The sequence below is a fragment of the Janibacter massiliensis genome, assembly GCF_900289115.1.
Classification (GTDB): Bacteria; Actinomycetota; Actinomycetes; order Actinomycetales; family Dermatophilaceae; genus Janibacter_A; species Janibacter_A massiliensis.
The window spans coordinates 1,881,219-1,937,612 of the sequence record NZ_LT985196.1; the positions used below are offsets into that span (position 1 = coordinate 1,881,219).

Sequence of the window (56,394 nt, forward strand, 5' to 3'; positions counted from 1 at the left end):
GGCGATGGTGCGGAGGTGACGAAGGGCGACCTGGTCACTCTCGACATCGCGATCGTCAACGGCAAGGACGGCAAGGTCGTCAACGAGTCCTACACCCAGGACCCGGCCACCCTCCCGCTCTTCTCCCCGTCCGTGCCGAAGGGCGTGCGTGACGTCCTCGTCGGCAAGAAGGTCGGCAGCCGGGTGATCACCGCGCTGCCGGGCAAGGACGTGTTCGGCCCGCAGGGGAACCCGCAGGTCGGCATGACCGCCGAGGACCCCGTCCTCATCGAGATGGACATCAAGAAGGCGACGACCCTCCTCACGAAGGCGGAGGGGAAGGCCGTGCCCGCCAAGAAGGGGCTCCCGACCGTCAAGGCCGACGGCAAGAAGCCCGCGACCATCACCATGCCCAAGGCGGCGCCGTCGAAGAAGCTCGTCGTCCAGGACCTCGTCACCGGCGATGGCCCTGCCGTGAAGAAGGGCGACACGGTCTACGTGCACTACACCGGTGCCCTGTACCGGAACGGCAAGGTGTTCGACTCCAGCCTCGAGCGAGGCGAGCCGTTCAACTTCACCGTCGGTCAGGGCGGTGTCATCAAGGCGTGGGACACCGGCCTCATCGGCAAGAAGGTCGGCAGCCGTGTGCTCATGGTCGTCCCGCCCAAGGACGGCTACGGATCGAAGGGCAACCCGCAGGGCGGGATCAAGGGCACCGACACCCTCGTGTTCGTCATCGACATCCTCGGCGTCGTCTGACCGCCGACCACCACGACCCCCTCACGACAGGAGCAGCGATGCCGTTCGACCCCAGCACCACCAAGCCCGAGATCGACTTCCCCGGTGAGGCGCCGGACGACCTCGTCATCGAGGACATCACCGTCGGTGACGGCGCGGAGGCGACCGCGGGGTCGCGCATCAAGGCCCACTACGTCGGCGTCGCCCACTCGACCGGCGAGGAGTTCGACGCCTCGTGGAACCGCGGCGAGCCGCTCGCGTTCGTCGTCGGCGTCGGCCAGGTCATCCCGGGCTGGGACAAGGGCATCCTCGGCATGCGCGAGGGAGGACGGCGCAAGCTCGTCATCCCCCCGCACCTGGGCTACGGCGACCGCGGGGCAGGCGCCGCCATCAAGCCGGGGGAGACGCTGATCTTCGTCGTCGACCTCGTCCGGGTCGGCTGAGCGACGCACCAGCGGCCATGCCCGCGACGAACACCCCTCGGGGCAAGACCGAGCGGTTGATGAACCTGACGATGTGCCTGCTCGAGGCGCGGCAGCCGCTGCCCCGCGAGCGGATCAGGCGCGTCGTCGAGCAGTACCGCTCGGTCGCATCCGATGACGCGTTCGAGCGGATGTTCGAGCGCGACAAGGACGACCTGCGTACGCTCGGGATCCCGGTCCGCACCGAGACCGTCACCGTCGCCTTCGAGGACGAGGTCGGGTACCGGATCGATCCCGCCGACTACGCGCTGCCGGACCTCGAGCTCACCCCCCAGGAGCTCGCTGTCCTGGGCCTCGCTGCGCGGGAGTGGCAGCACGCCTCGCTCGCCCGGCCCGCCACGCTCGCGCTCCAGAAGCTCGCCGTCGGTGCCGACGGGGACGAGCTGGCCCGCCCGGTCGCCCTGCTCGAGCGGCTCGCCGCCCCCCCGGACCCTGCCTTCGACCCGGTGCGTGCCGCCTGCCGGCAGCGGCGGGTCATCGAGTTCGGCTACCGCTCGCACGGCTCGGCGGAGACCGTGGAGCGGCGGGTCCAGCCGTGGGGCCTCGTCCGCTGGAGAGGCCGGTGGTACCTCACCGGGCACGACCTGGGCCGCGACGACCGTCGGGTCTTCCGGCTCTCGCGCGTCGTCGGGGAGGTGCGCGCGGTCGGACGAGGGGGCGCCTTCGAGGTACCGGCCGACCACGACGGGGTGGCGATGGTCGAGGAGTCCTTCCGGGGCCTGACGACGATCACGCCGAGCCCGGCGGTCCTTCGGGTGCGCGCCGGGGCCGGTCACGAGCTGCGACGTCGCGCCCGGACGGTCGGGGAGGTCGACGACGAGTGGGACCTGATCGACATCGACCACGGGATCCTCGACGCCTTCGCCGACGAGGTGGCCTCGTACGGCGGCGACGTCGTCGTCGAGCAACCGGCGCACCTACGGGAGGCGGTCGTCAGCCGCCTGCGTGCCAGCTTGGCCGCGCACGACGAGAGGAGCGGTGCATGAGCAGGACCCGCCCGCCGGTCGAGACCGCCACCGAACGCCTCACCCGCCTGCTCGCGCTCGTCCCGTGGTTGAACGACCGGCAGGGGATCGAGGTCGACGAGGCCGCGCGTCAGCTCGGGATCACCCCGGAGCAGCTCCAGGACGACCTCGACCTCGTCCTCATGTGCGGCTACGGGACGATGCCCGACGAGATGATCGACGTCGCGTACGAGTCGGGCCGCATCGTCATCCACAACGCGGACACGATCGCCCGTCCGCTGCGCATCGGCCACGACGAGGCCCTCGCGCTGCTGCTCGGGCTGGAGAGCCTGGCGACGGTGCCGGGGGCCACCGACCTCGACGCGCTCGAGAGCGTGCGGGCGAAGCTCGAGGCCGCGACCACGGCTGGTGACGGCGCGCGCGCCGAGATCGCCGTCGCCAGGGACGCCCGGACCGACGTGGACGCAACCCTGACCGCCCTTCGCGACGCGCTCGACCGGCACCGGCGCGTCCGGCTGGTCTACCTCGTCGCGAGCCGCGACGACGAGACGCAGCGTGAGGTCGACCCGATGCGGCTCGTCACCGCGCCCGACGGCACGGTGTACCTCGAGGCGTGGTGCCACCGCGCCGAGGGGGTCCGGACGTTCCGCGTGAGCCGTATCCGGTCGGCGACGGTCCTGGACGTGGACGGCACCCCGCCGGCGGACGCCCGGCCCAACGTCCTCGACGAGCACGCCTTCGCCCCCGGCGAGGACGACCCGACCGCGGTGCTCGAGCTCGAGCCGACCGGGCGCTGGGTCGCCGAGTACGTGCCGGTCGAGTCGGTCGAGGAGCTGGGGGAGGGGCGGCTGCGCGTCCGGCTCCGGGTGAGCAGCGAGGACTGGCTCGTGCGCCTGGCGCTCCGCCTCGGGAGCTCCGGACGCGTGCTCGAGCCTGCGCGCCTGGCGAGCCGGGTCGCTGAGGCCGCCCGCGCGGGACTGGTCGGGTACGACCCGGCCCCGGCGTAGCATGAACCACGCAGCCCGGCCCCTGCGGGCACCACGAAACGTCACTGAGAGGCCCTGACCATGTTTGGTCTGCAAGCTCCCGAGCTCATCATCATCGCTCTGCTCGTCCTGCTGCTCTTCGGGTTCAAGAAGCTGCCCGACGCCGCGCGCAGCATCGGCCGGTCGGCCCGCGTCTTCAAGTCGGAGATGAACGAGATGAAGAACGACGACAAGGAGCGGCAGGCCACCGGCCACACCTCCATCCCGGGCGAGACGACCGAGCAGGGTCCCGTGACCGAGCGACGCATCGAGCCCGGCCCGGTCCTCGAGGACAACAGCCCGAGCACGGACAACCAGTCCGGCACGGTCCGCTGACCCACGCCCGTTCGTGGGAGCACGCGCCAAGCGCAACCCCGAGGGGCGGATGTCCCTCAAGGAGCACCTTCTCGAGTTCCGCCGCCGCCTGCTGATCTCGGCAGCGGCGCTCCTCCTCGGTGCGATCGCCGGGTGGTACCTCTTCGACCCGGTGTACGCGCATCTCACCGCTCCGCTGACCGATCTCGCCCGTCAGCGCGGTGACGACTCCGCACTCATCGCGCTCAACTACGCGGGGATCACCGCCGCCTTCAGCCAGCGACTCTCGCTGGCCATCTGGATCGGCGTCATCATCTCCAGCCCGGTGTGGCTGTACGAGGCGTGGGCGTTCCTCGCCCCCGGCCTGACGACGAAGGAGAAGCGGATCTCGCTCCTGTTCGTCGCGGCGAGCGTCCCGCTCTTCCTCGCCGGCTGCTGGTTCGGCTACATGACGCTGCCGAAGGCGATCCAGTTCCTGCTGGGGATCACCCCCGACGGCGCGGCGAACCTGCCCGAGGCGGACATGTACTTCAAGTTCGTCACCCGGTTCATCCTCATCTTCGGCCTTGCGTGGCTGCTCCCGGTCTTCCTCGTCGGCGCGAACATGCTCCACGTCCTCCCGGCCCGCGTGATGCTCAACGGCTGGCGTCCGGCGGTCGTGCTCATCTTCCTCGCGGCGGCGATCGCCACCCCGACACCCGACCCGTACACGATGTTCCTGATGGGCGGCCCGCTCGTCGTCCTCTACTTCTTCGCCGTGGGCGTCGCCTTCCTCAACGACCGGCGCCGGAAGGCCGAGGAACCGGAGTGGATGGGCCTGGCGGACGACGAGGCCTCGGTCCTCTGAGTCGCTGCCGTAGCGTGACGGCATGCCTTCGCCCGCCGAGCGGTACGCCGCTGCCCGCCGTCCCGGCTTCGGCTCGCCGGAGCTGACCCGCTTCGCAGCGGCCCTCGACTTCGAGCTCGACGGCTTCCAGGTCGAGGCCTGCGAGGCCCTGGAGTCCGGCCGCGGGGTGCTGGTCGCCGCGCCGACCGGTTCGGGGAAGACCGTCGTCGGGGAGTTCGCCGTCCACCTCGCCCTCGCCCGCGGGCAGAAGGCGTTCTACACCACGCCCATCAAGGCGCTGTCGAACCAGAAGTACCGCGACCTGCTCGCCCGCCACGGCGCCGGGAAAGTCGGCCTCCTCACCGGTGACACCTCGATCGACGGCGAGGCACCGATCGTCGTCATGACGACCGAGGTCCTGCGGAACATGATCTACGCCGGCTCGAGCACCCTCGACGGGCTCGCGTTCGTCGTCATGGACGAGGTCCACTACCTCGCCGACCGCTTCCGCGGCCCGGTGTGGGAGGAGGTCCTCATCCAGCTCCCGGACCGGGTGCAGGTGGTCTCCCTGTCCGCGACCGTGAGCAACGCCGAGGAGTTCGGCGCCTGGCTCGACCAGGTCCGCGGGGACACGGCCATCGTCCTGTCCGAGCACCGACCGGTGCCGCTGTGGCAGCACATGCAGGTCGGCCGCCGGATGTACGACCTCTTCGCCGACGAGACGCCGGACACCAGACCCACCCCTGGACGGGTCGACCCGCGGCTGCTCGAGGCGATCCGGGACGTCGAACGCTCCGGCCCGCCCCGCGGGGAGCGGGGGAGCGGCCGCGAGTTCGGCCGGCGCGGTCCCCGCGGCGGCCGGCGGGACGTCGACCACCGGGCCCGCGGCGAGGAGCCACGGGGCCCGCGGCAGCCGGTCCGCGCCTCCCGCGTCGAGGTGATCCGACAGCTCGAGGAGGCCGAGCTCCTCCCCGCGATCACGTTCATCTTCAGCCGGGCCGGGTGCGACGCCGCGGTCGAGCAGATGCTCGCGAGCGGGCTGCGGCTCGTGCCGGAGGCGGACGGGTCGAGGATCCGGTGGTACGTCGAGGAGCGGGTCGCGTCGATCGACTCCGAGGACCTGGGGGTCCTCGGCTACCACGACTTCGTCGAGGGGCTGGCCCGCGGTTTCGCGGCCCACCACGCCGGGATGCTCCCGGTCTTCCGGGAGATCGTCGAGGAGCTCTTCGTCGAGGGGCGGGTGCGCGCGGTCTTCGCGACGGAGACCCTGGCGCTGGGCATCAACATGCCGGCGCGGTCGGTCGTCATCGAGAAGCTCGTCAAGTGGAACGGCGAGGCCCACGTCCCCCTGTCGCCAGCCGAGTACACCCAGCTCACGGGTCGGGCCGGGCGGCGGGGCATCGACGTCGAGGGCCACGCGATCGTCGTGTGGCAGCGCGGGGTCGACCCCGTCGAGGTCGCCGGCCTGGCGTCCACGCGGACCTACCCGCTGCGCAGCAGCTTCCGGCCGACGTACAACATGGCCGTCAACCTCGTCGCCCAGGTCGGCCGGGGCGTGGCCCGGGAGATCCTCGAGACCTCCTTCGCCCAGTTCCAGGCGGACCGCTCCGTCGTCTCGATCGCGACGCAGGTGCGCCGGAACGACGAGGCGCTCGAGGGCTACGCCGAGGCGATGCACTGCGACCGCGGGGACTTCCGCGAGTACGCGGCGCTGCGCCACCAGGTGTCCGAGGCCGAGAAGTCCGGGAAGCGCCGCCGCAACGCCCAGCGTCGGGCGGAGACCGCCGTCAGCCTCGAGGAGCTGCGCGTCGGGGACGTCGTCCACGTCGGCGGAGGCCGACGTCCCGGGTGGGTCGTCGTCGTCCACCCCGCTCGACCGAGACCGGGGCAGGACGCCGCACCCGGGGTCGTCACCGAGGACAAGCAGTACCGCCGCCTCTTCGCCGGCGACCTCGACGGCCCGGTGGCGCCGGCGACCCGGATCGACGTGCCGCGGGGATTCAACCCCAAGTCCCCCCGCGCCCGCCGGGACCTCGCGACCTCGCTCCGCACGAGCACCCCGCACGAACCACCGCCACGCGCGTCCGCCGCTGCCACCGGCCCCGACGACCGGGACCACGTCGAGCGACTCCGGCAGCGCCTGCGGGAGCACCCCTGCCACGACTGCCCCGGCCGCGAGGAGCACGCCCGCTGGTCGGAGCGGTGGTGGAAGCTCAAGCGCGAGAACGTCGGCCTGCAGCGGAAGGTCGACAGCCGGACGGGGTCGGTGGCCGCCCGGTTCGACCGGATCTGCGCCGTCCTCGTCGAGCTGGGCTATCTCGCCGACGACGGCGAGTCCGTGACCGACGCGGGGCAGCGGCTGCGCCGCCTCTACAGCGAGAAGGACCTCCTCGTCGCCGAGTGCATCCGCACCGACCTCTGGCGGCGTCTGGACCCGGCCGAGCTGGCCGCCGTCGTCTCCACCCTCGTCCACGAGCCCCGGGGCGAGCCGAGCGACCTCTCGCCGCGCCTGCCCACGGCAGCCGTCGACGAGGCGTGGGAGGAGATGTCGCGGCTGTGGGAGACGATCGTCGCTCGCGAGGCCGAGCGCGACCTCGAGTCGCCGGCAGCGCCGGATGCCGGGATCGCGTGGTCGATGCACCGGTGGACGAGCGGGCGCGGGCTCGAGGAGGTGCTGCGCGACCAGGAGCTCGCGGCCGGCGACTTCGTCCGCCGCGCGAAGCAGGTCGTCGACCTCCTGGGGCAGCTGGCGAACGCCAGCGAGGACCCGCTGCGGAGGAACGCCCGCTCGGCCGCGGCAGCGATCATGCGCGGCGTCGTCGCGACCGACCGGCTCGACTGACGCGCCCGAACGGTCGTCGCGGCTCGTCCGGTCAGGTGGTGACGGTGAGGGCCGCGAGGACCCGGTCGGCGGTCGTCCCGAGCCCGACCTCGTCGGCGAACGCGGCGAACGCCGCGGGGTCCGGGATCGGCAGGAGGGGCTCGGCGGCGGGGAGCTCGAGGCCGCGGCGGACGAGGACGACGTCCCCCGCGACGTCGAGGTAGTCCGCCGCCTCCACGATCCGGCGCCGCCGAGCGGGGGTGAGCCCGGGGGAGGAGGGGTCGGCTGCGGCCACGCGCACCGCCTCGACCGTGCCGAACCGCTCGATCAGGTCGGCGGCCGTCTTCTCGCCGATGCCCGCGACTCCGGGCAGCCCGTCGCTGGTGTCGCCCCGCAGGATCGACATCTGCCCGTAGGCCGTGCCGTCGGCCACGCGGTACTTCTGCGTCAGGAAGGCCTCGTCGACGACGTCGGCGTCGCGCACGCCGCCCCGCGCGGTGTAGAGCACCCGCACGCCACGGGCGTCGTCGACGAGCTGGAAGAGGTCGCGATCACCCGTGACCACGAGGACGTCGGCGCGGTCGGACCACTGCTGGGCGTAGCTGCCGATGACGTCGTCGGCCTCGTGCCCGAGCACGCCGACGCGGGCGATCCCGAGGACCTCGAGGGCCCGTGCGATGACGGGGACCTGGACCTCGAGCTCGTCCGGGGCCTCCTGCTCGTCCGGCACACCCTCGTGGGCGGTCTCCTGCGCGACCCGGTGCGCCTTGTAGGAGGGGATCAGGTCGACCCGGAACTGGGGACGCCAGTCGTCGTCCCAGCAGGCCACGAGGTGGGTGGGCCGGTACCGCGTGACGAGCGTCGCGACCATGTCGAGGAAGCCGCGCACCGCGTTCGTCGGCGGCTGGCCGGACGACGAGCGGCGGTCCGGGACGCCGTGGAAGGCCCGGAAGTACAGGCTGGCCGCGTCGAGCAGCATGAGTCGGGCGCGGGTGTCCTGTCCGGGGTCGGCCATGGCGACACGATGGCACACCCCCCGGCGCGCTACCTTGCGCTCGTGGAAGAGACCGACCGCCGCATCGTCGAGCTCCTGCGCGCCGACGGCCGCACGAGCTACACCGACCTGGGACGCGCCCTCAACCTGTCGACGTCCGCCGTGCACCAGCGGGTGCGCCGTCTCGAGGAGCGTGGCGTGATCACCGGGTACACGGCGGTCGTCGACTCCGCCGCGCTCGGTACCCCCCTGACAGCGTTCGTCGCGATCACGCCATTCGACGACTCCGCGCCGGACGACGTGCCCGAGCGGTTGCGCGACCTGCCCGAGATCGAGGCGTGCCACTCCACCGCCGGACAGGCGAACTACCTGATCAAGGTGCGGGTGGGCACCCCCGGCGACCTCGAGGACCTCCTGGCGCGGATCCGGGCCGCGGCCCGGGTCTCGACCCGCACGACGGTCGTGCTGTCCACGCCCTGGGAGTGACCCGCACCCAGGCTCAGGGGGAGTACCGCGCCCGCAGGCTCAGGCGTGCGCGGCGTGCGAGAGCCCGTGCGGATCGCTGCCGTGCTGCGTCCACCACTGCTGGCCCGCGGCAGCGAGGGTGTGGATCGGGTCGTAGTACACGTGGTGCTTCTCGAGCGCGTCCTCGACATCGGCCTCGATGGAGGTGCGGTAGTTCTTGCGCCACGAGGAGATGCCCCGCTCGGTGTCGTACTCGTCGACCTGGTGGACCCACCGCTTTCCGACGAACGGCACGTCGCACACGATCCGCGGCGTCGCGAAGCCTGGCAGGTAGCCCATGATCGAGTGCTGGAGCTCCTGCGCCCGGGCGAGCGAGAGCCGCCAGTGCTCGCTGCCGGGGATCATGCCGCACATGTAGAAGTAGTACGGCGTGATGCCGGCCTCGTCCTGGAGCGCGAAGCACAGGTCGAGCAGGGCCTCGGTCGAGTCGTTCACCCCGGCCATGAGGACGCCCTGGTTGCGGATGTTCGGCACGCCCGCGTCGGTGAGCGCCCGGGCAGCCCGCGCGACCAGCGGGGTGAGGGACTGCGCCGCGTTGACGTGGGTGTGGACCGCGAGGTGCACGCCGCGCTCGCGAGCGATGGACGCGACCCGACCCACGCCCTCGACCGTCTCGGGCGCCAGCCAGTGCTGCGGCAGACCCATGAGGGCCTTCGTCGCGAGCCGGATGTCGCGGATCGAGTCGATCTCGAGCAGGCGGGTGAGGAAGGCCTCGAGGTTCTTCCACGGCATGTTCGCCACGTCGCCACCGGAAGGGCTGAGCGCGGCCGGACTCAGCCGACCCCCGCCGCGTCGAGGCGGTCCAGGGCCGCGGCCGCCTCGAGGGCCATCCAGGCCTGAAGCTGCGTCGACAGCTCGACCGGGCCCTCCGGGTCCGGTCGACCGTCGGTGCGGGTGGGGAGGACGAGGCAGGGGCGACCGCGACCGGAGGTGACCGTCCGGCGCCCCTGCCAGAACGCCTCGGCGGTCGCCCGCACCATCGCCGCGGCGAGGTCCCGGGTGCGGTCGGGGAGCTCGGCGGTGACGGCGACGACGGCGAGGTACCGCAGGAGGATCCCGGTGAACAGGCCGCTGTCCGCACCGCCCTCGGTCCGGGCGACGGGCCCCGCGTCGGTGGGGCGGCACAGCTCGCGCGCCACGACGTCGACGAGCGCCGCCGCGCGGTTCGCGTCCTCCGGCCGTGACTGCGGGCCCGAGGCGAGCGCCGCGAGGGCGCCCAGCACCGTCCCTTGGTTGTAGGTCCAGATCGAGGTGACCGGCGGATGGTCGGCGCGCTCGAGCTCGATGCCGTCGAGGACCAGGCCCGTCGCGGGGTCGAGCAGCCGTTCGTGGATCCAGTCGATGTGCTGCCGCGCCCGTGCGAACTCACCGGCGCGGGCGAGCAGGATGGCCGCCGGAGCGGTCGCCGGGACGTTCTTGAAGGACCGGGCGGTGTGCCAGAACACCCCGCCGCCGAGGTCGTCGGACTCCGCCGACGCGACCTGGTCGCGCAGCACCCGGGCCATGGCCGCCAGTCGGCCGGCCGAGCGGTCGCGCGCCGCGACGAGGTCGCCGAACCGCTCCAGCGCAAGGGCGAGCCAGGCCATGTCGTCGTAGTAGGAGTTGATGATCCGCCACCCGTTGCGCAGGCGGATCGTGCGGACCAGACGGGCGGCGTCGCGGATGAGGGAAGCGGCCACGTCGGGGCGCTCGGGACGGTCCGCGAGCTCGCGCCAGCCTGCGTCGACGATGCAGTCGAGGTAGTGAGCCTGCCACCAGTAGTGCCACGGGCCGCGCACCCGGACACCGAGTTCCGGCGCGGGCCAGGCGGTCCGCGCGAGGTGGGTCAGCGGGAGCCCGAGAAACGACCCGGCGAACAGCTCGCGGACGGAGACCTGGGCCTGCCGAGCGCGGGCGGAGGTGGGGGTGGGGGTGGCCTCGTCCCGGGGGTTCGCCCGCTCTGGCAGCACGATCACGTCGCCACGCTAACGACCCTGCCCGCCGCGGCCGCGCAAACCGAAGGATTTTCACCTCTCAGCGGGTTGCCGCGCGAATCATTGCGCTCGCCCTACGATGCAGCTCGTGTCTTCGGCAGCTGCGCCGCTGATCGAGCTGGATCCCGCCATCGTCGCGCGGGCCCGCGCTCTCGCCAGGACCGTCGGTGAACCCGTCGTCGACCTTGCCCGCCGCCACACGACCGTCGCCGTCGAGCGGGCCACCCTCCGGCTCGCCGGGCTCGCCGGCGCCGACCACGAGGGCGTCCCGTGGGTCAACCACCTCGTCGACGCGGTCCGCGCGGACGTCGGCCTCGGTGCTGGCGTCTGCCGCCCGGCGTTCGCGCGGATTGCCGACGGGACGGCTCCCGACCTGCTCGCGCTGGCCCAGATGGCCGCCTCCGGCTCAGTCCGCTTCGATCCCACCGGCCCGGTCGAGCACGCCGACGAGCTCGCCCACGAGCACGTGAGCCGAGGGATGGACCGGCTCGACGCGCGTCGGCGCGAGCGGGAGGAGTTCATCGCGCAGGTCGGTGACGCACCCCGCCGGCCGTGGGTCTACCTCATCGTCGCGACGGGCGACATCCGCGAGGACATCCCCCAGGCGCGGGCCGCGGCTCGGGCCGGTGCGGACATCATCGCCGTCATCAGATCGACGGGGCAGTCGCTCCTCGACTTCGTCCCCGAGGGCGAGACCCACGAGGGGTACGCCGGGACGTAGGCGACGCAGGAGAACTTCCGGCTCATGCGGGCGGCCCTCGACGAGACGAGCCGTGAGCTCGGCCGGTACGTGCGGCTGACGAACTACGCCTCCGGGCTGTGCATGCCGGAGATCGCCGCGCTCGCCGGGATGGAGCGTCTCGACATGATGCTCAACGACTCGATGTACGGGATCCTCTTCAGGGACATCAACCCGATCCGCACCTTCGTCGACCAGCGGTTCAGCCGCCAGGTGCACGCACGCGCCGGGATCATCATCAACACCGGCGAGGACAACTACCTGACGACCGCGGACGCCGTCGAGGCCGCCCACACCGTGACGGTGAGCCAGCTGCTCAACGAGTACTTCGCCCGGGAGGCCGGGCTCGCGGACTGGCAGCTCGGGCTCGGCCACGCGTTCGAGATCGACCCGTCCGTCCCGCGCTCGTTCCGGCTGGAGCTCGCCCACGCGCTGCTCGCGCGGACCCTCTTCCCGGACGCACCGCTGAAGTGGATGCCGCCCACGAAGCACATGACCGGCGACGTCTTTCGCGGGAACCTCCTCGACGGCTTCTTCAACCTCGCCGGGCTCATGACCGGCCAGGGCATCCTGCTCGTCGGGATGATGACCGAGGCGGTCGTCACGCCGTTCCTGTCCGACCGGGACATCGCCCTGCAGAACGTCCGGTACGTCCTCGACGCCGCCGACGGGCTCACCGAGGACTTCCGTCCCCCGCGTGACGGATTCGTGCAGAACCGCGCCCAAGAGGTGCTCGCCGAGGCAGTCGCGCTCCTCGAGGACATCGCGGGCGATGTCGACCAGGCCGGAGACCCGCCCCTGCTCGCCGCCATCGCCGACGGGACCTTCGGGCTGATGAAGCGCCCGGCGGACAAGGGCAAGGGCCTCGACGGGGTCGCGGTCAAGGACGAGGCCTACAGCAACCCCGCGATCGACGCGCTCGAGGAATGGACTGCCCGATGAGCGACAGCCTGCCCCGCGACGACCAGGCGACGATCGTCCGTCCGTACGGCGACACGACCGGGGACGGCATGATCCAGCTGTCCTTCACCCTGCCCGTCCCGCACGGCAAGCTCGCCGACGGCGGGGCGCTGCAGCTCGCCCGGAAGATGGGCCTGGATCCGGCCCTGCTCGTGCACTCCGCCCCCGTCGGCGAGACGCACACCTTCTTCGTCGTCTACGGCTCGGTGACCCACCTCGTCGACCTCTCCCAGGTCGCCGTCGACGAGCGCGACCACCCGCTGCTCACCCCCAAGGAGGTCGACGCCGCCATCCGTGAGCGGCTGCGTCGCAAGCTCGTCGTCGTCGGTGCGTGCATCGGCACGGACGCCCACACGGTCGGCATCGACGCCATCCTCAACATCAAGGGCTTCGCGGGGGAGAAGGGGCTGGAGTACCAGCGCGAGATGAGGGTCGTGAACCTCGGTGCGCAGGTACTCGTCCCCGAGCTCGTGGCCGCGGCCCGCGCCGAGCGCGCCGACGCCGTCCTCGTCAGTCAGGTCGTCACCCAGCGGGACGCCCACATCCACAACACGACCGCGATGTCCGCGGCCTTCCGGGAGGCCTTCCCTGAGGGAGAGGTGCCCCTCCTCATCGTGGGCGGGCCCCGGTTCGAGGAGGACTCGGCGCAGCGGCTCGGCGTCGACAAGGTCTTCGGTCGGGGGACCACCCCCGGCGAGGTCGCCAGCTACCTCGTCCACGCGCTCGTCGACCGTCCCGGAGGAGATCCCGCATGACCGACCAGAGCCAGACCCGCCCCGAGATCGGGGCCACGGTGGTCCATCGGCGGTACGTCCCGTACTCGCACGCCCACTACGCCGGCAACCTCGTCGACGGCGCCTACTCGCTGGCCGCGTTCGGCGACGTCGCGACCGAGCTGTGCATCCGTACCGACGGCGACGAGGGACTGTTCGCCAGCTACTCCGACGTGCAGTTCACCGCACCGGTGCGCGTCGGCGACTGCATCGAGATCGAGGCCGAGCTCGTGCGGGCCGGGACCCGCAGCCGGGAGATGATCTTCACCGTGCGGGTCGTCGCGCGGTCGGCCGCCGACGAGCCCGGGGCCGCCCCGTCGGCAGCCCGAGTCCTGCGACCCCCGATCGTCGCGACCACGGCGCGCGGCGTCGTCGTCGTACCACCACGCGACTGACGCACGGCCTCGTTATGGTTCTCCGGTGAGCACCGCCATCGACGTCCCGGACGAGACCCGAGCAGACCCCCCGGGCGCCGGTGATGGCCGACCAGCCGGGTCGCTGCGCGGGCTCGACCTGCCCCTGCCGGGGAGACTCGCCCTCGCGGTCGTCGGCGGCCTCTGCGTCTGGCTGACCTTCCCTGACGCGAACGTCCCCGCGCTGGGGCCGGTCGGCGTCGCCCTGCTGTCCGCGGCGATCCTCGGGACCCGTCCTCGGACCGCGGCCATCCTCGGTCTCGTCGGCGGGCTGGCCTGCTTCGTCCCCACCCTGTCGTGGTCGGGCATCTTCGTCGGTCCGGTGCCGTGGTTGGTCCTGGCGACCGTCGAGGCGCTCTACGTCGCCGCGATGTGCGCCCTCGTGGCCGCGATCCATCGCCGGCTGCTGCGCCGCCCGCCGACCGCTGCGCGCGACGCCCTCGTCGCCCTCGCGGTCCCGCTGGGCTGGGTCGCGCAGGAGTGGCTGCGTGGGTCATGGCCGTTCGGGGGCTTCCCGTGGGCCCGGCTCGCCTTCGGCCAGACGGACGGACCCCTCCTCCGGCTCGCGGCGCTCGGCGGAGCGCCCCTCGTCACCTTCGCCGTCGCGGCGATCGGTGCGGCCCTGCACCTGCTCGTCGTCACCCGGTGGACCCGGCCGGAGCTCCTGCGGTACGGAGCCGCCCCGGCAGCTGCCCTGGCCCTCGTCCTGCTCGCCGTCACCGCCACCCCCGTCCCGACGGACGGCACCCCGACGCCGCTCACCCTCGTCCAGGGGAACACGCCGCGCGAAGGGCTCGACTTCAACGCCGAGCGCCGGGCGGTGCTCGACAACCACGTGCGCGGCACGCAGCGCGCGGCCGAGCGCGACGGCACCCCGCCCGCGGCCTACCTGTGGCCGGAGAACTCCTCGGACATCGACCCGCTGCGCAACGCCGACGCGAAGGCCCAGGTGCAGCGAGCCGTCGACGCAGCCGGCGCCCCCGTCCTCGTCGGTGCGATCCTCGACGAGCCCGCGCCCGAGGTGTCGAACGCCAGCCTGCTCTACCGCCCCGGCGAGGACGCTCCCTCGCAGCAGTACGTCAAGCAGCACCCCGTGCCGTTCGCCGAGTACGTCCCGTACCGCTCCTTCTTCCGGCTGTTCAGCGACAAGGTCGACCTCGTCCGGGTCGGTTTCGCGCGAGGCCGGGGGAGCGCGGCCATGCCGGTGCAGACCCCGGGTGGGGCCACCGTCGACCTCGTCCCGTCGATCTGCTTCGAGGTCGCCTACGACGGCCTCGTCCGCGAGGCGGTGACCCAGCACCCGGACCGGGAGTCGGTCCTCGTCGTCCAGACGAACAACGCCACCTTCGGCCGCACGGCCGAGTCGACCCAGCAGCTGGCGATCTCCCGGTTGCGCGCCGTCGAGCACGGGCGAGCCGTCGCGCACGTCTCGACCGTCGGGGTGAGTGCCTTCATCGCCCCGGACGGCTCCCTCAGCGGCCGGACGGAGCTCTTCACCGCGGCCCAGGTCCGCGGCGAGCCGGTGGCGCGGGCCGGACGGACGATCGCCGACCGGGTCGGCCCGCTGCCGGAGGTGCTCGCCGGCCTCGGACTCGTCGCGCTGTGGTTCGCCGGTCGCGGCGGACCGCGCCGTAGACTCGGGCGGAATGCCACCCGGCCGACCCCGCCGACCGACCGCGAGAAGGACCGCCTTCGTGCCTGAGAACGCCCGCCGTGCCCGCAAGCCCATCCAGCGGGCCGTGGTTCTCGTCCCGACGTACAACGAGCGGGAGAACCTGCCGCTGATCATCGAGCGGGTCCGTGCCGCCGTGCCGTGGCTCGACGTGCTCGTCCTCGACGACAACTCCCCGGACGGGACGGGCGAGGTCGCCGACGAGATCGCGGCGACCGACCGTCAGGTCCACGTCCTCCACCGGCCCGGCAAGCAGGGCCTGGGCGCGGCGTACCTCGCCGGGTTCGCGTGGGCCGCCGAGCGCGGCTACGACGCGATGATCGAGATGGACGCGGATGGCTCGCACCGCCCCGAGCACCTTCCGGCGATGCTCGACGCCGCGACGACCGCGGACCTGGTCATCGGATCCCGCTGGGTCAAGGGCGGGGAGACGGTGAACTGGCCGCTGAGCCGGCAGCTCATCAGCCGCGGGGGCAGCCTCTACACGCGCCTCCTCCTCGGCGTGCCGGTGCACGACTGCACCGCGGGCTTCCGGGTGTACCGCGCCACCGCGCTGGAGAAGATGGCGCTCTCGGACGTCGCCAGCGCGGGGTACTGCTTCCAGATCGACCTCACCCGCCGCGCCCTCGACCGGGGCCTCACGGTCGTCGAGGTGCCCATCTCGTTCGTCGAGCGGGAGATCGGCGACTCGAAGATGAACGGGGACATCGTCCGCGAGGCCATGGTCCGCGTCGGTCAGTGGGGCGTGAAGCACCGGGCGGCGCAGCTCGGACGGCTCCTCGGGTGGCGCCCGGGCGAGTCCTGGCACGACCTGACCTGATGGCGGGCCGACGGTCGCGGGTGCTGGGGATCCTCGCGATCCTCCTGCTCGTCGTGCCGATCGTCGAGGTCGCGGTCATCGTCGCCGTCGGCCGGACGATCGGCGGCTGGCCGACCCTCGGTCTGCTCCTGCTCGAGTCGGCGATCGGGGCGTGGGTCGTCCAGCGGGAGGGCGGCCGCGCCTGGCAGGCTCTCCGGTCGGCCCTGCGGACCGGTCGCATGCCGGCGCGTGAGCTGACCGAGGGCATCCTCGTCCTCGTGGGCGGGACGCTGCTGCTCACCCCCGGGTTCGTCAGCGACGTCGTCGGGTTCTTCTGCGTGCTGCCGTTCACCCGACCCGTCGCGCGTCGGATGCTCGAGGGCGCGATCCGGCGGAGGCTGCTCGGGAGATCCGTGACGACGATCCGCACGCCCCGACAACGACCCGGCGCGGGCACCCACCCCGACGCGGCCGACGACATCATCGAGGGCGAGGTTCTCTGAGAGTGGACGCGGAAGGGGACCGACCCGATCGGGTCGGTCCCCTTGGTACGGGCGGGATCAGGCGGAGCGCCGCCGGGTCTTCTCGCCGCGCTTCTCCCGAAGGAGCTCGAGCCGCTCCTCGAGCAGCTCCTCGAGCTCAGGGATCGAGCGGCGCTCGAGCAGCATGTCCCAGTGGGTGCGCTGCGGCTTGACCGGCTTCTCCTCCGGAGCGGGACCGTCGAGCAGCCGGGCTTCCTCGCCGCAGCGGCACTCCCACGTCGGCGGGACGTCGGCCTCGATGGAGAACGGCAGCTCGGTGCGGTGCTCGTGCTCGCACACGTAGACGACGATCTGCCGCTCGCTCGGGACGACGTTCGCGGTCGTCTCCATGCTGAAGGAGACCATCCGCGTGCCACGAAGGGTGCGCTCTGCCATGAACTCTCCTAGAGGTCTGGGGAAGGTGCCGCAGCCCGGCTGGCTGGGGGGACATCCCTTCAGCATTCAATGACGTGGATGCCATACCCAAATGCGGCGCCATGTGATCGAGATCACACATTGTGTCAGGCGACCGCGGGCACCTCGTTGCCCGCCTCACGGATGCCGCGGCGCACGTCGACCCGGGCGAGGAGCACCCCGCCGACGACGAAGAAGACGATGAGCGCGATGATCGCGAGCCGGTAGGAACCCGTGAGCTGATGGACCAGGCCGAAGGTCAGCATCCCGAACCAGCTCGTCCCGCGCTCCATCGCCTGGTACAGGCTGAAGTACTCGGCCTCCCGGTCGGCCGGGACGAGCTGGCTGTAGAGCGAGCGGGAGAGGGCTTGGGTCCCGCCGAGGACGACCCCGATGACGACACCGAGGGCGACGAACGGCAGGAAACGGCCGTTGGGGAGCAGGTAGGCGGCGACGACGACCCCGGTCCACAGCCCGATTCCGCCCAGGACCGTCCGCTTCGCCCCCGCCCGCGCGGCGATGAGCCCGAAGAGCAGCGCCCCGCCGAACGCGACGAACTGCACGACGAGGATGAGGGCCATGAGCTGGCTCTCCGCGAATCCGATCTCCTCCACCGCGTAGATCGCCGAGGCCGCGATCACCGTCTGGATGCCGTCGTTGAAGAAGAGGTAGGCGGCGAGGAAGCTCATCGTCTGGGGGTACCGGCGCAGGTCGATGAAGGTGTCCCGGAGCTGGCCGAGGGAACCCCGGACGATCCCGCGGCCGGTGCCGGGGGCAGCGCGCCCCAGCCCGCGGACCCGGCGCAGCCCGACGACGGGGATGAGAGTGAAGGCCGCCCACCACAGCCCCGCCGACAGCAGGCAGAGGCGGACGGCGTCGCCCGTCGACAGGCCGAAGGGGGTGAGGGAGACCAGCGCGAGGTTCGCCACGAGGAGCAGCCCACCGCCGAGGTAGCCGAGGGCCCAGCCGCGAGAGGACACCGCGTCCCGGTCGTCCGGATGGGCGATCCGGCAGAGCAGGGCGTCGTAGACGACGAGGGATGCTCCGAGCGCGACGGTCGCGACGATCATCAGGATGGCGCCGAGCTCCCAGGCGCTCCCGGTGACGAGCACCATGAGCGCCGCGGCGAGGGCTCCGGTCCAGGCGAAGCCGCCGAGGAGCCGCGCCGGGCGGGGGGAGCGGTCGGCCAGCGCGCCGACGAACACGAGGAGGATCGCCGAGACGATCGTCGCGACGGTCACCGTGTACGCGGCGACCGAGCCGGGGTCGACCGGGACCCCGAGGACCCGGAGGTCGGTGCCGCACGTCGCGTCCTCAGCGAGCCCCGGACAGGCATCCTCCGTCGCGACAGCCGTGAGGTAGGGGCCGAAGAGCACGGTGCCGGTCGTGGTGACGAACGCCGAGTTGGCCCAGTCGTACCAGTACCATGACCGTCGCCAGCGGCGCGCCGGCGCGCCCGGCGCCTCTGTCGCGATGGGGGAGACCGGCCCGACCCGGGCCTCGCTCGCGGCCGGACCGCTCACCCCGCGTACTCCCAGTGCCAAGGCTCCGGGAGCGCGCCGTTCGGCTCAGCCCAGGCGGGGTGGTACCAGCCGTACAGCGCGGCGTTCTGCTTCATCCACAGGTGGGCGGGGTGTCCGAAGTCCTCCACGCCGCCGCACAGGTCGACGGCGACGCCGAAACCGTGGTTGCTGCGACCGGGCGTGGCCGCCCACCCGCCGCGCTGCGCCTTGACCAGCACCTGCTCGGCGTACGAGCGGTAGCCGTCGGTGACGCAGAGCAGGTGCCCGGTCTCCTTGGCGTACGCCTTGCTCATCGCGTTGAAGGCCGCCGCGGCGCCGGGGCGGGCCGCCTCACCGTTGCCGCCGATGAGCGGGCAGAGCGCGGACGGCGGCACCTGGCCGTTCGGGTACTCGGTCTCGTCGTCGGAGCACGGCTTGCCGGCGTCGAACGCGGCGACGTCGACGTTGGCCTCGCGCATCGCCGCCATGAGTGCGTCCCGGGCGTCCTGGGCGTCCGGGTCGACGAGACCGATGAGGGAGGAGGCGACCGGGCCAGCCTTCTCGAGCTCGTCCCGGTGCCGGTCCTTGATGTCCCGCAGCTCGCGTCGGCGCTCCTTGAGGACGGCCGAGAGCGACGTTCGGGCCTTCTCTGCCTTCTTGCGCTCGGTCGTCGCACGCCGTGTCGCGGTGGTTGCCTCGTCGGTGAGTCGGCGCTGCTCGTCCCGCTCCTCGCGCAGGAGGGCGACGGCGTCGATCTTCTCGTCCGTGAGGTAGGCGATGTCGCCCATCGGGCTCGCGGGGGAGTCGCCCTCGGCCTTGAGGGCGTCGAGAAGAGCCAGGTTCTCGGAGTACTCACCCTCCGTGTACACGGCGACCGCCCAGCCGCGAAGGTCGTCCCGCCCCTTCGACAGGCGCCCGTCGAACGTACGAAGGGCCTTGCGTGCGTGGGCGGCCTTGCGCTGGGCCTTGCGCTCCGCCCGCTTCGCCTCGGCCAGTCGTTCGAGCAACGCGTTCGCCTTCATCGCGCTGCGTTCGAGCCGCGCGACCGCGGTCGCGAGCTCGAGGTTGCCGGCGAGGATCCGGTCCACGAGCGCTCGGGCCTCGTCGATCTGCGCCTGGGCGTCGGCCGAGGACAGCGCGTCCGGACTGAGCTGGCCGGCCGGCGGCCTCGTGTAGGCGAACGGGTCCGTCGTGCTCGTCGTCGAGGTGGCACTCGTGCCCGTCGACGAGGACGCCGGGTCCTGGCTCGGCGCCCGGGTCGAGGTCGACGACGGGGTGCGGGTCGACGTCGGGCTGGGCGTAGGCGTGCGGCCGGTCGTCGTCGGGCGGCTCGAGGTCGGCGTCCGGGTGCTCGAGGAGCTGCTCGAAGAGTTTCTCGAGGTAGTCGAGGTCGTGGAGCTCGTGCCCGTCGTCGAGGGGGAGGAGTCCGCGGCCACGGCGGCCGGTGCACCGACCACGAGCGCGGCGACGAGAGCCGAGACGATCGCTCCGGGGCGGCGAGGCACGGGGGGCTCCTGGGGTGCGTGTGACGGGGGCCTCCACGATGGTACGCGGTGCCGACCCGGCCCGCGGGTCGTTCTCGAGCGGGTGCTCAGCCACCCGCACGGGTGAGAGGGTGTCGCCGTGACGACCCTCGCCAGCACCCACCCCGCCGACGGCCACGACCTCATCCGGGTGCGCGGCGCCCGGGAGAACAACCTGCGCGGCGTCGACCTCGACCTGCCGAAACGGCGTCTTACCGTGTTTACGGGCGTGTCCGGGTCGGGAAAGAGCTCGCTCGTGTTCGCCACGATCGCCGCCGAGTCGCAGCGGATGATCAACGAGACGTACAGCGCGTTCGTCCAAGGCTTCATGCCGAGCCTGGCGCGCCCCGACGTCGACGTCCTCGAGGGACTGACGACGGCGATCCTCGTCGACCAGCAGCGGATGGGCGGCGACGTCCGCTCGACCGTGGGTACCGCGACGGACGCCAACGCCCTCCTGCGTGTCCTGTTCTCCCGCTGCGGCGTCCCGCACATCGGCTCGCCGCAGGCGTTCTCGTTCAACGTGGCCTCGATCAGCGGGGCGGGCGCAGTGACGGTCGAGAAGGGCGGGGAGAAGGTCAAGGAGCGGCGCGAGTTCAGCATCACCGGGGGGATGTGCCCGCGCTGCGAGGGCCGCGGCACCGTGTCCGACCTCGACCTCGCCGAGCTGTTCGACGAGGAGAAGTCGCTCGCCGAGGGCGCCGTGACGATCCCCGGCTACAACCTCGGCGGCTGGAACATGCGCATGTACATGGAGAGCGGCCTGCTCGACCCCGACCGGCCGATCAAGGCGTACACGAAGAAGCAGCGGCACGACTTCCTCCACCACGAGCCCGAGCGGATGAAGATCGCCGGGATCAACATGACGTACGAGGGCCTCATCCCGCGGATCCGCAAGTCGATGCTGAGCAAGGACCAGGAGGCGATGCAGCCGCACGTCCGCGCCTTCGTCGACCGTGCCGTGACGTTCATGGCGTGCCCGGAGTGCGAGGGGACGCGGCTGTCGGAGGGTGCTCGGTCATCGAGGATCGCTGGCAAGAACATCGCCGACTGCTGCGCGATGCAGATCAGCGATCTCGCGCAATGGGTGCGGACGCTGGACGAGCCGTCGGTCGCGCCGCTGCTGGAGTCGCTGTCGCACCTGCTCGACTCCTTCGTCGAGATCGGTCTCGGGTACCTCTCGCTCGACCGGCCGTCCGGCACGTTGTCCGGGGGAGAGGCGCAGCGGACGAAGATGATCCGGCACCTGGGCAGCTCGCTGACGGACATCACCTACGTCTTCGACGAGCCGACGACGGGGCTGCACCCGCACGACATCGCGCGGATGAACGAGCTGCTGCGACGGCTTCGGGACAAGGGAAACACCGTCCTGGTCGTCGAGCACAAGCCGGAGCTCATCGCGATCGCCGACCACGTCGTCGACCTCGGTCCGGGTGCCGGGGCCGACGGCGGCCGAATCTGCTTCGAGGGTGACATCGAGGGACTGCGGGGGAGCGGCACCGTCACCGGACGCCATCTCGACGACCGGGCGGCGCTCAAGGACAGCGTGCGAGAGCCCGAGGGGGCGATCGAGGTCCGCAGGGCAAGCACGCACAACCTCAAGGACGTCGACGTCGACATCCCGCTCGGCGTCCTCACGGTCGTCACCGGCGTCGCCGGGTCGGGGAAGAGCTCACTCATCCACGGGTCGGTCGCCGGGCGCGACGGGGTCGTCGTCATCGACCAGAGCCCGATCCGCGGGTCGCGCCGGTCCAACCCGGCGACGTACTCCGGACTCCTCGAGCCGATCCGCAAGGCGTTCGCGAAGGCCAACGGCGTCAAGCCCGCGCTGTTCAGCCCCAACTCGGACGGGGCGTGCCCGGTCTGCTCCGGCACGGGGGTCGTCGAGACGGATCTTGGGATGATGGCCAGTCCCTCGACGCCGTGCCCGGAGTGCGAGGGTCGCCGGTTCGGTGCCGAGGTGCTCGAGCACACCCTCGGCGGCCGGAGCATCGCGGACGTCCTCGAGATGTCCGTCCGTGAGGCCCGCGCGTTCTTCGCTGAGGGCGAGTCGGCGGTCAAGGCTGCGCACACGATCCTGGGCAGGCTCGAGGACGTCGGCCTGGGCTACCTGACGATCGGGCAGCCGTTGACGACGCTGTCCGGGGGCGAGCGGCAGCGACTCAAGCTCGCCGTCCAGATGGGCGAGAAGTGCGAGGTCTACGTCCTCGACGAGCCGACGACCGGCCTGCACCTCGCCGACGTCGAGCAGCTCCTCGGCCTGCTCGACCGGCTCGTCGACGGCGGCAAGAGCGCCATCGTCATCGAGCATCACCAGGCGGTCATGGCACATGCCGACCACATCATCGACATCGGTCCGGGCGCCGGCCACGACGGCGGTCGGGTCGTCTTCACCGGGACGCCCGCCGAGCTCGTCGCGGACGCCTCGACGCTCACCGGGAAGCACCTCGCGGAGTACCTCGGAGTGTGACCTCCCGCCTCACATGGTCCGGGGAACGTGGCGTCATGGTCGATTCCCCCGGACCGCTCCTCAAGTGCCGATAATGCACATTATGTCACGTTGATAAGCGCTGCAAGACGTCCTCAGGAGGTCGCCCCCCTCCCCATCCGTGGCCACACTGGGTCCATGACGAGCGACGGCCACCTGCGTGTCCCACCCGGGCCGGGCCTTCCGCGCGGGCTCGTCATCGCCGCCGGGGACCTCGTCGAGCGCTTCTCTCGTTCCTCCGGCCCGGGTGGCCAGGGTGTCAACACGACCGATTCCCGCGTCCAGCTGTCGCTCGACCTCGCGACGACGACCGCCCTGACCGACGACCAGCGACGACGCGCCCTCGACCGGCTGCGCGACCGACTCGCCGGGACGGTCCTCACCGTCGACGCATCCGAGCACCGCTCGCAGCGCCGGAACCGGGCGGCGGCCCGGGCAAGGATCGCGACCCTTCTCAGGGACGCCCTCGCCCCCGCTCCCCCGTCACGCCGTGCGACCCGGCCGACTCGCGGTTCCCAGTGCCGCCGCCTCGACGCCAAGCGCCGCCGCTCGGAGACGAAGGCGGGCCGGGCGAGGCCGTCGGCGGACTGAGCGCGGGATTCAGCGCCGCTTCAGCCGGGCGGCGACGTCGGCCCGGACGTCCTTGTGCAGCACCTTGCCGATCGCCGAGCGCGGCAGGTCCTCGACGACGACCGCGTCGCGCGGGACCTTGTAGCCCGCGAGGTGCTCGCGGGCGTGCGCGCGCAGTACGGCGACGTCGAGGTCGTGACCGTCGGCCAGGACGACCGCAGCGACGACGTCCTCGCTCCCCGCCGTGCCCGGGAGACCGACGACGGCGACGTCCTCGACGCTGGAATGGGTCCGCAGCACGTCCTCGACCTCGGACGGGTGGACATTGAACCCGCCGGTGATGATGAGGTCCTTGAGCCGGTCGACGATCGTGACGAACCCTGCCGCATCGATCGTTGCGACGTCCCCGGTTCGCAGCCACCCGTCGCCCAGCAGGACGCGCTCGGTCTCCTCCGGACGGTTCCAGTAGCCGACGAAGACCTGCGGACCCCGCACGAGCAGCTCCCCCGGCTCCCCCGTCGGTCGGTCCGTCGACGGGTCCTCGGGGTCGACGACTCGGACCTCCGTCGACGGGAAGGGAACGCCGACCGAACCCGGCCGGCGGGTCGGTCCGACGGGGTTGCCGACGGTGATCGGCGAGGTCTCCGTCATCCCGTACCCCTCGACGAGCGTCCCTCCCGAGAGCCGCTCGAACCGCTCGACCAGCTCGGGCGGGAGCGGCATGGCGCCGGAGAGCCCCCAGCGGATGGAGGTGAGATCGACGCGGCCCTCCTCGGCCGCCCGGGCGAGCTGGTCGTAGATCGGCGGTACACCGGGCAGGAAGGTGGCGGGCCGCCGACCCATCGCCTCGATGACCTGGTCCACGTCGAAGCGCGGGAAGAGGACGGTGCACGCCCCCACCCGCACCGCGGACAGGATGCACAGCATGACGCCGTAGGCGTGGAACATCGGGAGGATCCCGTAGAAGACCTCCTCGCCGTGCCGCAGCTCCGGCACCCAGGCCGCGCTCTGCTCCACGTTCGCGGCGAGGTTGCGGTGGGTGAGCATCGCTGCCTTCGGCACGCCCGTCGTGCCACCCGTGTAGAGCAGCACCGCGACGTCCTCACCGGTGGCCCGGGCCTCGAGCGGCGAGGTGTCGCGCACCGCAGCGACGACCCGGTGCCACGGCGTGCCGACGCTCGTCCGGGCCGTCAGTGCCGCACGCGTCCGACGCGCCGCAGGCACCGGGAGCCGCAGCGCCCACCGCTTCGTGCGCGGCAGGTCACGCGTCACGTCGACGGTGAGGACCTGCAGCCCCTCGACGGGCATCGACGCGATGACGTCGGCGAGCTTGTCCCAGACGATGGCCACCCGGGCACCGTGGTCGGTGAAGGTGTGCTCGAGCTCGTCGTGGGTGTAGAGCGGGTTGAGCTCGACGGCGATGGCGCCGACCTCGACGACGGCGTAGAACGCGACGACGGCCTGCGGGCACGACGGCAGGGCGATGGCGACCCGGTCACCCTTCCCGACCCCGAGGTCGAGCAGGGCGCGCGCCGCCCGGTGCACCTCGTCGGCCAGCTTCTCGTACGTCGTCACCGACCCGTAGAAGTCGATCGCCGGGTGCGACCCGTGCCGGTCGACCGCCTGCCGCAGCACGTCCCCGAGCGAGACCTCGGGGACGTCGACGCGGGCGGGAACCCCCGGCGGGTACTGCGCGACCCACACCGGGTCGGAGTCGTACCGGTCGGGCGGGGTCGTCACGGTCATGCTGCCGACGCTAGCCGGTGCCGGTGGCACCACCGACGAGCGCCCTGCGAGAGTGGCGGCATGGACCTCACCCAGCTGCCGGCGGGCGTCACCGCCGTCGCCGACCACGGCCTGCCCGCGTTCGCCGTCGACACCCCGGCGTGCACGGCGACCGTCCACCTCCACGGCGCCCACGTCACCGCGTGGACCCCGGAGGGGTCCGCCCCCGTCCTGTACCTCAGCCCGGAGGCCCGCTTCTCCCCCGGGACCGCGATCCGTGGTGGCGTGCCGATCTGCTTCCCGTGGTTCGGGCCCGGCCGGGACGGCGACCTCTCCCCCAGCCACGGCCCGGTCCGGCTCACCGAGTGGGAGCCGCTCGACGTGCAGCGCGACGGTGACGACGTTCGACTCACCTTCGGCCTCACCGCGCCGGTCGCTCGTTCGATCGCGCCCGACGCCCCCTACCCGGCCGTCGGCCTGTCCTACGTCGTCACGCTCGGGCGGGAGCTCGACCTCGCCCTGACGATCCACGCGCTCGCCGACGCCGACGTCGAGGCCGCGTTGCACACCTACCTCGCCGTGGAGGACGTGCGGACGACCTCGATCGCCGGGCTCGAGGGAGCCAGCTATCTCGACAAGGTGACCGGCGACGAGACGGGCCCGCAGGAGGGCGCCGTGCGGTTCGCGGGCGAGACCGACCGCGTGTACGACGCCTCCGGCACGGTCGCCCTCGACGACGGTGCGCGTCGGCTCGAGGTCTCCTCCGAGGGCGGGACGAAGACGGTCGTGTGGAACCCGTGGTCGGAGAAGGCTGCGAGCATGGGTGACCTGCCCGACGACGCGTGGACCCGGTTCGTGTGCATCGAGACAGCGGCCGTGCACGACGGCCCGATCGTCGTGCCGGCCGGCGCGCAGCACACCCTCCGCCAGCGGATCAACCCGACCGCGGTCTGAACCCGGCCTGACCCAGACCTCGTTCGCGGCCCGGCTCTGGGACGATTCTCCGGTGCCGACCGCCCCCGAGACCCGCTCCGTCGGGATCCCGTGCGGGTACTTCGACGCCGGGACCTGCCGCTCCTGCACCTGGCTCCCCTTGGACCTCCCCACCCAGCTCGAACGGAAGCAGTCGGCGGTCGCGACAGCCCTCGCCGCGCACGTCGGCCCCGGTGCCTGGGAGCCGCCGCACCCGTCGCGCCCGTCGGGCTTCCGGAACAAGGCGAAGCTCGTCGTCGGCGGACGCCGTGGCGCGGTGACGCTCGGGATCCTCGACGGCGACGGGCTCGGGGTCGACCTGCGTGACTGCCCGATCCACGACCCCGTCATCGCCGACGCCATCCCCCGCCTGGCCGCGGCGATCGACGAGCTCGGCCTGACGCCGTACGACGTGGCTCGACGCACGGGCGAGCTCAAGCACCTCCTGCTCACCGTCTCCCCCGACGGCGAGCTCATGGCCCGGTTCGTCCTCCGGTCCGAGGGGCAGCTCCGTCGCCTCGAGGCCGCCGTCCCCGATCTCCTCGCCGCCGTCCCCGGGCTGCGGGTGGTCACCGCGAACCTCCAGCCGGCCCACGCCGCGATCCTCGAGGGTGAGCAGGAACGCGTGCTCAGCGACGCCGACCACCTGCCGATGCGGCTGCCGTCGGCGGCGTTGCGCCTGGGCCCGCGCAGCTTCTTCCAGACGAACACCGCGGTCGCCGCCGAGCTGTACCGGACGGCCACCGAGTGGGCGACGGCTACGGCACCCAGCTCGCTGTGGGACCTCTACTGCGGCGTCGGAGGCTTCGCCCTGCACGCCGCCGTCGCCCCGGCCCGACCCGCGCGGGTCCTCGGGATCGAGCTCTCCCCCGAGGCCATCGAGGCCGCCCGCGCGACGGCCGCCGGTCTCGGGGCGGAGGCGGAGGTCCGGTTCGTCGCCGCCGACGCGGCCACCGCCACGGCCGAGCACGGTCGGCCCGACGTGCTCGTCGTCAACCCGCCCCGACGCGGGATCGGCGCGGCGCTCACGACCTGGATCGAGGACGTGGCCGTGCCGCACGTCGTCTACAGCAGCTGCAACCCGACGACCCTCGCCCGCGACGTGGCCGAGCTCCCTTCGTACCGAGTCGAGCGGGCCCGCCTCTTCGACATGTTCCCCCACACGGCGCACGCAGAGGTCCTCGTCCACCTCGCCCGGACCTAGGCTGAAGCAGTCCGTCCACCGACCACCCCGGGGAGATCCACGTGCCACTGCCCAGCCAGCTCGAGGGACGCCTGCGCGTCCCCGTCGTCGCCGCCCCGATGTTCCTCGTGTCCGGGCCGGAGCTCGTCATCGAGACGTGCAAGGCGGGCGCGCTCGGCACGCTCCCCGCGCTCAACCAGAGGACGACCGCAGGGCTCGACGAGTGGCTCACCCGGATCGACGAGGAGCTCGGCGCGACCCCGGGTTCCGCGCCCTACGGCGTCAACCTCATCGCGCACCGGACGAACCCGCGGCTGCAGGCCGACCTCGAGGTCATCGTCGAGCACGAGGTTCCCCTCGTCATCACCTCGCTCGGCGCGGCCACCGAGGTCGTCGAGGCGGTCCACTCCTACGGCGGCCTCGTCTTCCACGACGTCACCGGGGTCGCCCACGCCCGCAAGGCCGCCGCCGTCGGCGTCGACGGCCTGATCCTCGTCTCCGCCGGTGCGGGCGGGCACGCGGGCAGCCTCAACCCGTTCGCGCTCATGGCAGAAGTCCGGCCGTGGTTCGAGGGCACGATCCTCCTGGCCGGGTGCCTCTCGACCGGGCGGGACGTCCTGGCTGCCCGCGCGATGGGCGCCGACCTCGCCTATCTCGGCACCCGCTTCATCGCGACGGAGGAGTCGATGGCCAGCGACGGGTACCGCGAGATGATCGTCGACGCCGGCGCGGCCGACATCGTCTACACCCCGGCGATCTCGACGATCCCCGCGAACTTCCTTCGGGAGAGCATCGTCGCCGCGGGCCTGGACCCCGAGCACCTCGCCGAGCCGGAGAAGGTCGACCTCAGCCACGTGACCAACCCCCACGCAGAGGGCGAGGGTGGCGCCGTGCCGGCGAAGCCGACGAGCGAGGCGAAGGCGTGGCGCGACATCTGGTCAGCCGGCCAGGGCAGCGGCGCCATCGACGCGGTGCTGCCGGCGCGGGACCTCGTCGTCCGGCTCGCCGAGGAGTACGAGGCCGCCCGCGAGCAGCTGTGCGGCGGGGGCACCCGATGAGCGGCCGCTTCCCCGCCCCGGCCATCGCGCCCGAGGACTTCGAGACGATCCGGTACGAGGTCACCGACGGCATCGCGACCGTCACGCTCGCCCGCCCGGACGCGCTCAACGCGTTCACCGTCCGCATGGCAGACGAGCTCGAGTCCGTGTACCGGTACGTGGCCACCGACGACGAGGCCCGCGCGGTCGTCGTCACCGGCGAGGGCCGGGCGTTCTGCGCCGGGATGGACCTGTCGGTCGGGGGCAACGTCTTCGGGCTCGCGGAGGGCGTCGACCCCGGTATGGCCGAGGTGACGGAGGGGTTCCACGACCCGGCCGTCATCGAGGGGATCCGGGACACGGGGGGCCGCGTCTCGCTCGCCGCGTACGCATGCCCCAAGCCGATCATTGCCGCGATCAACGGCCCGGCCGTCGGGATCGGGGCGACCATGACCCTTCCGATGGATGCCCGGCTCATGTCGACGAAGGGCCGGATCGGGTTCGTCTTCGGCAAGATCGGGATCGTCCCGGAGGCGTGCAGCACGTGGTTCCTCCCCCGGATCGTCGGGCTGCCGACCGCGCTCGAGCTCGCCTACACCGGTGACATCGTGGACGCCACCCGGGCACTGGAGCTCGGTCTGGTCCGCTCCGTGCACGAGCCCGACGAGCTCCTCCCCGCGGCGTACGAGCTGGCCGCGCGGTTCACCCGGTACCGCTCCCCCGTCGGGATCGCTCTCACCCGCCAGATGATGTACCGCAACAGCGCCCAGCCCCACCCCGTCGAGGCGCACCGGGTGGAGTCCCTCGCGATGTGGTGGACGAGCTTCGGCGACGGCGAGGAGGGGGTCGCCTCCTTCCTCGAGAAGCGGGACCCGCTGTACACCTCCCGGGTGAGCCAGGACATGCCGCCGTTCCACCCTTGGCAGCGCGAGGACTGAGCAGGAGGTCACGGTGCGTGCGATCGTCAAGACCAGGCCCGGCCCGGGGCTGGAGATGACGGATGTCCAGGAGCCCGACTGCGGACCGCTCGACGTGCGCATCCGGGTCGCCCGCACCGGGCTCTGCGGCACGGACCTGCACCTCCAGGCGTGGGACGACTGGGCTGCCTCGACCGTCCGCGCCCCGTTGGTGCTCGGCCACGAGTTCTCGGGCACGGTGATCGAGGTCGGACGCGATGTCGAGGGGATCGAGGTCGGTGCGCTCGTCTCCGGTGAGGGGCACGTGGTCTGCGGCCGATGCCGGAACTGCCGCGCCGGGCGCCGTCACCTGTGCATCCCGACCGTCGGGATCGGGGTCAACCGAGACGGGGCGTTCGCCGAGCAGGTGGTCGTCCCCGCGAGCAACGTATGGGTTCAGCACGCCGATATCGACCCCGACCTCGCCGCCGTGTTCGACCCGCTGGGCAATGCGACGCACACGGCCCTGTCCTTCCCCCTCGTGGGGGAGGACGTGGCCATCACCGGGGCCGGGCCCATCGGGGTGATGGCGACGGCCATCGCGCGGCACGCGGGCGCCCGTTTCATCGCCGTCAGTGACGTCTCGCCCGAGCGGCTCGAGCTGGCCCGCCGTGCCGGTGCCGACCACGTGGTCGACGCCCGGTCGTCCTCGCTCGGGGACGCCGTCACCGCGCTCGGCATGGCCGAGGGGTTCGCGACACCTGGTACGCGATGAGCGCGATGCTCTCCACGTCGCCCGAGCTACGGACCGCCGTCACGTCCGTGATCACCCACCACGTCCCCGCCGACGACTGGCAGCAGGCCTTCGACATCGCCCGCTCCGGGCGGTGCGGCAAGGTCCTCATCGACTGGAGCTGAGCACCCGTGTACACGATCAAGAACGAGCTGACCGCCGCCCTGGCCGAGATCGAGAACGCAGGGTTGACGAAGCGGGAGCGCCTGCTGACGACACCGCAGGGCTCCCATGTCACGACGACGACGGGCGAGGCGCTGAACTTCTGCGCCAACAACTACCTGGGGCTCGCCGACCACCCCGCCGTCGTCGCCGCCGCGAAGGACGCGCTCGACGAGCTCGGCTTCGGCATGGCGAGCGTCCGGTTCATCTGCGGGACGCAGGAGCAGCACACGCTGCTCGAGCGAGAGCTGTCGGAGTTCCTCGGGACGGAGGACACGATTCTCTACAGCAGCTGCTTCGACGCGAACGGCGGCGTATTCGAGGTGCTCTGCGGCGAGGGTGACGCGATCGTCTCCGACGAGCTCAACCACGCGTCAATCATCGACGGCGTGCGCCTGTCAAGGGCCACGCGCTACCGGTACCGCAACGCGGACATGGACGACCTGCGCGCACAGCTCGAGAGGATGCGTGGAGACGGGGCGAACCGGGTCCTCATCGCCACCGATGGCGTCTTCTCCATGGACGGTTCGATCGCGCCGCTGCGCGAGATCTGCGACCTCGCCGAGGAGTTCGGCGCCCTCGTGCTCGTCGACGACTCCCACGCGACGGGGTTCGTCGGCCCGACCGGACGCGGCACCCCCGAGGCCTGCGGGGTGCAGGACCGCGTCGACATCGTCACCGGAACGCTCGGGAAGGCGCTGGGCGGCGCGTCCGGCGGCTTCGTCAGCGGCCACCGGGAGATCGTCGCGCTCCTTCGCCAGCGGAGCCGGCCCTACCTGTTCTCGAACGCCGTCGCCCCGTCGGTCGTCGCCGGGTCCAGGGCCGCCCTTCGGATCGCCCGGGTCTCCGACGATGCCCGCGCCACGCTGCGCCGCAACACCGAGCTGTTCCGTCGTCTCATGACCGAGGCGGGGTTCGACCTGCTGCCCGGGCAGCACCCGATCACGCCCGTCATGTTCCCGGGCGATGAGGGGGCGCGGCAGGCCGGCACGATCGCGGAAGCGATGCTCCGCCGAGGCGTCTACGTCGTCGCGTTCTCTTTCCCGGTCGTGCCGCACGCGCGGGCACGCATCCGGGTGCAGCTGAGCGCTGCGCACTCCGAGGAGGACGTGCGCGCGTGCGTCGCGTCCTTCGTCGCGTCCCGGGACGAGGTGGCCTGAGACGAGGTTCTCGCGCTGCTGGGCTGGCTGCGAGCCTGGCGCTCAGGCGTTGAGATATGCCTCGACGCGCTCACTCGCGCGCTGCAGCACCTCGCGTTCCACGTCGAAGAGCAGCCAGGTCAGGCACGGGTACGGGTCGTCACCGGTCCATGAGCTGCGTGCCTCGATCGCCAGCAGGTGCGGGTTGGCGCCCCGCTGCTGCGCGATCTCGAGCACGAGCTCCGGGGAACGGTCGCCGCCGAGCTGCACGCTGCGCGGCACCCCCTCCGTGCGCAGCTCTGCAGCGAAGCGCCGCAGGTCGTCCTCGGTGTGCGTGCCCTTGAGAGTGCCGCTCCACGGGTGGGCCTCGACGGCGATCTCGGTATCGTGCAGCCACGGGGCACCGCCGCGCCGCGCGCTGATCGCCAGCCGCGACCCGCCAGCGCCCAGTGTGAGCAGCAGGCAGCCATCTGCCGCCCGATCAGGAGTGGGAGCCATGTGGGTAGTACACCCGGCCGCCCGAGGCCGGGTCCAATCCGCGGAGGACGTGCGCGCGTGTGTGGCGGCCTTCGTCGCGTCCCGGGTCGAGGTGGCCTGAGATGACGTTCTCCATCGTGGCGCGGGTCGGTGACGCGTACGGCGTGGCGGTCGCCAGCAAGTTCCCCGCCGTGGGGGCGATGGTCCCGGCGGCGCGGGTCGGGGTCGGCGCGGTGGCGACGCAGTCGTTCGCGCGGATCTCGTACAAGGAGGACGGGCTCGCGCTGCTCGCGCAGGGGCACGACGCCGCCGAGACGGTGCGCCGGCTGACCTCGACCGACGAGCACGCGGCCGAGCGGCAGGTCGGGGTTGTCGGGGTCGACAGCCAGGCGACCTTCACCGGGGGGTCGTGCATGGACTGGGCCGGCGGCGTCGCGGGGGGCGACGACGAGTCCGGCTACGCGATCCAGGGCAACATCCTCGCCGGCGCCGAGGTCGTCGACGCGATGGAGCGAGCGTGGCTCACCACGGCGGGAGCGCCCCTGCCCCGACGTCTCCTGGCCGCGCTGCTCGCCGGGGACGCCGCCGGGGGCGACCGCCGCGGTCGGCAGGGTGCCGCGCTGATCGCCGTCCAGGCCGGGACGGGCTACGACCACGCGGGAGTCCTTGCGGACCTGAGGGTCGACGACCACCCGGAGGCGCCGCGCGAGCTGGAGCGGCTGCTGGACCTGCACGAGCTCATCAGCGGTCCCCCGGAGGACGTCGCCCCGCTCGTCGGGGACCTCGCCGCGGAGGTCGCAGAGCGGCTGACCCGGTTGGGCCACCCGGCGACCGCCGATGACGCCGAGCGTGCTCTCGAGGCGTGGGCCGGGGTGGAGAACTACGAGATGCGGCTGGCCCCCGGCGGGATCGACGCCCGGGTGCTTCGAGCGTTGCGCGAGGCGACGGCCTGAGCCCTCACGCCTCGAACGGGGTCGGGTCCCCCGCCCCCACGCGGGCGATCACGGGCGGTAGCTCGCGGTAGTCGATGACGGTGGTCGGCTGTGCCGGGCACTCCCCCGCCTCGATAACGATGTCGACAACGTGGTCGAGCTCCTCCTTGATCGTCCAGCCGTCGGCCGGGGGCTGGTCCTGCCCCGGGAGGATGAGCGTGCTGGAAAGTACCGGCTCGCCGAGGGCGTCGAGCAGGGCGAGCGGGACGGGGTGGTCAGGGATCCGCACGCCGACGGTCTTCTTCTTCGGGTGGAGGAGTCGCTTGGGCACCTCCTTCGTCGCCGGGAGGATGAAGGTGTACGGGCCGGGCGTGGCGGCCTTGATGGCGCGGAAGACGCTGTTGTCGACGTGGACGAACTGGCCGAGCTGGGCGAAGTCGCGGCACACGAGCGTGTAGTGGTGCTTGGCGTCGAGGCGGCGGATCCGCGCGATCCGGTCCTTGAGCTCGGCGTCGTCGAGGCGGCCACCGAGCGCGTAGCCGGAGTCGGTCGGGTAGGCGACGAGCGCGCCGCCTCGGATGCGCTCGACGACCTGGTCGACGGTGCGCTGCTGGGGGTTGTCGGGGTGGAGCTCCACGAAACGGGCCATGCTCCAGCGTAGGGCGCGGCGCCGCCCGGGTGGGCTGAAGCTCGTCTGTGGACAGCTGCAGCGCGGAATCCGCATTCTTCTCTAGGCTCGGTGCCGGACCTCGGGGGAGGTCGCTCCTCCCCCGGCAGCAGGACGACAGTCGACCGAACCGAGGAGCACCCGTGAGCCGACCGAAGCAGATCGCCGCCGTTGCCCTGTCCGTGGCCGGGCTCGCCTCAATGGCCGCGTGTGGCGGCAACGACGGCAGCAGCGGTTTGACCTCCACGTCGTCGACCGCGACGAGCTCCTCGTCGTCCACGAGGGGATCCGCCGGGCCCACGAGCAGCTCGACCACGGACAAGACCTCGACGCCGACCGCCACCGGCGCCCGCGCAAGCATCCCCGAGGCCGCGACAAAGAATACAGACGCCGGCGCGGCAGCCTTTGTTCAGTTTTATAACCAGCAGCTTGACCGCGCTTATCGCACCGGCGACCCGAGCCTCGTCAAGGGTCTTGGCGCTAGCGGGTGCGCGTTCTGCTCTAGCACTGCTAAGCGTCTAACTGCCATGAGGGACGCCGGCACGCGCTACGACGGATCGATCTTCCGAGCGAAATACATCGGAACCGGCGGGGCGCGGTCGGAGTCTGATGTGACCGTGGCCGTGACCCTCACGGAGTTGCGCGCTAACGAGGTGGACAAATCAGGAAGGGTCCGGCACGTCAATGAACCGGTCCCCCCGTTCAAGTTGTTCTATGTCGTTTCTTGGCGGGCCGACGGTTGGCGCATGCTTGAGGTATCAAAAGCATGAATCGCAGGTGCCTCGGGTGGATTCTCGCTGTGTCTCTGAGCGCCACGCTAATCCTGCCCGGAGCGGCATACTCCGGCGAAATCGACGGTCATACCGGGCCAAGAGGCGTGACCGTCGGCCTCTTCACCTCCGAGTCTGTCGCGAAGGTTGCGGAGACGTCCGTCACGACCGGGGTGCCTCCGCGGTTGTACTTCGGGGTGGACGGGTGCCGGGGTGAGGTGCCGTGGGAGCGGGGCGAGACAACCGAGGACAACTGCCTGCGGAAGGACGCCCGGTGCGCGACCGTGACCGGGTGGCGGGAGGTGTGGTCCGTCGCGCCGGGCGCGGACCAGTCGGTCGAGGGCAACTGGCGCGAGGAGGGCGTCATCTGCCCCGAGACCCACCTGCCAGAGGACGGGCGCGTCCCCGGCGCCGACGAGATCCGTCGCGCGTTCCACGACACCGACTTCTCCGTGCCGCAGCTGATCCTCGACCCGCCGAAGAACCGAACTCTCGTCACCGTCCCCGTCTACCTGCAGCTCGACTTCCCCGAGGCCGGGTTCGAGCCGCAGGAGATCGACACCCCCGACCGGGCCCGCTTCTACGGGTACGACGTCGACATCAGGCCCACCTTCCGCAGCGTCACCTACGACCACGGCGACGGCACCTCCACCGGGCCGACCTCGGACTGGGGTGGTGAGTACCCCGATGGAGGGATCACCCACAAGTACGAGACGAAGGGGCGCTACTCGCTGCGGGCCGACGTCACCTACAGCGGGGAGTTCCGGATCGACGACGGCCCCTGGCACCCCATCCCCGACACGGTCACCATCGACGGCACCGAAGAACCCATGACCGTCCTGACCGCCAAGAACCGGCTCGTCCGACGCTGACGACCCGCACGCTCCACGCCGCTGCGCGGCTAGGGTCGCCGCATGACCACCGACGCGCCGAAGGGCCAGCTCGTCCTCGTCCGCCACGGGCAGACCGAGTGGTCCCGCTCGGGTCAGCACACGGGTCTCACCGACCTACCGCTGCTGCCCGAGGGTGAGGACGACGCCCGGGCCCTCCGCGGCGTGCTGACTCGCTTCGACATCGGCCGGTCGTTCGCGTCGCCGCTCGCCCGCGCGCGCAGGACCGCGGAGCTCGCAGGCCTCCGCCCCGACATCGATGACGACCTCCTCGAATGGGACTACGGCGCGTACGAGGGACGGACCACCGAGGAGATCTCGCAGTCCCTCGGGCGCCCGTGGACGGTCTTCGAAGACGGTGTCGTCCCGGGTGAGACGCCCGGCGAGACGGTCGAGGAGGTCGCCGCCCGAGCCTCTCGGATCCTCGATCGCATCGCGGGCGACCTCGAGCAGCGGGACGTCGTCCTCGTCGGGCACGGGCAGGCACTACGTGTCCTGGCCTCCGTCTACCTGCGCCAGGCACCCCGGTTCGGCGCGCAGATCATGCTCGACGCCGGGTGCGTGTCGGTCCTCGGCCACCACCACGGCGTTCCCTGCATCCGCGCCTGGAACGTTCCCGCGGACGGGCTGGGCTGAACGGTCACGGCAGCGCCCACGTGTGCACCGGCTCGTTCGTGTGCGCGTGCTCGAGGTAGAGACCGGTCATCCGCCGCAGCGCCTCCGCCCGGTCGAGGCCGGACTCCTGGAACCGTTCCACCGCGCGCGTCTGCCACACGGCACCGTTGACCCCGCTCGTGCATCGGCCTTCGAGGATCCCGAGGTACCGGTCGCGGACGCTCTGCGCCACGCCCCAGTCGTCGAGGCCCCGCTCGGCCGTCGGGATGAGGTGCCGCAGAACGAGCTCGTCGGCGGTGAGGTCTCCGATCCCGGGCCAGTAGACGCGGGCGTCGAGGCCATCCCGGGCGCAGGCGCGAAAGTTCTGCTCGGCTGCGGCGAAGCTCAGGCGGGTCCAGATGGGGCGGTCCTCGTAGGCCAGCGCCCGCACCAGCCCGTAGTAGAACGCGGCATTGGCCATGATGTCGGCGATCGTCGGCCCGGCCGGGAGCACCCGGTTCTCGACCCGCAGGTGCGGACGCCCGTCGTTGGTGTCGTAGATCGGCCGGTTCCAGCGGTACACGGTCCCGTTGTGCAGGCAGAGCTCGGGCAGCCTCGGCGTCCCGCCGGCCTCGAGCACCGCGATCGGATCCTCGTCGCTGGTGTCCGCGAGCAGGGCCGGGAAGTACCGCACGTTCTCCTCGAACAGGTCGAAGATCGACGTCACCCACCGCTCCCCGAAGAACACGCGCGGGCGGACCCCCTGGTTCTTCAGCTCGATGGGTCGGGTGTCGGTCGCCTGCGCGAACAGCTCGATTCGCGTCTCCGCGTGCAGCCGCTGCCCGAACAAGTAGGGGCTGTTCGCCGCCAGGGCGAGCTGAGGGCCGCAGACCGCCTGGGCGGCGTTCCAGTGCGGCGCGAAGTCGGCCGGCGACACCTGCAGGTGCAGCTGCACGGAGGTGCACGCCGACTCCGGAGCGATCGAGCCGGCGAAGGTGTGGACCCGCTCCCCCGTCGGTCCTTCGATGTCGATCGCCACGTCCTCGCCGCGCGCCACGAAGATCGAGTCGTTGAGGGCGACGTACCGGTTGTTGTCACTCATCCACTCGCCCTCGAAGTGCTCGGGGCGCAGGGTCGGCAGGATCCCGATGGGGATGATGTGCGAGCCGACTTCACGAGCCCGGGCATCCGCGGTGTTGAGCGACGCGCGCAGATCCTCCTCGAGGGTCAGCGCACTCTCGCCCGGCAGCGGCCTGGGGTCGACGTTGAGCTCGATGTTGTACTGCGCCAGCTCCGTCTGGTAGCTCGGGTCTGCGATCGCCGCGAGGACCTCGGCGTTGTGGAAGCTGGGGTTGCCCTCCTCGTCCACGAGGTTGAGCTCGATCTCGAGCCCGGTCATGGGACGCTCGTCGTCGAACTGCGACTCCGCGAGCATCCGCTCGAACACGTCGAGGTTCTGGTGGACCTTCTCCCGGTGGCGCTGCCGATCCTCGCGCGTGTAGCTCTGGACGTCGACGTCCTTGCCCATGCCCGGTCCCTCCGTAGCGCCGAGTCGGCCCGTCCGCGGACCGGTCCGGGAATCCCATCACACGTGGCGGTATCGGCGGGAGTGGGCGTCCACGGCGCGCCGCAGGATCGTTGTCGGACCCCGCTCATAGCGTTGCTGGCATGAGGTTCCTGCACACATCCGACTGGCACCTGGGCCGCTGCTTCCACCGCGAGGGACTGGCCCAGGCGCATGCTGCCTTCGTCGACCACCTGGTCGACACGGTGCGCTCGGAGAAGGTCGACGCCGTCCTCGTCGCGGGTGACGTCTACGACCGGGCGCTCCCGGGCCCGGACGCCGTCGAGATGCTCGACGACACCCTCAACCGGCTCGTCGGCGCGGGCGCGCAGGTGGTGCTCTCGAGCGGCAACCACGACTCGGCCCGCCGGATGGGGTTCGGTGCTCGCCTGCTCACCTCCGCGGGCGTCCACGTGCGCTCCGACGTCTCGGCGGTGGCCGACCCGGTGATGATCGGGGACGTCGCGGTCTACGCCGTCCCCTACCTGGACCCGGCGGCCGCCTCCGTCACCGGTCCGCTCGAGGTCGACGAGCGGTCGCACACCGCCGTGATGACGGGGGCGATGACCCGCATCCGCGCCGACCGCGAGCAGCGGGGCCCCGCATCGATCGTGCTGGCGCACTGCTTCGCGACCGGGGGCGCGGCGAGCGACTCCGAGCGGGACATCACCGTCGGCGGCGTCGCGAACGTGCCGCTGTCCGTCTTCGACGGCGTCTCGTACGTCGCGCTCGGACATCTCCACGGACGCCAGCAGCTGTCCGAGACGGTCCGCTACTCCGGCTCCCCGGTGGCGATGTCGTTCAGCGAGGCCGCCCACTCCAAGGGCTCTCACCTCGTCGACATCGACCCTGCCACCGGGCGCACGGAGGTCACCGACGTCGCGGCCCCCGTCATCCGACGCCTGGCGGTCCTTCGCGGCACGCTGGAGGAGCTCCTCTCGGACCGCCGGCACACCGATGCCGAGGACGCGTGGGTGCAGGTGGTCCTCACCGACACCATTCGCCCGCTCGGCGCGATGGACCGGCTTCGTCGCCGCTTCCCCGGTGTCCTCTCCCTCCAGTTCGACCCCCAGGGAACGGTGACCCCGATCCGGACGTACGCGCAGCGCGTGGCGCAGCGCGCCCCCCTCGACGTGTGCGCGGACTTCCTCACCGACGTCCGGTCCGGCGCCGGGCCCGACGACGCCGAGCTGGGCCTCCTCGGTCGTGGGCTCGAAGAGTCCCGGCGTGCCCGGGCAGCCCGGGACGACGAGGGCGTCGCGGTGACCACCGCCGCCGTCTCGGCCTGAGGGAGCGCCCGTGCAGCTCCACCGCCTCACCGTCACCGCCTTCGGGCCGTTCGCCGACACCGTCGAGGTCGACTTCGACGAGGTCGGCTCGGCGGGCCTCTTCCTCATCCAGGGCCCGACCGGCTCGGGAAAGACGACGCTCCTCGACGCGGTGTGCTTCGCGCTGTACGGGCGCGTCCCCGGGGAACGGCGCCCCGGGTCGCTCCGCTCGTCCCACGCCGCACCGGGCGCGATCCCCGGAGTCGTCCTCGAGCTCACGGCACAGGGACGCCGGCTGCAGATCGAACGGCACCCCGAGTGGGAGCGGCCGAAGAAGCGTGGGACCGGGACGACGAAGGAGAAGTCGTCGGTCGTCGTCCACGAGATCGGCGAGGGCGGCGCGCGCACGACGGTCGCCAACAACCAGGACGAGGCCGGTCACCTGGTCGGTGAGGTCTTGGGGATGGACCTCCACCAGTTCAACCGGGTGGTGCTCCTCCCCCAGGGCGAGTTCGCGGCCTTCCTCAGGTCCGACGACGCCGCCCGCGCCGACCTCCTGCGACGACTGTTCGACGTCCAGACGTACGCGGACCTCGAGGCCTGGCTGACCGAGGAGCGCCGTCGCTCGAGCCAGCTCGTCGCGGCCACCCGGCAGTCGGTCGAGCACGACGAGCGTGCCCTCGACGAGGTGCTGCTGCAGATCGACGACGAGATGCCCGAGCTCGACGCCCTCCCAGCCACGTGGGCGGAGGTCGACCACGACGATCTGCCGGAGGCGCTCGCCACCCTCGTGGCCGCGCTCGATGAGCGAGCAACTGCGGCGATGACCGAGGCTGACCGCCTCCGAGGTCTCGCCGGGGCCGCCCGGTCGGCGACCGAGAACGCCCGAGCCCTGCTCGACCGCCGGGCCCGTGGCGAGGCCGCCCAGACGCGACTGGCGGAGCTCGACGCCGTCGCCGACGAGCGGGCCGCCCAGCGGGACCGGCTCGACCTGGCCCGGCGCGCCGAGGCGGTGCTCGGTGAGATCCGCGCCGCCGACCGTGCCCGCGCCCGCCTTGCCGAGGCCGACAGCTCGGTCTCGGGCGCGCGGGCCGACGACCGGTTGCCGCACGATCTCCGGTCGGCGGACGCCTTGGATGTCCTCGAACCCGTCCGCGCCGCGCTGGCGGCATGCACCGAGGACCTGCACACCGCCGCCACTCGCGCCGCCGCCCTGCCGGATGCCGAGCAGGAGGTCGATCGCACGCGCGCACGGGTCGCTGACCTGTCCACCCCGCTGCTCGACGACGAGACGCGTACGACCCTCCGCGCTGCCGTCGAGTCGGCCGAGCAGTCCCTCGCGACCGCGCGGACGGCCGTCCCGCGGGCGGAGTCTGCGCAGGCGGCGGTCGACGAGCTCCGCCGTCTCGAACGGGCCCGACGCACCGAGGCGTCGCTGGCGGCGGACCTCACCGCACGACAGGACGCCGAGCGCGACGCGCGCGACGCCCACGCAGACGCGCGCTCGCACCTGCTGTCCCTCCAGAAGGCGCGGCTCGACGACATGGCCGGCGAGCTCGCTGCAGGGCTGGTCCCCGGCGATCCCTGCGCCGTCTGCGGTGCCACCGAGCACCCGCGCCCTGCCAGCCCGGTCAGCGGTGTCACCCCCGAGGCCATCGATGCCGCCGCGGCGACCGTCGAGACCGCCGCTGCCGCGCTGGACGTCGCCCGTGGAGAGGTCGCGGCGACTGACGCCCGGTTGGAGGCCGTGCGCAGCGACCTCGCCGGGGAGACGCGCACCCTCGAGGAGATCGGCCAGGACCTCGCCGGTGCTCGCGCCACCTTGACCGAGCTGGCGGCACTGGCAACGACCGTTCCCGATGCCCAGGCGGGCCTCGCCGTCGCCCGGGACGCCCTGACCGGCGCGGAGGAGGAGGAGACCGCGCGCCTGTCCGAGCTCCGGGAGGCCACCGCCCTGCGGGACCGGGCGATCGCCTACCTCACGTCGACCGCTGAGGAGGTCCGCTCGGCCCTTGCCGCGCATGCGGCCTGCCCGTGCGTCACGGAGGCCGGCGAAGCACAAGGACCCAACGTGGTCGAGACGCCTGACCCGGAGGGCCTCGGGGTCGCCGCGACCACTTGGGGCGAGAACCATCTCGCCGTCGAAGACGCGGTCGAACGACTCGCTGCCGCCCTCACCGCCCGTGCGGCGGCCGCAGAGGCGTGCGCGGAGGCAGACGCGGCGATGCAGGCGTCGCTCGCCGAGCAGCAGCTCGAGGACGCCGACGAGGCCCGGGCGGCCGCCCTGCCCCGCGACGAGATCGAGCACCTCACGGGACTCCTGCGCCGCGACGAGACCGCCCGCGCGGCCGCTCGCGCGGTCCTGGCCGAAGCTGATGTGACGGCCGCCCTCGAGGCCGAGCCACCGGACCTCGACGCGCTCACGGAGGCCGACGCCGCCGCCTCAGCAGCCGCCGACGCCGCACACGTCCGGCACGGCACGACCGCCAACGACCTCAAGCAGGTCCGGCGGCTGGCCACCTCGATCACGCGCACCCTCGCCGACCTCGGACCAGCCGCCGCGCAGCATGCCGTCCTCGAACGGCTCGCGACGACGACTGCCGGGTCCGGGCCCGACAACAGCAAGGGCATGAGCCTGTCGACGTACGTCCTCGCTGCCCGTCTGGAACGGACCGCGGAGCTGGCCAACGAACGCCTCTCGGTCATGGCGGACGGCCGCTACGAGCTCTTCCACGACGACAGCCGCACCGACGCACGGCGCAAGGGCGGGCTGGGCCTGAAGGTGCGCGACCTGTGGACCGGCGACGAACGCCCGACCGGGACCCTGTCCGGCGGCGAGTCGTTCGTCGTCTCCCTCGCGCTGGCTCTCGGTCTGGCCGACGCGGTCCGGGAGGAGTCCGGCGGGTTCGACCTGCAGACGCTCTTCGTCGACGAGGGCTTCGGCACGCTCGACGAGGACGCGCTGGAGCAGGTCATGGGCGTGCTGGACGGCCTCCGGGACGGCGGACGGTCGGTCGGCATCGTCAGCCACGTCGCCGAGCTGCGTCAGCGGATCCCGACGCAGATCCGCCTGCTGAAGACCCAGCACGGCTCGACCCTCGAGATCGTCGACGTCGCCGCCACGGGCTGACCGCCCGACCCCGGATGCCGGGAGCGGGCGGCCAAGGACCGGTCAGGACTGCTCGGCGAGCTCCTCCGGGCTCGGGCAGGAGCACACGAGGTGCCGGTCGCCGTACGCACCGTCGATCCGTCGCACCGGCGGCCAGTACTTCGACGACGGGTCCACACCGTCGGGGTAGACCGCAGTGGCCCGGTCGTACGGCAGGTCCCAGGCCCCCACGAGCATCTCGGCCGTGTGCGGCGCGTTGCGCAACGCGCTGGTCGACACGTCCGCGCCCGCGGCGACCGCGTCGATCTCGCGCCGGATCGCGATCATCGCGTCGCAGAACCGGTCGATCTCGCGCAGGTCCTCCGACTCCGTCGGCTCGACCATGAGGGTCCCCGCGACCGGGAACGACATCGTCGGCGCGTGGAAGCCGAAGTCGATGAGGCGCTTGGCGACGTCGTCGACCGTCACGCCCGTCTCCTTCGTCAGCCCCCGCAGGTCGAGGATGCACTCGTGGGCCACGAGCCCGCCCTCCCCCGCGTACAGGACCGGGTAGTGCTCCCGCAGCCGCGTGGCGACGTAGTTCGCGTTGAGCACCGCGACCTGGGTGGCCCGGGCCAGGCCCGCTCCGCCCATGAGCCGGATGTACGCCCACGAGATGGGCAGGATGCTCGCCGAGCCGTACGGGGCGGCCGACACCGGACCCACACCCGACGCCGGACCGCACTCCGGCGCCAGCGGGTGGTTCGGCAGGTGCGGCGCCAGGTGGCTGCGCACCGCGACCGGACCGACCCCCGGACCGCCACCGCCGTGCGGGATGCAGAACGTCTTGTGCAGGTTGAGGTGGCTGACGTCGGCGCCGAAGTCACCCGGCTGCGCCAGCCCCACCAGCGCGTTGAGGTTGGCGCCGTCGACGTAGACCTGACCACCGGCGTCGTGCACGAGCGAGCACAGCTTGGAGATCGTGTCCTCGAAGACACCGTGCGTCGAGGGGTAGGTGACCATGATCGCCGCGAGGGTGTCGCGGTGCTGCTCGACCTTCGCCTGCAGGTCGTCCATGTCGACGTCGCCGCCCTCGGCGGTCTTGACGACGACGACCTTCATCCCGGCCATGACCGCGCTCGCGGCGTTCGTGCCGTGCGCGCTCGCGGGGATGAGGCAGATGTTGCGGGCACCCTCGCCGCGGCTCGCGTGATACGCGCGGATCGCGAGGAGACCGGCGAGCTCACCCTGCGACCCGGCGTTCGGCTGCAGCGAGACCGCGTCGTACCCGGTGATCCGGCACAGCCACTGCGACAGCTGCGCGACGAGGTCGCGGATGCCCTCGGTCTGGTCCGCGGGCGCGAAGGGGTGCAGCTGGCTGAACTCCGGCCACGTGATCGCGGCCATCTCGGTCGTTGCGTTGAGCTTCATCGTGCACGACCCGAGCGGGATCATGCCGCGGTCGAGAGCGAAGTCCTTGTCGGCGAGCCGACGCAGGTACCGCAGCATCGCCGTCTCGCTGCGGTGGTCGTGGAAGACGGGGTGGGTGAGGAAATCGCTCGTCCGGCGGAACCGAGCGTCCCAGTCCTGAACCTCGCCGCCGTCGGCAGAGACGACGTCGACGACCTCCGACACACCCTCGTCCGTGCCGGGGTTGCCGGCCGCGGTGCCCCCGAGCGCCTCGACCACGGCGGCGATCTCGCGCGCATCGGTCGTCTCGTCGACGGTGACCTGCACGACGTCCGCACCGACGGCGAGGACGTTGATCCCGGCTTCGAGAGCCGCCAGCCGCAGCTCCTCGGCCCGTCCGGGCGCGGTGACCCTCACGGTGTCGAAGAACGGGCCTTCGGCGACGGCAAGGCCACCGGCACGCAGGCCGTCGGCCACCGCGAGGGCCTTGGTGTGCACGTCGCGGGCGATCCGTCGCAGGCCGTCGGGCCCGTGGTACACCGCGTACATCGACGCCATGACGGCGAGCAGGACCTGGGCGGTGCAGATGTTCGACGTCGCCTTCTCCCGGCGGATGTGCTGCTCGCGGGTCTGCAGCGCCAGGCGGTACGCGGGGGCGCTGTCGGCATCGACCGAGACCCCGACGAGTCGTCCCGGCATCGTCCGCTCGAGGCCGGATCGGACGCTCATGTACCCCGCGTGGGGACCGCCGAAGCCCATCGGCACGCCGAAGCGCTGGCTGGACCCGACCGCGACGTCAGCCCCCCACTCGGCCGGAGGGGTGAGGAGCGTCAGCGCGAGCAGGTCGCACGCCGCGGTGACCAGCGCCCCCGCCTCGTGCGCGGCTGCCGTCAGCGCCCGGAAGTCGCGCACGAGGCCGTCGGCGCCCGGGTACTGGACGATGACGCCGAAGACCTCGCGGTCGCCCGCGGCGGCCCGGAGCGTCTCCGGCGAGTCCACGCCGGACAGGTCCGCCGTGACGACGGGGAGCCCCAGAGGCTGGGCGCGGGTCTCGATGACTGCCCTGGACTGGGGCAGGAGGTGCTCGTCGAGCAGGAGCACGGCGTCCTGCGAGACCCGGCTCCCCCGCCGCATGAGCGTCATGGCCTCGGCGGCGGCGGTGGCCTCGTCCAGCAGGGACGCGCCCGCCGTCGGCAGCCCCGTGAGGTCCGAGACGACGGTCTGGAAGTTGAGCAGGGCCTCGAGCCGGCCCTGCGAGATCTCCGGCTGGTACGGCGTGTACGCGGTGTACCAGGCCGGGTTCTCCAGGACGTTGCGCTGGATGACGGCCGGGGTCACCGTGCCGTGGTAGCCCAGACCGATCATCGAGGTGACGACGCGGTTGCGGGAGGCGATGGCCCGCAGCTCCTCGAGCACCGCGAGCTCCGAGGGCGACGGCTCGATGTCCAGCGCGCCCGTGGCGCGGATCACCGCCGGGATCGCTGCGTCGGTGAGGGCGTCGAGGCTGGCCCGGCCTACGGTGGCCAGCATGGTGTCGACGTCGCTGGGTGACGGTCCGATGTGTCGGTCGGCGAAGGCGGGCAGGTGCGGGGCGGTCATCGCGACTCCTCGAGGCACGGGCACGGCTGAGCCCTTCCCCCGCAGTCGACCGCCGGTGGCCTCCAACGATGCCTGATCCGCGGGGTCCGTCTGCCTGAGAGGTTTCGGGGAGGAATGCACCTTCGGCGCCCGGCACGCAGCTGGCCCGGGACTCTCCCCCGCGGGGTGATCGGCGGGCCCGATCGTACCAGCGGGCCCCGGCAACGCGGGTCAGGCGAGCTTCGCGCGCCGGCGGGCCGACAGCTCGTCGCCCGGGTGCTCGGCTGGCGCCTCGTCCCCGAACCGCTCGCTCGGCAGCTCGGCGAGCGAGCCCTCGACCTCGCGCCAGACTCGACCGACCGCGATACCGAAGACGCCCTGCCCGCCCTGGACGAGGTCGATGATCTCGTCGGCCGAGGTGCACTCGTAGATGGAGGCGCCGTCGCTCATGAGGGTGATCTGAGCGAGGTCCTCGACGCCGCGCTCGCGCAGGGTCTGGATGGCCGTCCGGATCTGCTGGAGCGAGACACCGGTGTCGAGCAGGCGCTTGACGACCTTGAGCACGAGGATGTCCCGGAAGCCGTACAGACGCTGGCTGCCCGAACCGGCGGCACCGCGGACGGACGGCTCGACCAGCCCGGTGCGCGCCCAGTAGTCGAGCTGCCGGTAGGTGATGCCAGCGGCCTTGCACGCGGCAGGTCCGCGATAGCCGAGATCCTCCGACAGGTCGGGGAGGTCGTCGTCGAAGAGGACGCCCTGCGACATGCCGCTCGACCTCACCTGGGTCGGCTCGTCCTGCGCGCTCACCGTGCCTCCTCAGACACCCTGCCCCTGCGGGCACACATCGCGCCCCGGTGGCGCGGTTCGACGGTACGTGCGCCCGGTGGGAGGGTCAACGACCGGACGCGGGAGCGCCCCGGCGTGTCGGTCATGACGGCGGACGTTCGAAGTCCTCCGGTGACACGTGGTCGAGGAACTCCTTGAACCGCTCCACCTGCTCGGCGGCATCCTCGCCCGCGGACTCGGCGTCCTCGTCGCCGTCCTCGTCGAGGTCGAGCTGGAGGCCGACCTCGTCGACGATGCCCGGTTCGACGAGGATCGGGCACCCGGCCCGCACGGCGACGGCGATCCCGTCCGAGGGTCGGCAGTCGACCCGCGTCGGCTCCCCTTCCTCGCCCGTCTCGAGGACGAGGGTCCCCCGGTACACGCCGCCCTCGAGGGAGTCGATCGTCACCGAGCGCACCCGTCGCCCCAAGGCCTCGACGACGTCGAGCAGGAGGTCGTGGGTCAGCGGCCGAGGCGGCTCGACGCCCTGGGTCGCGAACGCGATGGCCGCGGCCTCCGTCGCCCCGATCCAGATCGGCACGACCCGATCGCCGCCGCGCTCGCGCAGCAGGACGACGGGGGTCGAGGACGGCAGCTCGACGCGGACTCCGACGAGGTCGACGCGAATCACGCCTTCACCGTAGACCACCCGCGCGAGCGCCCCGCACGACGAGCGCCTCGTGCAGTGCGGCCGCCTCGGCGAGAGCCTGCGCGGTGACGTCCCCGGCACGGCCTGCCTCGTCGTCACCTCGCCCGCGCATCCGCGCCAGACCGACGACGTGCTCGACGAGCTCGACCTCCCGCTCGGCCGCCGTGCGGAAGGGTCGCAGGTGGCGCACCTCCACCCCACGGGCGACGAGCGCACCGGCGGCCGCGGCGACAGCGACGTCCTCGGGCCCAAAGCGCCCGGTGTCGTCACGGGCGAGGAAGCCGAAGGTGACGAGGTCCCGGAAGAGGCCGCGGTCGATCCCGGCTCGACGGCACAGCTCCTCGGTGTCGACCGGCTCGAGGGTCTCGGCACCGCCGTCGTCGCCGTCGCCGGCCCCACGGGCGTGGGCGTTGTCGTCGGCCTCCGAGGTCGTCGGACGGGCGGTGTCGTGGAGTGCCCCGGCATCGAGCTCGGCCCGGATGACCTTGAGCGGGAGGAACCGGTCGCGCTGGGCGCGCAGGACGTACCGGATCCGCTCGACGTCCTCCTCGCTGAACTTCCGGTACCCGGATGCGGTCCGCTCGGGGACGACCAGACCCTGCTCCTCGAGGAAGCGGATCTTCGACACCGTGATCGCCGGGAACTCCGGCCGGAGTCGGTCCAGGACCGCGCCGATGGTCACCCGTGCGGCGTGCGCCGCCACGGGTCAGCCGCGGGCTGCGTAGAAGACGAGGCGGAACTTGCCGATCTGCACCTCGTCGCCGGTGCGCAGCACCGTCTGGTCGATCCGCTCGCGGTTGACGTAGGTGCCGTTGAGCGAGCCGACGTCGCGCACCGTGAAGCCCTCGGGGGTGCTCGTGAAGATGGCGTGCTTGCGCGAGACCGTGACGTCGTCGAAGAAGATGTCGCAGTCCGGGCCGCGGCCGGCGGAGACCTCGGTGTCGTCGAGAAGGAAGCGGGCGCCGCTGTTCGGGCCCCGCAGGACGATGAGGAGCGCGGTGCCCGGGTGCAGCGCAGCGACCGTCGCCTGCTCGTCGCGCGAGAGGTGGACCTCGTCGTCCGCCGGGGGGAAGACGGCGTCGGCCGGGACTCCCTGGAGCTGCTGGGTCGCGGGGTCGGGCCGGCCCGGGGTGGCCTCGAACTCGTTCGGCGTCATCGTCGGTCCTTCGGTCGCGGCGGCAGCGAGGCCACCGGGTGGGGTCAGGAAAGCAGGGAGCGGTAGGTCGCGGCGTCCTTGAGGCCGTCGAGCGAGCTCGGGTCGGACAGCTCGATCTCGTACATCCAGCCCTCGCCGTACGGGTCGCTGTTGACGAGCTCGGGGTTGGCGTCGAGCGCCTCGTTGACGGCCACGACCCTGCCCGCGACGGGGGCGTAGAGGTCGCTCACGGACTTCGTCGACTCGACCTCGCCGCAGGAGTCCTTCTCGGCGACCTCGGCCCCGACCTCGGGGAGGCTGACGTAGACGACATCGCCGAGCGCATCCTGGGCGTAGGCGGTGATGCCGACACGCGCGCGACCCTCGCCGGTGCTCCGGACCCACTCGTGGTCATCGGTGTACCGCAGGTCGTCGGGGTGGTCGAGGTCGCTCATGGCACTCCTTCGTGTCGGGGCGTCATCGCCCGGGGTCGCACCGACAGCGCCGGCAGGGGGATCACGAGGAGGGGCGCTCAGCCGACTCCTCCGGGACGCTGCGAGCGTATCGACCGGCCGGAACGTCGTGCAACGCGGGCACGCGGACCCTCGATCGCCGCTCGACGGCGGTCTCGCCACCGAGACGGCGCACGGACTCGCTCACGCCGCCGGGGATCGCCAGTGCGGACGCCATGGTCCCCGGGTCACCGATCGCCGTGATCCGCAGCGGCCGGTCGACGGGGCGGCCGCTGACGACCAGCTCGCCGTCCCGATCGGCGAACCACGTCGAGGCGATGACCCGCTCGTCGCCGACGGCGATCGCCTCGGCACCGGCGTCGCGCAGCTCCTGCACCGCGTCGAGCACCGCGACGGCCCCGACCTTCTCGTTCGGATCGTCGATGGTGATGACGACCCCGGGGCCGACCGCGGCGACCGTGCCGGAGAGGATGCCGAGGGTGTCGAGCCGTTCGCGGGCCGCGTCCTCGACGGCCTTGTCGTCGCCGCGGGCCGCCGTGAGCTCGTCCCGGGACCGCTCGAGCTCGCGGATCTGCGAGTCGAGCCGGTTCCCGTTCTGGTCCACGTCGTCGAGGATGCGCACGAGCTCGTCCTCGCGCAGGTCCTCCAACCCCTGGGACTGCGTCTCTCGGACCTGGGTGGCGATGCCGAACCCCAGCAGCGCGGCGAGCAGACCTGCGAGGAGGTTCGAGCGGCTCGCCCGCGCGCGGCCCATCCGCCGCAGACGGCGCCACGCGGCCCGGCCGTCCACCGACGTGCGCGCGGCCGTCGCACCCGGGGACACCTCGTCGCCGTGCGGGGTCGGGGCCGCGTGCCTGCCGTCCATGGTCACGCCCTGAAGAGGTGTCGGCGGATGGAGGCGACGTTGGAGAAGATCCGCACGCCGAGGACCACGACGACGCCGGTGGACAGCTGGGAACCGACGCCGAGCTGGTCGCCGAGGAAGACGATGAACGCCGCGACGAGAACGTTGGACAGGAAGGAGATGACGAAGACCCGGTCGTCGAAGATCCCGTCGAGGACGGCCCGGACCGCGCCGAAGACCGCGTCGAGCGCGGCAATGACCGCGATGGGCAGGTAGGGCTGGAGCCAGATCGGGACCTGGGGGTCGAGCACCACCCCCAGGACGATGCCGATGAGCAGGCCGAGGGCGGGGATCACGAGGGGCTCTCCGTCGATGACGTCGGGGCGGGCTTGGAGACGCGGGTCGACAGGGACACTGCGGCGGGCAGCCGGATCTCGTCGGACGGTTCGATCGAGCCGCGAACCCCGTAGTTGTTCTCGAGCGCGGCGAGATAGGCGCCGCCGTCGTTCGCGGCGAGGCCGGTCCGCAGGGCGTCGGGGTCCCCGATCGCCGAGACGACGTAGGGCGGCGACAGAGGCCGGTAGTCGACGAGGATCGCCTCGCCGGCGAACCGGATCGAGCTGCGGGAGGTCAGGCGCCGCCCGTTGATGGCAATGGCCTCGGCACCGGCCTGCCACAGCCCGTTCGTCACGATCTGCAGGTCGCGGCTGAGGACCGTGCCCTCGGGGGTCCCACCGGTGGCCCCCCGCGAGTCGCCACCGTCGTCCGGCGTCACGCTCGGTGCGTCGTCGAGAGTGACGACGATGCCGGGCCCGGTCACCGCCGTCGCTCCGGCGGCCAGCCGCAGACGGTCGAGGCGCGCGGCGGAGGATCCGGCCTGCGTGGCGGCTTCGCCCTCGAGCGCGTTCACCTCCGACTGCAGGTTCAGCGCAGTCTGCGTGCGGTCCTCGACCTCGGCCTCGCGCGTCGTGATCTGGTCGATGAGCGCACGCTTGCCGTCGGCGACCCGGTCCGACCCGAGGGTGCGCGCACCGACCGTGAACAGGAGGCCGATGCAGACCGCGGCAACGGCAACGACCGGGGCGCGCACGGGCCTGGCCGCGGGCCCGCCGCGGCGCGTGCGAGCCTCCGAGGCCGCCGCGTACCCGGGGTCGAGCGGGTGGTCGAACAGCTCGGTGAGGAGGGTCATCGAGGCGTCGGGGCGTCGCTGGTTCATCGCACCTCCCTCGTCGCTCGTCAACCGGGCCGCCAGCCTAGCGAGACCGGTCGAACCGCCTCCCGGAACCGAACAGAGCGGCTTCCCGTGTCGTGGAAACCGCTCCGTCGCAACGCTGTTCGCTGGTCGGGCTGACAGGATTTGAACCTGCGACCCCTTGACCCCCAGTCAAGTGCGCTACCAAGCTGCGCCACAGCCCGTGGCTCGTCCGGTTCGGGACCGAACGGACGCCCCCGACCGCGGGGTCGAGAGCGACACGCAACCATAGCGCAGCGCACAGCCCACGGCGAAACCGCCGGTAGCGTGGTTGGCCATGGGCGGGGGTGACGGCAACGGGATCGCAGGACTGCTCCTCACCGGGACGTCCCTGACCCACGACTCGTGGGTCCTTCTCGGAGTCGTTGCGGCAGCCCTCGTGTTCATCGGCGAGGCCACTCGTCGCGGGCTCGACGACGAGCGTCTCGTCGCGGTCGTCGCGATGTCGCTCGCGTTCGGCGCCGTGGGGGCGCGGGCCGGGACGTGGCTCCGCACGGTCCACCCGAGCGACGTCGACCCCTTCGTCGTGCACTGGCTCTACGGGAACCGCAGCATCCTCTCGGGACTGGTGTTCGCGTGGCTCGGGGTCCACGTCGGCAAGCTCCTCGTCGGCTACCGGGAGCGGACGGGAGCCCTCTTCGCCCCGGCCGTCGCCGCAGGCATGGCGATCGGTCGGGTCGGCTGTCTGCTCACCGAGTACCCCGGACGGCCGAGCCCCCTCCCCTTCGGCATCCGGGCCGACGCGGCGGAGGCCGTCCAGTGGGGGGTCCTCCCGGGCACCGTGATGCACCCGACGTTCTACCTCGAGATGGTGTTCCACGCCCTCGCCCTCCTGCTGCTCACCCGCTACCGGGACGCCCTGGCCCGGCCCGCCGACCTGCTCCTGCCCTACCTCAGCGGGTACGCGGCGTTCCGGTTCCTCATCGAGTTCGTCCGCGGGAACGACGTGGCGCTCGCCGGTCTCACCCGGCCTCAGCTCTTCATCCTCGCGACCGCGCCGCTGCTCGCCTGGCGGTGCGTCGTCGCGCTCCGCCGACCCCGACCCGACGAAGGAATGGCCGATGACCCAACCACCGCCTGAGCAGCCCCCACCACCCGCAGCCGCGCCGCCACCCCCGTACCCGGGGCCGCCCGGCGGTGGCCCGAGCATCCTGGCCGTGAGCGTGACGATGCTCGCCCTCCTCGTCGGCGCGGGCCTCGGTCTGCTGATCCCCTGCCTCATCGCGCTTGCGAGCTGGTACGCGAGCGGCATCGGCGTCGAGATCCTCTGGGGCCTGCTCATCGGCATCCCCGTCGTGGCGATCGTCGCCGGTCCGATCGCGATCGCGTTCCACCGGACGCGTCCCCTCGGCATCGTCCTGCTGACGATGTGCGGCTTCTACCTCATCGGCACGGCCGGGGCGTGCTTCATCGCGATCGCGGGGATCGACGGGTGAGCCGCCGCACGCCGCAGCCCGTCGTCGGGCCGGGCCGCCCCCTGCGAGGGGATCGGATCCACCGTTACGTCAACGCCTTCTGCCCGTCCTGCCACGAGGAGGACCCGCAGCGCGCCCTCGCGGACGTCCGACGGCTGTCGGGCTGGCTCGCCGAACGTGACGGTCGGATCTGGCTCGAGCGGGGCTGCCCCGTCCACGGCTTCATCCGCACGTTGTACGACGAGTCGCCCGAGATCCTTTCCTACCTCGAGACGTGGACGGCCCCGACGAAGTCCCACGTCGCCGACTCCCCCGGCAACTACCTGCCCGTGCCCTCGGCCTACCTCCACGGCCTGCCGGAGATGCAGACCCAGCACACGTGCATCCTCCTCGAGGACGTCACGGAGCGCTGCAACCTTGCCTGCCCGACGTGCTTCGCCGACTCCGCGCCGGCGCTGACCGGTGTCGCGCCGGTCCAGGACGTCCTGACCAACGTCGACGCCCGGCTCGCGCGGGAGGGCGGCCGGCTCGACGTCGTCATGCTCTCCGGCGGTGAACCGACGCTCCACCCACAGTTCGCTCGTCTGCTCGACGAGCTCGTCGCCCGGCCCATCGTCCGGATCCTCGTCAACACCAACGGCCTGACGATCGCCAAGGACGACGCGCTGCTCGCCCTCTTCGCCCGGCACCACCAGCGGGTCGAGGTGTACCTCCAGTACGACGGGCACAGCGAGCCGTCGTCCCGCCACCACCGCGGCGGCGACCTGCGGGCCTTCAAGGACGCGGCGATCGAGCGACTCTCGGGCGCGGGTGTCTTCGTCACCCTGACGATGACCGCGGCGCTCGGCGTCAACGACGACGAGATCGGCCATGTCATCCTCCGCAGCCTCGAGACGCCCTTCGTGTGCGGGGTGTCGATCCAGCCGCAGTTCGGGTCCGGGCGCTCCGGCGCGATAGACCCGACGGACCGCCTCACCCACACCGGGGTGCTCGCACGGATGGGTCCGCAGACCGACGGCCTCGTCACGTGGCGCGACCTCACCGCGCTCCCCTGCAGCCACCCGCACTGCGCATCCGTCGGGTACATGCTCAAGGACGACTCGGTCACCTGGCGCTCGCTCACGGAGGTCATCGGCCACGACCGCCTGCTCGAGTGGCTCGACCTCGTGCCGGAGGACGTCGCCAACCGGATCACCGACCAGGACCTGCCCGCGCAGATGCGCACCGTCGTCAAGGAGTCGTTGCTCGGTCTCATGTCGGACAGCACCTCGCTGTCCCACCCGCAGGTCGGCGACCTGTGGAAGGGCGTCTGCGACAGCTGCGACATCGGGATGTCGACGCTCGCGACGCTGGCCGGATCCCGGCTGCCCGGCGGTCAGGACCGGCTGAGGCGCCTGCTCGCCGACCGCGTGAAGCGGATCAGCGTCAAGCCGTTCATGGACATGAGCACGATGATCGAGGAGCGCCTGACCCAGTGCTGCGTCCACGTCGGCACCCGTGCCGACGGCACCGGCGGGTCGGACCCGGGCGCGGACCAGTGCGCCCCGTTCTGCGCCGTCCAGGCGTGGGGCCCGCTCGCCGCGCAGAAGATCGGCGTCGGGAGCCGCTCCGCGCCCGCCCCCGTGCCGGTCGACCTGGCGATCGGGGCGACCCGGTGAGCGAGCGACTCCTCCCCGATCCGAGCCTGCCGTCGCCGAACGCGCCGCAGCGAGACGCCGGCGACGCGGCGCCCTTCGACCCGCTCCGGCTGTGCGTCTTCGCGACGGTCGCGCTCCTGGGCTGGCTGCTCGGGCCGGTCGCCCTGACGTTCTTCGCCGCGCTCGGGTTCGCCGGGTACTGGCAGGCCCGCCGCGCCGGTCTGCTCACCTCGCGGTGCAAGCTGCGGGACACCCGGCTCGTCCTCGCCTACCTCGGGCTGCTCGTGGCGCTCGGCGTCGGGGGGACGGTGGTCTACGGCTGGTTCCTCCTGCGCTGAGCCTCAGCGGCGGTCGCGGCGCTTCTCCCGGACCCGGACCGAGATCTCGATCGGCGTCCCCTCGAAGCCGAACTCCTCCCGCAGGCGGCGTTCGATGAAGCGGCGGTAGCCGGCCTCGATGAAGCCCGAGGCGAAGATGACGAACCGCGGCGGCCGGGTGCCGGCCTGCGTGCCGAAGAGGATCCTTGGCTGCTTGCCGCTGCGAACCGGGTGCGGGTGGGCGGCGACGATCTCCCCGAGGAAGGCGTTGAGCCGCGCCGTCGGGATCCGCGCGTCCCAGCTGGCGAGGGCCGTGTCGAGGGCGGGGACGAGCTTGTCGACGTGACGCCCCGTCCTGGCGGAGATGTTCACCCGCGGCGCCCACGTCGTCTGGACGAGCTCGCGCTCGATCTCCCGCTCGAGGTAGTACCGCCGCTCCTCGTCGAGCAGGTCCCACTTGTTGAACGCGAGCACGAGGGCACGGCCGGCCTCGATCACCTGGCTGACGACGCGGATGTCCTGCTCGGCGATGGACTGCTCGGCGTCGATGAGCACAACCGCGACCTCGGCCTTCTCCAGCGCGGTCTGCGTCCGCAGCGAGGCGTAGAAGTCGGCGCCGCGGGTCTGGTGCACGCGGCGGCGGATGCCCGCGGTGTCGACGAAGCGCCACGAGCGGCCACCGAGGTCGATGACCTCGTCGACCGGGTCGCGGGTCGTCCCCGCCACCGAGTCGACGACGACCCGCTCGGACCCGACGAGCTTGTTCAGCAGACTCGACTTGCCGACGTTCGGCCGACCGACGAGCGCGACCCGACGCAGCCCGTCCCCGGGCCCCGCCGGCGCGACCGCCGACTTCTCGGGCAGGACGTCGAGCAGGGCATCGAGAGCGTCCCCGCTCCCCCGCCCGTGCAGGGCCGAGACCGGCCACGGCTGGCCCAGCCCGAGGTTCCACAGCGCCGCGGCGTCGGACTCGCCGCGCTGGTCGTCGACCTTGTTCGCGACGAGGACGACGGGCTTGCCCGACCGCCGCAGCAGCTTGACGACCGCCTCGTCGTCGTCGGTCGCGCCGACCTTCGAGTCGACGACGAAGAGCACCGCGTCCGCGAGCTCGATGGCGACCTCCGCCTGCTCGGCGACCCGTAGGTGGATCCCGGTCGCGTCGATCTCCCAGCCCCCGGTGTCGACGAGCGTGAACCGGCGACCGGCCCACTCCGCGTCGTAGGAGACGCGGTCGCGGGTGACGCCGGGGACGTCCTCGACGACCGCCTCGCGGCGTCGCAGGACCCGGTTGACGAGGGTGGACTTGCCGACGTTGGGGCGACCGACCACGGCGACGACGGGGTGGGGTCCGTCCTCCTCCCACACGTCGCGGACCTCGTCGGGCTGGAGCAGCGCGAGGTCGGTCTCGTCGAGCTCGAACTCCTCCAGCCCGGCGCGCAGCGCCCGCTCGACGGCCTCGTCGTCCTCGGCCTCGTCGTCCTCTGCCGCGGTGCCGACGGGCGCCGTCGGCCGAGAGGCGACGAGTGCCAGGACCGCGGCCACGCTGTCCTCGAAGGACAGCTCGGAGGTGTCCAGGGTCGCGACGCCCTCCGAGGCGGTGAGGAAAGAGGAAACGGCGGAGTCGGCCGCGTCGCGGTCGAGCACCTGAGCGCGTAGGGTCGCGGCGTCGACCTCCTCCCCCGCCGCGGCGACGTCACCGGACCGGCGGCGGAGCCGGGCCTCCTCGCTCGCCGTGATGAGGACCCGGACATCGGCATCGGGAGCCACGACGGTCGTGATGTCGCGGCCCTCGGCGACCACCCCGCCCGTGCGGGCCGCGATCTCCGCCATCGCCTCGCGCTGACGGCGCTGGAGGACCGGACGCACGTCGGGGTTGGTCGCCACCGCGGTCACCGCGCCCGTGATCCGCGTCGACCGGATCTCGTCGCTCACGTCGGCCCCGCCGACGGTCACGGCGGGCGCCTTCGGGTCGCTGCCCTGCTCGAGCGGGAATGTCTCGGCCGCGCGGGCGACCGCGGGCAGGTCGGCCGTGTCGATTCCCTGGTCGAGGCACCACCACGTGAGGGCCCGGTACATCGCTCCCGTGTCGAGGTACCCGAACCCCAAGGCTGCCGCCACCGCGCGGGACACGCTCGACTTCCCCGACCCGGAGGGACCGTCGACGGCGATGGTCACTGGGCTCGAGGATGCGGTCATGGGGGTCGATCCTAGTCGCCGGTGAGGCGCCAGCCGCGTTCACGGAGCGCCGCGGTGAGCGGTGCGGCCGCGGCCGGCAGCACGGCGACCTCGGCGAGCCCGAACGGCTGGCCCAGACCGTGGTCGATCCGCAGCTCCTCGAGGTTGACCCCGGCGTCCCCGACATCGGTGAGCAGCCGCGCGAGCGCACCGGGCTCGTCCGGGACGATGACCTCGACCAGGGCGTACGGGGTCGGCGGTGCCCCGTGCTTGCCCGGGACGAGCGCCCGCCCGACGTTGCCGGCCTCGAGCACCCCGGCGAGGACCGCCCGGGTTCCCGGCGCCGCAGCGCTCGACGGAGCCGGTCCGGCGGTCTCGAGCGCCCGCAGCGCGGCGATGACGCGGTCGAGGTCGTCCCGGAGCGACTCGAGGACGCCTGCGACGGCCGGGGCGTTGCCGGCGAGGATCTGGGTCCACAGCACGGGGTCGGACGCGGCTATCCGGGTCACGTCGCGCACGCCCTGCCCGGCCAGACCGAGCGCCTCGGGCGCGACCGAGGCGAGGCGACCCGCGACGAGGGTGGAGGCGACCTGGGGCACGTGCGAGACGACCGCCACGGCCGCGTCGTGCTCGTCCGGTCCCATCTCGACGACGGCGGCGCCGGTGCCGGCCGCGAGAGAGCGCACCGCGCCGACCGCTGCGGGGTCGCTCGCCGGATGCGGGCTGACGACCCACGCGCGACCGTCGAAGAGGTCGGCCCGGGCCGCGATCGCGCCGGATCGTTCGCGGCCGGCCATCGGGTGGGAGCCGACGTAGCGGGCGAGCTGGTCCTCCGCGCCCGAGTCGGCGAGGCCCGCACGCACGGCTCGCAGGACCGCGCCCTTGACCGAGGCGACGTCCGTGACGACCGCCTGCGGCCACTGGCCGAGGGCGCGGACGACCACGTCCGGCGTGACGTCCGGCGGCGTGGCGACGACGACGACCTCGGGGACGGCGCTCGTCGCGTCGGCCAGCTCCCCCGCGCCGAGGTCGCGCGCGAGGGCGGCCGCCGTCGGCGAGGTGTCGGCGAGGGTGACCTCGTGACCGGCCCGGCGCAGGGCGAGCCCGGTGCTGGCGCCGAGCAGGCCGGCGCCGATGACGTGGACGCGGGTCACAGCCCGGCCGCCGAGTGCAGCGCCCCGACCTCGTCCCGGCTGAGCGCCCGCCAGCGACCCTGGCGGGTGTCCCCCAGCCGGATCGGGCCGACCTGGGTGCGGACGAGACTGAGGACGGGGTGGCCGACCTCGTCGAGCATGCGACGGACGATGTGGTTGCGGCCCTCGTGCAGGACGATCTCCAGCAGCGCCTTGCCCGGCCGGGAGTCGACGACCTTGAACGAGTCCACCTGCACCGGGCCGTCGTCGAGCTCCACGCCCTCGCGCAGCCGTCGACCGAGGTCCTTCGGGATCGGGCCGCGGACTTCGGCGAGGTAGGTCTTGAGCACCCCGTACTGGGGGTGCTGGAGCCGGTG

The 56,394-nt window shown here is 72.4% G+C and carries 53 protein-coding genes, 1 tRNA gene, 2 pseudogenes and 1 riboswitch (2 of these 57 running past the window's edge); of the genes and pseudogenes, 33 read left to right on the forward strand and 23 right to left on the reverse strand.

The genetic code is table 11. From position 1 onward, the window contains the following. The 7 genes in view from DAA34_RS09145 to DAA34_RS09175 are tightly spaced (at most 60 nt apart) and all read left to right on the forward strand, a layout consistent with a single transcriptional unit that may run on beyond the window. Positions 1-738 carry the 3' portion of an FKBP-type peptidyl-prolyl cis-trans isomerase gene (locus tag DAA34_RS09145; protein ID WP_106818692.1) on the forward strand. Its footprint begins 219 nt before the window's first position, so 738 of the gene's 957 nt are visible here — the last part of the coding sequence; its start codon lies beyond the left edge, outside the window; the stop codon is at positions 736-738. Between the two features lie 38 nt (positions 739-776). Further along, a complete protein-coding gene (locus DAA34_RS09150) occupies positions 777-1,160 on the forward strand; it encodes an FKBP-type peptidyl-prolyl cis-trans isomerase (RefSeq protein WP_106818694.1) in 384 nt (127 codons plus the stop codon). Positions 1,161-1,177: 17 nt separating this feature from the next. Further along, positions 1,178-2,185, forward strand: a complete 1,008-nt coding sequence (locus DAA34_RS09155; RefSeq protein ID WP_106818696.1) for a helix-turn-helix transcriptional regulator — start codon at positions 1,178-1,180, stop codon at positions 2,183-2,185. Next, positions 2,182-3,171, forward strand: a complete 990-nt coding sequence (locus DAA34_RS09160; protein WP_106818698.1) for a helix-turn-helix transcriptional regulator — start codon at positions 2,182-2,184, stop codon at positions 3,169-3,171. The genes DAA34_RS09155 and DAA34_RS09160 overlap by 4 nt, the downstream gene beginning before the upstream one ends. A 60-nt stretch (positions 3,172-3,231) precedes the next feature. Further along, positions 3,232-3,525 carry a Sec-independent protein translocase subunit TatA gene (gene tatA / locus DAA34_RS09165; protein WP_106818700.1) on the forward strand — a complete coding sequence of 98 codons (294 nt, stop codon included), beginning with the start codon at positions 3,232-3,234 and terminating at the stop codon, positions 3,523-3,525. Between the two features lie 13 nt (positions 3,526-3,538). Then, positions 3,539-4,351: a twin-arginine translocase subunit TatC gene (tatC, locus tag DAA34_RS09170; RefSeq protein ID WP_234354185.1), complete on the forward strand. Its 813-nt coding sequence runs from the start codon at positions 3,539-3,541 to the stop codon at positions 4,349-4,351. Positions 4,352-4,373: 22 nt separating this feature from the next. Then, positions 4,374-7,172, forward strand: a complete 2,799-nt coding sequence (locus DAA34_RS09175) for a DEAD/DEAH box helicase (RefSeq protein WP_106818704.1) — start codon at positions 4,374-4,376, stop codon at positions 7,170-7,172. Between the two features lie 31 nt (positions 7,173-7,203). Here the strand turns inward: DAA34_RS09175 and DAA34_RS09180 are convergent, their stop codons facing one another. Beyond that, the gene (locus tag DAA34_RS09180; protein WP_106818706.1) at positions 7,204-8,166 is read right to left on the reverse strand and encodes a 5'-3' exonuclease; all 963 of its coding nucleotides are present in this window, start codon (positions 8,164-8,166) and stop codon (positions 7,204-7,206) included. A gap of 42 nt (positions 8,167-8,208) precedes the next feature. On the opposite strand from DAA34_RS09180, the gene DAA34_RS09185 reads away from it, so the two are divergent. Continuing rightward, positions 8,209-8,631: an Lrp/AsnC family transcriptional regulator gene (locus DAA34_RS09185; RefSeq protein ID WP_106818708.1), complete on the forward strand. Its 423-nt coding sequence runs from the start codon at positions 8,209-8,211 to the stop codon at positions 8,629-8,631. Between the two features lie 39 nt (positions 8,632-8,670). Here DAA34_RS09185 and DAA34_RS09190 read toward each other — a convergent pair whose 3' ends face one another. Both DAA34_RS09190 and DAA34_RS09195 read right to left on the reverse strand, forming a co-directional pair. After that, positions 8,671-9,411: a hypothetical protein gene (locus DAA34_RS09190; RefSeq protein ID WP_234354186.1), complete on the reverse strand. Its 741-nt coding sequence runs from the start codon at positions 9,409-9,411 to the stop codon at positions 8,671-8,673. 32 nt (positions 9,412-9,443) lie between these two features. Continuing rightward, a complete protein-coding gene (locus tag DAA34_RS09195) occupies positions 9,444-10,625 on the reverse strand; it encodes a glycoside hydrolase family 76 protein (protein ID WP_234354187.1) in 1,182 nt (393 codons plus the stop codon). A gap of 106 nt (positions 10,626-10,731) precedes the next feature. On the opposite strand from DAA34_RS09195, the pseudogene kamD reads away from it, so the two are divergent. The 6 genes and pseudogenes from kamD (at position 10,732) to DAA34_RS09225 (ending at position 16,502) form a co-directional block, all read left to right on the forward strand. After that, positions 10,732-12,324 (forward strand): annotated as a pseudogene (gene kamD, locus DAA34_RS09200) (lysine 5,6-aminomutase subunit alpha). Continuing rightward, positions 12,321-13,097 carry a lysine 5,6-aminomutase subunit beta gene (gene kamE, locus DAA34_RS09205; RefSeq protein ID WP_106818710.1) on the forward strand — a complete coding sequence of 259 codons (777 nt, stop codon included), beginning with the start codon at positions 12,321-12,323 and terminating at the stop codon, positions 13,095-13,097. Before kamD ends, kamE begins: the two are co-directional and overlap by 4 nt. Next, positions 13,094-13,510, forward strand: coding sequence for a 3-aminobutyryl-CoA ammonia lyase (kal, locus tag DAA34_RS09210; RefSeq protein WP_106818712.1), 417 nt, complete (start codon positions 13,094-13,096; stop codon positions 13,508-13,510). The genes kamE and kal overlap by 4 nt, the downstream gene beginning before the upstream one ends. Before the next feature lie 25 nt (positions 13,511-13,535). Next, complete coding sequence (gene lnt, locus DAA34_RS09215; RefSeq protein ID WP_234354188.1) at positions 13,536-15,230, forward strand: apolipoprotein N-acyltransferase; 1,695 nt, start codon at positions 13,536-13,538, stop codon at positions 15,228-15,230. Then, entirely contained in the window at positions 15,223-16,020 is a 798-nt protein-coding gene (locus DAA34_RS09220; protein WP_234354189.1) for a polyprenol monophosphomannose synthase, read from the forward strand. Before lnt ends, DAA34_RS09220 begins: the two co-directional genes overlap by 8 nt. A gap of 20 nt (positions 16,021-16,040) precedes the next feature. After that, entirely contained in the window at positions 16,041-16,502 is a 462-nt protein-coding gene (locus DAA34_RS09225) for an FxsA family protein (protein WP_234354190.1), read from the forward strand. Positions 16,503-16,559: 57 nt separating this feature from the next. Here the strand turns inward: DAA34_RS09225 and DAA34_RS09230 are convergent, their stop codons facing one another. The 3 genes from DAA34_RS09230 to DAA34_RS09240 form a co-directional block, all read right to left on the reverse strand. Then, positions 16,560-16,916, reverse strand: coding sequence for an RNA polymerase-binding protein RbpA (locus tag DAA34_RS09230; protein WP_106818718.1), 357 nt, complete (start codon positions 16,914-16,916; stop codon positions 16,560-16,562). A 125-nt stretch (positions 16,917-17,041) separates the two neighbouring features. Beyond that, positions 17,042-18,457: an MFS transporter gene (locus tag DAA34_RS09235; protein ID WP_325027535.1), complete on the reverse strand. Its 1,416-nt coding sequence runs from the start codon at positions 18,455-18,457 to the stop codon at positions 17,042-17,044. Continuing rightward, the gene (locus tag DAA34_RS09240) at positions 18,454-19,524 is read right to left on the reverse strand and encodes a D-alanyl-D-alanine carboxypeptidase family protein (protein WP_106818720.1); all 1,071 of its coding nucleotides are present in this window, start codon (positions 19,522-19,524) and stop codon (positions 18,454-18,456) included. Before DAA34_RS09240 ends, DAA34_RS09235 begins: the two co-directional genes overlap by 4 nt. Positions 19,525-19,627: 103 nt before the next feature. On the opposite strand from DAA34_RS09240, the gene DAA34_RS09245 reads away from it, so the two are divergent. From DAA34_RS09245 to arfB, 3 genes are all read left to right on the forward strand, one after another. Beyond that, complete coding sequence (locus tag DAA34_RS09245; protein ID WP_106818722.1) at positions 19,628-20,047, forward strand: hypothetical protein; 420 nt, start codon at positions 19,628-19,630, stop codon at positions 20,045-20,047. Positions 20,048-20,059: 12 nt separating this feature from the next. Further along, entirely contained in the window at positions 20,060-22,429 is a 2,370-nt protein-coding gene (locus tag DAA34_RS09250; protein ID WP_106818724.1) for an ATP-binding cassette domain-containing protein, read from the forward strand. 156 nt (positions 22,430-22,585) lie between these two features. Further along, a complete protein-coding gene (gene arfB / locus DAA34_RS09255; RefSeq protein WP_106818726.1) occupies positions 22,586-23,038 on the forward strand; it encodes an alternative ribosome rescue aminoacyl-tRNA hydrolase ArfB in 453 nt (150 codons plus the stop codon). A 9-nt stretch (positions 23,039-23,047) separates the two neighbouring features. Here arfB and DAA34_RS09260 read toward each other — a convergent pair whose 3' ends face one another. Then, a complete protein-coding gene (locus DAA34_RS09260) occupies positions 23,048-24,763 on the reverse strand; it encodes a long-chain-fatty-acid--CoA ligase (protein WP_106818728.1) in 1,716 nt (571 codons plus the stop codon). Between the two features lie 60 nt (positions 24,764-24,823). Between DAA34_RS09260 and DAA34_RS09265 the strand changes: the two genes are divergently transcribed. The 6 genes and pseudogenes from DAA34_RS09265 to DAA34_RS09290 all read left to right on the forward strand — a co-directional run bounded on the left by DAA34_RS09265 (position 24,824) and on the right by DAA34_RS09290 (position 30,945). Beyond that, positions 24,824-25,696, forward strand: a complete 873-nt coding sequence (locus tag DAA34_RS09265) for a D-hexose-6-phosphate mutarotase (RefSeq protein ID WP_106818730.1) — start codon at positions 24,824-24,826, stop codon at positions 25,694-25,696. A gap of 52 nt (positions 25,697-25,748) precedes the next feature. Further along, complete coding sequence (locus tag DAA34_RS09270) at positions 25,749-26,918, forward strand: methyltransferase domain-containing protein (RefSeq protein WP_234354191.1); 1,170 nt, start codon at positions 25,749-25,751, stop codon at positions 26,916-26,918. A gap of 41 nt (positions 26,919-26,959) precedes the next feature. Then, positions 26,960-27,955, forward strand: a complete 996-nt coding sequence (locus DAA34_RS09275) for an NAD(P)H-dependent flavin oxidoreductase (protein ID WP_106818732.1) — start codon at positions 26,960-26,962, stop codon at positions 27,953-27,955. Beyond that, a complete protein-coding gene (locus DAA34_RS09280; protein WP_106820041.1) occupies positions 27,952-28,872 on the forward strand; it encodes a crotonase/enoyl-CoA hydratase family protein in 921 nt (306 codons plus the stop codon). The genes DAA34_RS09275 and DAA34_RS09280 overlap by 4 nt, the downstream gene beginning before the upstream one ends. Positions 28,873-28,885: 13 nt before the next feature. Further along, positions 28,886-29,748 (forward strand): annotated as a pseudogene (locus tag DAA34_RS09285) (alcohol dehydrogenase catalytic domain-containing protein). A 6-nt stretch (positions 29,749-29,754) separates the two neighbouring features. Next, a complete protein-coding gene (locus tag DAA34_RS09290) occupies positions 29,755-30,945 on the forward strand; it encodes a glycine C-acetyltransferase (protein ID WP_106818736.1) in 1,191 nt (396 codons plus the stop codon). Between the two features lie 42 nt (positions 30,946-30,987). Here DAA34_RS09290 and DAA34_RS09295 read toward each other — a convergent pair whose 3' ends face one another. Then, a complete protein-coding gene (locus tag DAA34_RS09295) occupies positions 30,988-31,422 on the reverse strand; it encodes a hypothetical protein (protein WP_106818738.1) in 435 nt (144 codons plus the stop codon). A 101-nt stretch (positions 31,423-31,523) separates the two neighbouring features. On the opposite strand from DAA34_RS09295, the gene DAA34_RS09300 reads away from it, so the two are divergent. Next, on the forward strand, positions 31,524-32,354 hold the full coding sequence (locus tag DAA34_RS09300; RefSeq protein ID WP_106818740.1) for a DUF1028 domain-containing protein: 831 nt from the start codon (positions 31,524-31,526) through the stop codon (positions 32,352-32,354). 4 nt (positions 32,355-32,358) lie between these two features. Here DAA34_RS09300 and DAA34_RS09305 read toward each other — a convergent pair whose 3' ends face one another. Beyond that, positions 32,359-32,982: an L-threonylcarbamoyladenylate synthase gene (locus DAA34_RS09305; RefSeq protein ID WP_106818742.1), complete on the reverse strand. Its 624-nt coding sequence runs from the start codon at positions 32,980-32,982 to the stop codon at positions 32,359-32,361. A 161-nt stretch (positions 32,983-33,143) separates the two neighbouring features. Here DAA34_RS09305 and DAA34_RS09310 point away from each other — a divergent pair, with 161 nt between their 5' ends. From DAA34_RS09310 to DAA34_RS09320, 3 genes are all read left to right on the forward strand, one after another. Beyond that, positions 33,144-33,770, forward strand: coding sequence for a DUF6318 family protein (locus DAA34_RS09310; protein ID WP_106818744.1), 627 nt, complete (start codon positions 33,144-33,146; stop codon positions 33,768-33,770). Between the two features lie 107 nt (positions 33,771-33,877). Next, positions 33,878-34,642 carry a hypothetical protein gene (locus DAA34_RS09315; RefSeq protein ID WP_106818746.1) on the forward strand — a complete coding sequence of 255 codons (765 nt, stop codon included), beginning with the start codon at positions 33,878-33,880 and terminating at the stop codon, positions 34,640-34,642. A 42-nt stretch (positions 34,643-34,684) separates the two neighbouring features. Beyond that, positions 34,685-35,296 (forward strand): histidine phosphatase family protein, encoded by a 612-nt coding sequence (locus DAA34_RS09320; RefSeq protein WP_106818748.1) that lies wholly within the window; start codon positions 34,685-34,687, stop codon positions 35,294-35,296. Positions 35,297-35,300: 4 nt separating this feature from the next. Here the strand turns inward: DAA34_RS09320 and DAA34_RS09325 are convergent, their stop codons facing one another. After that, positions 35,301-36,782: a glutamate--cysteine ligase family protein gene (locus DAA34_RS09325; RefSeq protein ID WP_106818750.1), complete on the reverse strand. Its 1,482-nt coding sequence runs from the start codon at positions 36,780-36,782 to the stop codon at positions 35,301-35,303. Between the two features lie 140 nt (positions 36,783-36,922). Between DAA34_RS09325 and DAA34_RS09330 the strand changes: the two genes are divergently transcribed. Both DAA34_RS09330 and DAA34_RS09335 read left to right on the forward strand, forming a co-directional pair. Next, positions 36,923-38,107, forward strand: a complete 1,185-nt coding sequence (locus DAA34_RS09330; protein WP_106818752.1) for an exonuclease SbcCD subunit D — start codon at positions 36,923-36,925, stop codon at positions 38,105-38,107. A gap of 10 nt (positions 38,108-38,117) precedes the next feature. Further along, a complete protein-coding gene (locus tag DAA34_RS09335) occupies positions 38,118-41,216 on the forward strand; it encodes an AAA family ATPase (RefSeq protein ID WP_106818754.1) in 3,099 nt (1,032 codons plus the stop codon). Between the two features lie 42 nt (positions 41,217-41,258). Here the strand turns inward: DAA34_RS09335 and gcvP are convergent, their stop codons facing one another. From gcvP to DAA34_RS09385, 10 genes are all read right to left on the reverse strand, one after another. Then, positions 41,259-44,183, reverse strand: a complete 2,925-nt coding sequence (gene gcvP / locus DAA34_RS09340) for an aminomethyl-transferring glycine dehydrogenase (protein ID WP_106818756.1) — start codon at positions 44,181-44,183, stop codon at positions 41,259-41,261. Positions 44,184-44,255: 72 nt separating this feature from the next. Further along, positions 44,256-44,352: riboswitch (glycine riboswitch) on the reverse strand. Positions 44,353-44,393: 41 nt separating this feature from the next. Then, positions 44,394-44,927 carry a MerR family transcriptional regulator gene (locus DAA34_RS09345; protein ID WP_234354278.1) on the reverse strand — a complete coding sequence of 178 codons (534 nt, stop codon included), beginning with the start codon at positions 44,925-44,927 and terminating at the stop codon, positions 44,394-44,396. 163 nt (positions 44,928-45,090) lie between these two features. Beyond that, complete coding sequence (locus DAA34_RS09350) at positions 45,091-45,618, reverse strand: bifunctional nuclease family protein (protein ID WP_106818760.1); 528 nt, start codon at positions 45,616-45,618, stop codon at positions 45,091-45,093. A gap of 4 nt (positions 45,619-45,622) precedes the next feature. Next, positions 45,623-46,318, reverse strand: a complete 696-nt coding sequence (gene ftsR / locus DAA34_RS09355; protein ID WP_234354192.1) for a transcriptional regulator FtsR — start codon at positions 46,316-46,318, stop codon at positions 45,623-45,625. A 24-nt stretch (positions 46,319-46,342) separates the two neighbouring features. After that, complete coding sequence (locus DAA34_RS09360; protein ID WP_106818764.1) at positions 46,343-46,792, reverse strand: FHA domain-containing protein; 450 nt, start codon at positions 46,790-46,792, stop codon at positions 46,343-46,345. A 44-nt stretch (positions 46,793-46,836) separates the two neighbouring features. Then, entirely contained in the window at positions 46,837-47,226 is a 390-nt protein-coding gene (gcvH, locus tag DAA34_RS09365) for a glycine cleavage system protein GcvH (RefSeq protein ID WP_106818766.1), read from the reverse strand. 61 nt (positions 47,227-47,287) lie between these two features. Further along, complete coding sequence (locus tag DAA34_RS09370; protein ID WP_106818768.1) at positions 47,288-48,109, reverse strand: DUF881 domain-containing protein; 822 nt, start codon at positions 48,107-48,109, stop codon at positions 47,288-47,290. A gap of 2 nt (positions 48,110-48,111) precedes the next feature. Further along, positions 48,112-48,444 (reverse strand): small basic family protein, encoded by a 333-nt coding sequence (locus tag DAA34_RS09375; RefSeq protein ID WP_106818770.1) that lies wholly within the window; start codon positions 48,442-48,444, stop codon positions 48,112-48,114. Beyond that, positions 48,441-49,304 carry a DUF881 domain-containing protein gene (locus tag DAA34_RS09380; RefSeq protein WP_106818772.1) on the reverse strand — a complete coding sequence of 288 codons (864 nt, stop codon included), beginning with the start codon at positions 49,302-49,304 and terminating at the stop codon, positions 48,441-48,443. Before DAA34_RS09380 ends, DAA34_RS09375 begins: the two co-directional genes overlap by 4 nt. Positions 49,305-49,427: 123 nt before the next feature. Beyond that, a tRNA-Pro gene (locus DAA34_RS09385) sits at positions 49,428-49,504 on the reverse strand. Positions 49,505-49,617: 113 nt separating this feature from the next. On the opposite strand from DAA34_RS09385, the gene DAA34_RS09390 reads away from it, so the two are divergent. The 4 genes from DAA34_RS09390 to DAA34_RS09405 all read left to right on the forward strand — a co-directional run bounded on the left by DAA34_RS09390 (position 49,618) and on the right by DAA34_RS09405 (position 52,730). Beyond that, positions 49,618-50,421, forward strand: a complete 804-nt coding sequence (locus tag DAA34_RS09390) for a prolipoprotein diacylglyceryl transferase (protein ID WP_106818774.1) — start codon at positions 49,618-49,620, stop codon at positions 50,419-50,421. Between the two features lie 76 nt (positions 50,422-50,497). Next, positions 50,498-50,776: a hypothetical protein gene (locus DAA34_RS09395; RefSeq protein WP_106818776.1), complete on the forward strand. Its 279-nt coding sequence runs from the start codon at positions 50,498-50,500 to the stop codon at positions 50,774-50,776. After that, positions 50,773-52,413: a radical SAM protein gene (locus tag DAA34_RS09400; protein WP_199847448.1), complete on the forward strand. Its 1,641-nt coding sequence runs from the start codon at positions 50,773-50,775 to the stop codon at positions 52,411-52,413. The genes DAA34_RS09395 and DAA34_RS09400 overlap by 4 nt, the downstream gene beginning before the upstream one ends. Next, the gene (locus DAA34_RS09405) at positions 52,410-52,730 is read left to right on the forward strand and encodes a hypothetical protein (protein WP_234354193.1); all 321 of its coding nucleotides are present in this window, start codon (positions 52,410-52,412) and stop codon (positions 52,728-52,730) included. Before DAA34_RS09400 ends, DAA34_RS09405 begins: the two co-directional genes overlap by 4 nt. Before the next feature lie 3 nt (positions 52,731-52,733). On the opposite strand, the gene der is transcribed toward DAA34_RS09405, so the two are convergent. The 3 genes in view from der to DAA34_RS12515 are tightly spaced (at most 11 nt apart) and all read right to left on the reverse strand, a layout consistent with a single transcriptional unit that may run on beyond the window. Continuing rightward, positions 52,734-54,905: a bifunctional cytidylate kinase/GTPase Der gene (gene der / locus DAA34_RS09410; RefSeq protein ID WP_106818778.1), complete on the reverse strand. Its 2,172-nt coding sequence runs from the start codon at positions 54,903-54,905 to the stop codon at positions 52,734-52,736. A gap of 11 nt (positions 54,906-54,916) precedes the next feature. Then, positions 54,917-56,038: a prephenate dehydrogenase gene (locus DAA34_RS09415; RefSeq protein WP_106818780.1), complete on the reverse strand. Its 1,122-nt coding sequence runs from the start codon at positions 56,036-56,038 to the stop codon at positions 54,917-54,919. After that, on the reverse strand, positions 56,035-56,394 hold the end of the coding sequence (locus tag DAA34_RS12515) for a pseudouridine synthase (protein WP_407657021.1). 612 nt of this gene lie beyond the right edge of the window; 360 of the gene's 972 nt are visible here — the last part of the coding sequence; the start codon falls outside the window, past its right edge — the gene reads right to left on this strand; the stop codon is at positions 56,035-56,037. Before DAA34_RS12515 ends, DAA34_RS09415 begins: the two co-directional genes overlap by 4 nt.

What these genes read in the sequence shown, in the direction of transcription:
- DAA34_RS09370 (WP_106818768.1), bottom strand. Translation starts at nt 48,109, where the DNA reads ATGGACGGCAGGCACGCGGCCCCGACCCCGCACGGCGACGAGGTGTCC.
- DAA34_RS09390 (WP_106818774.1), top strand. Translation starts at nt 49,618, where the DNA reads ATGGGCGGGGGTGACGGCAACGGGATCGCAGGACTGCTCCTCACCGGG.
- DAA34_RS09295 (WP_106818738.1), bottom strand. Translation starts at nt 31,422, where the DNA reads ATGGCTCCCACTCCTGATCGGGCGGCAGATGGCTGCCTGCTGCTCACA.
- DAA34_RS09180 (WP_106818706.1), bottom strand. Translation starts at nt 8,166, where the DNA reads ATGGCCGACCCCGGACAGGACACCCGCGCCCGACTCATGCTGCTCGAC.
- DAA34_RS09175 (WP_106818704.1), top strand. Translation starts at nt 4,374, where the DNA reads ATGCCTTCGCCCGCCGAGCGGTACGCCGCTGCCCGCCGTCCCGGCTTC.
- DAA34_RS09320 (WP_106818748.1), top strand. Translation starts at nt 34,685, where the DNA reads ATGACCACCGACGCGCCGAAGGGCCAGCTCGTCCTCGTCCGCCACGGG.
- DAA34_RS09360 (WP_106818764.1), bottom strand. Translation starts at nt 46,792, where the DNA reads ATGACGCCGAACGAGTTCGAGGCCACCCCGGGCCGGCCCGACCCCGCG.
- tatA (WP_106818700.1), top strand. Translation starts at nt 3,232, where the DNA reads ATGTTTGGTCTGCAAGCTCCCGAGCTCATCATCATCGCTCTGCTCGTC.
- DAA34_RS09345 (WP_234354278.1), bottom strand. Translation starts at nt 44,927, where the DNA reads ATGTCGCAGGGCGTCCTCTTCGACGACGACCTCCCCGACCTGTCGGAG.
- DAA34_RS09260 (WP_106818728.1), bottom strand. Translation starts at nt 24,763, where the DNA reads ATGACCGTGACGACCCCGCCCGACCGGTACGACTCCGACCCGGTGTGG.
- DAA34_RS09230 (WP_106818718.1), bottom strand. Translation starts at nt 16,916, where the DNA reads ATGGCAGAGCGCACCCTTCGTGGCACGCGGATGGTCTCCTTCAGCATG.
- DAA34_RS09325 (WP_106818750.1), bottom strand. Translation starts at nt 36,782, where the DNA reads ATGGGCAAGGACGTCGACGTCCAGAGCTACACGCGCGAGGATCGGCAG.
- gcvP (WP_106818756.1), bottom strand. Translation starts at nt 44,183, where the DNA reads ATGACCGCCCCGCACCTGCCCGCCTTCGCCGACCGACACATCGGACCG.
- DAA34_RS09305 (WP_106818742.1), bottom strand. Translation starts at nt 32,982, where the DNA reads ATGGCCCGTTTCGTGGAGCTCCACCCCGACAACCCCCAGCAGCGCACC.
- kal (WP_106818712.1), top strand. Translation starts at nt 13,094, where the DNA reads ATGACCGACCAGAGCCAGACCCGCCCCGAGATCGGGGCCACGGTGGTC.
- DAA34_RS09300 (WP_106818740.1), top strand. Translation starts at nt 31,524, where the DNA reads ATGACGTTCTCCATCGTGGCGCGGGTCGGTGACGCGTACGGCGTGGCG.
- kamE (WP_106818710.1), top strand. Translation starts at nt 12,321, where the DNA reads ATGAGCGACAGCCTGCCCCGCGACGACCAGGCGACGATCGTCCGTCCG.
- DAA34_RS09380 (WP_106818772.1), bottom strand. Translation starts at nt 49,304, where the DNA reads ATGAACCAGCGACGCCCCGACGCCTCGATGACCCTCCTCACCGAGCTG.
- der (WP_106818778.1), bottom strand. Translation starts at nt 54,905, where the DNA reads ATGACCGCATCCTCGAGCCCAGTGACCATCGCCGTCGACGGTCCCTCC.
- DAA34_RS09330 (WP_106818752.1), top strand. Translation starts at nt 36,923, where the DNA reads ATGAGGTTCCTGCACACATCCGACTGGCACCTGGGCCGCTGCTTCCAC.
- DAA34_RS09160 (WP_106818698.1), top strand. Translation starts at nt 2,182, where the DNA reads ATGAGCAGGACCCGCCCGCCGGTCGAGACCGCCACCGAACGCCTCACC.
- DAA34_RS09280 (WP_106820041.1), top strand. Translation starts at nt 27,952, where the DNA reads ATGAGCGGCCGCTTCCCCGCCCCGGCCATCGCGCCCGAGGACTTCGAG.
- gcvH (WP_106818766.1), bottom strand. Translation starts at nt 47,226, where the DNA reads ATGAGCGACCTCGACCACCCCGACGACCTGCGGTACACCGATGACCAC.
- DAA34_RS09150 (WP_106818694.1), top strand. Translation starts at nt 777, where the DNA reads ATGCCGTTCGACCCCAGCACCACCAAGCCCGAGATCGACTTCCCCGGT.
- DAA34_RS09155 (WP_106818696.1), top strand. Translation starts at nt 1,178, where the DNA reads ATGCCCGCGACGAACACCCCTCGGGGCAAGACCGAGCGGTTGATGAAC.
- DAA34_RS09265 (WP_106818730.1), top strand. Translation starts at nt 24,824, where the DNA reads ATGGACCTCACCCAGCTGCCGGCGGGCGTCACCGCCGTCGCCGACCAC.
- arfB (WP_106818726.1), top strand. Translation starts at nt 22,586, where the DNA reads ATGACGAGCGACGGCCACCTGCGTGTCCCACCCGGGCCGGGCCTTCCG.